The sequence below is a fragment of the Mycetocola sp. Y444 genome (genome assembly GCF_059445295.1).
The window spans coordinates 640,881-698,551 of record NZ_JCAIUB010000001.1; the positions used below are offsets into that span (position 1 = coordinate 640,881).

The 57,671-nt window shown below is 65.9% G+C and carries 51 protein-coding genes, 2 tRNA genes and 1 riboswitch (1 of these 54 only partly in view); of the genes, 35 read left to right on the plus strand and 18 right to left on the minus strand.

Translation table 11 applies throughout. From position 1 onward, the window contains the following. From rpsB to AC1C2M_RS03135, 9 genes are all read left to right on the plus strand, one after another. Positions 1-625: the 3' portion of a 30S ribosomal protein S2 gene (gene rpsB, locus AC1C2M_RS03095; RefSeq protein WP_483404419.1), read on the plus strand. 353 nt of this gene lie to the left of the window's left edge; the window shows 625 of its 978 coding nt (coding positions 354-978); the start codon falls outside the window, past its left edge; its stop codon occupies positions 623-625. A gap of 24 nt (positions 626-649) precedes the next feature. Beyond that, positions 650-1,477, plus strand: coding sequence for a translation elongation factor Ts (gene tsf, locus AC1C2M_RS03100; protein ID WP_483404418.1), 828 nt, complete (start codon positions 650-652; stop codon positions 1,475-1,477). Positions 1,478-1,589: 112 nt separating this feature from the next. Continuing rightward, positions 1,590-2,306, plus strand: a complete 717-nt coding sequence (gene pyrH, locus AC1C2M_RS03105; protein WP_483404417.1) for a UMP kinase — start codon at positions 1,590-1,592, stop codon at positions 2,304-2,306. Positions 2,307-2,382: 76 nt separating this feature from the next. Then, a complete protein-coding gene (frr, locus tag AC1C2M_RS03110; RefSeq protein ID WP_483404416.1) occupies positions 2,383-2,937 on the plus strand; it encodes a ribosome recycling factor in 555 nt (184 codons plus the stop codon). A gap of 83 nt (positions 2,938-3,020) precedes the next feature. After that, complete coding sequence (locus tag AC1C2M_RS03115; protein ID WP_495435210.1) at positions 3,021-3,971, plus strand: phosphatidate cytidylyltransferase; 951 nt, start codon at positions 3,021-3,023, stop codon at positions 3,969-3,971. Between the two features lie 47 nt (positions 3,972-4,018). Further along, on the plus strand, positions 4,019-4,570 hold the full coding sequence (locus AC1C2M_RS03120; protein WP_495435211.1) for a DivIVA domain-containing protein: 552 nt from the start codon (positions 4,019-4,021) through the stop codon (positions 4,568-4,570). A 52-nt stretch (positions 4,571-4,622) separates the two neighbouring features. Further along, on the plus strand, positions 4,623-5,318 hold the full coding sequence (locus AC1C2M_RS03125) for an aggregation-promoting factor C-terminal-like domain-containing protein (RefSeq protein WP_495435212.1): 696 nt from the start codon (positions 4,623-4,625) through the stop codon (positions 5,316-5,318). A gap of 45 nt (positions 5,319-5,363) precedes the next feature. Then, entirely contained in the window at positions 5,364-5,663 is a 300-nt protein-coding gene (locus AC1C2M_RS03130) for an Rv1322 family protein (protein ID WP_495435213.1), read from the plus strand. A gap of 18 nt (positions 5,664-5,681) precedes the next feature. After that, entirely contained in the window at positions 5,682-6,401 is a 720-nt protein-coding gene (locus tag AC1C2M_RS03135) for an alpha/beta hydrolase (RefSeq protein ID WP_495435686.1), read from the plus strand. Between the two features lie 395 nt (positions 6,402-6,796). On the opposite strand, the gene AC1C2M_RS03140 is transcribed toward AC1C2M_RS03135, so the two are convergent. Next, positions 6,797-7,843 (minus strand): AI-2E family transporter, encoded by a 1,047-nt coding sequence (locus AC1C2M_RS03140; RefSeq protein ID WP_483404410.1) that lies wholly within the window; start codon positions 7,841-7,843, stop codon positions 6,797-6,799. A gap of 192 nt (positions 7,844-8,035) precedes the next feature. Here AC1C2M_RS03140 and AC1C2M_RS03145 point away from each other — a divergent pair, with 192 nt between their 5' ends. Next, on the plus strand, positions 8,036-9,868 hold the full coding sequence (locus tag AC1C2M_RS03145; RefSeq protein WP_495435214.1) for a DUF8094 domain-containing protein: 1,833 nt from the start codon (positions 8,036-8,038) through the stop codon (positions 9,866-9,868). Further along, on the plus strand, positions 9,865-10,848 hold the full coding sequence (locus AC1C2M_RS03150; RefSeq protein ID WP_495434149.1) for a tetratricopeptide repeat protein: 984 nt from the start codon (positions 9,865-9,867) through the stop codon (positions 10,846-10,848). Before AC1C2M_RS03145 ends, AC1C2M_RS03150 begins: the two co-directional genes overlap by 4 nt. Before the next feature lie 348 nt (positions 10,849-11,196). On the opposite strand, the gene glgB is transcribed toward AC1C2M_RS03150, so the two are convergent. Together glgB and AC1C2M_RS03160 are read right to left on the minus strand one after the other, a co-directional pair. Continuing rightward, a complete protein-coding gene (gene glgB, locus AC1C2M_RS03155; protein WP_495435687.1) occupies positions 11,197-13,383 on the minus strand; it encodes a 1,4-alpha-glucan branching protein GlgB in 2,187 nt (728 codons plus the stop codon). A gap of 362 nt (positions 13,384-13,745) precedes the next feature. Then, positions 13,746-15,740, minus strand: a complete 1,995-nt coding sequence (locus AC1C2M_RS03160; protein WP_495435215.1) for an alpha-1,4-glucan--maltose-1-phosphate maltosyltransferase — start codon at positions 15,738-15,740, stop codon at positions 13,746-13,748. 184 nt (positions 15,741-15,924) lie between these two features. Between AC1C2M_RS03160 and glgP the strand changes: the two genes are divergently transcribed. Then, positions 15,925-18,495: an alpha-glucan family phosphorylase gene (gene glgP / locus AC1C2M_RS03165; protein WP_495435216.1), complete on the plus strand. Its 2,571-nt coding sequence runs from the start codon at positions 15,925-15,927 to the stop codon at positions 18,493-18,495. Here glgP and ybaK read toward each other — a convergent pair. Beyond that, positions 18,492-18,983 carry a Cys-tRNA(Pro) deacylase gene (gene ybaK, locus AC1C2M_RS03170; RefSeq protein WP_495435217.1) on the minus strand — a complete coding sequence of 164 codons (492 nt, stop codon included), beginning with the start codon at positions 18,981-18,983 and terminating at the stop codon, positions 18,492-18,494. The two genes, glgP and ybaK, sit on opposite strands and share 4 nt — an antisense overlap. A 71-nt stretch (positions 18,984-19,054) precedes the next feature. Continuing rightward, positions 19,055-21,139 (minus strand): glycogen debranching protein GlgX, encoded by a 2,085-nt coding sequence (glgX, locus tag AC1C2M_RS03175; RefSeq protein WP_495435218.1) that lies wholly within the window; start codon positions 21,137-21,139, stop codon positions 19,055-19,057. 60 nt (positions 21,140-21,199) lie between these two features. Here glgX and AC1C2M_RS03180 point away from each other — a divergent pair, with 60 nt between their 5' ends. The 3 genes from AC1C2M_RS03180 (at position 21,200) to ligA (ending at position 25,998) form a co-directional block, all read left to right on the plus strand. Continuing rightward, positions 21,200-22,420 (plus strand): cysteine desulfurase family protein, encoded by a 1,221-nt coding sequence (locus tag AC1C2M_RS03180; RefSeq protein WP_495435219.1) that lies wholly within the window; start codon positions 21,200-21,202, stop codon positions 22,418-22,420. Positions 22,421-22,501: 81 nt separating this feature from the next. Continuing rightward, entirely contained in the window at positions 22,502-23,626 is a 1,125-nt protein-coding gene (mnmA, locus tag AC1C2M_RS03185; protein WP_495435220.1) for a tRNA 2-thiouridine(34) synthase MnmA, read from the plus strand. An 86-nt stretch (positions 23,627-23,712) separates the two neighbouring features. Then, positions 23,713-25,998 (plus strand): NAD-dependent DNA ligase LigA, encoded by a 2,286-nt coding sequence (gene ligA, locus AC1C2M_RS03190; protein ID WP_495435222.1) that lies wholly within the window; start codon positions 23,713-23,715, stop codon positions 25,996-25,998. A gap of 24 nt (positions 25,999-26,022) precedes the next feature. On the opposite strand, the gene AC1C2M_RS03195 is transcribed toward ligA, so the two are convergent. Then, entirely contained in the window at positions 26,023-27,738 is a 1,716-nt protein-coding gene (locus AC1C2M_RS03195; RefSeq protein ID WP_495435223.1) for a long-chain-fatty-acid--CoA ligase, read from the minus strand. A 98-nt stretch (positions 27,739-27,836) separates the two neighbouring features. On the opposite strand from AC1C2M_RS03195, the gene gatC reads away from it, so the two are divergent. From gatC to AC1C2M_RS03245, 10 genes are all read left to right on the plus strand, one after another. Further along, a complete protein-coding gene (gene gatC / locus AC1C2M_RS03200; RefSeq protein ID WP_108391294.1) occupies positions 27,837-28,136 on the plus strand; it encodes an Asp-tRNA(Asn)/Glu-tRNA(Gln) amidotransferase subunit GatC in 300 nt (99 codons plus the stop codon). Then, complete coding sequence (gatA, locus tag AC1C2M_RS03205; protein WP_495435224.1) at positions 28,136-29,647, plus strand: Asp-tRNA(Asn)/Glu-tRNA(Gln) amidotransferase subunit GatA; 1,512 nt, start codon at positions 28,136-28,138, stop codon at positions 29,645-29,647. Before gatC ends, gatA begins: the two co-directional genes overlap by 1 nt. Further along, positions 29,647-31,161, plus strand: a complete 1,515-nt coding sequence (gene gatB, locus AC1C2M_RS03210) for an Asp-tRNA(Asn)/Glu-tRNA(Gln) amidotransferase subunit GatB (protein WP_483404398.1) — start codon at positions 29,647-29,649, stop codon at positions 31,159-31,161. Before gatA ends, gatB begins: the two co-directional genes overlap by 1 nt. A gap of 49 nt (positions 31,162-31,210) precedes the next feature. After that, complete coding sequence (locus tag AC1C2M_RS03215) at positions 31,211-31,804, plus strand: hypothetical protein (RefSeq protein ID WP_483404397.1); 594 nt, start codon at positions 31,211-31,213, stop codon at positions 31,802-31,804. Positions 31,805-31,843: 39 nt separating this feature from the next. After that, on the plus strand, positions 31,844-33,097 hold the full coding sequence (locus tag AC1C2M_RS03220) for a DNA polymerase IV (RefSeq protein ID WP_495435225.1): 1,254 nt from the start codon (positions 31,844-31,846) through the stop codon (positions 33,095-33,097). Positions 33,098-33,171: 74 nt separating this feature from the next. Beyond that, entirely contained in the window at positions 33,172-33,531 is a 360-nt protein-coding gene (locus tag AC1C2M_RS03225) for a hypothetical protein (protein ID WP_108391289.1), read from the plus strand. Between the two features lie 17 nt (positions 33,532-33,548). Further along, a riboswitch (TPP riboswitch) is annotated at positions 33,549-33,659 on the plus strand. Positions 33,660-33,692: 33 nt separating this feature from the next. Continuing rightward, complete coding sequence (locus AC1C2M_RS03230) at positions 33,693-34,370, plus strand: ECF transporter S component (protein ID WP_495435226.1); 678 nt, start codon at positions 33,693-33,695, stop codon at positions 34,368-34,370. After that, a complete protein-coding gene (locus tag AC1C2M_RS03235; RefSeq protein ID WP_495435228.1) occupies positions 34,371-35,873 on the plus strand; it encodes an ABC transporter ATP-binding protein in 1,503 nt (500 codons plus the stop codon). Continuing rightward, on the plus strand, positions 35,870-36,652 hold the full coding sequence (locus AC1C2M_RS03240; protein ID WP_495435229.1) for an energy-coupling factor transporter transmembrane component T family protein: 783 nt from the start codon (positions 35,870-35,872) through the stop codon (positions 36,650-36,652). Before AC1C2M_RS03235 ends, AC1C2M_RS03240 begins: the two co-directional genes overlap by 4 nt. Continuing rightward, a complete protein-coding gene (locus tag AC1C2M_RS03245; protein WP_495435231.1) occupies positions 36,645-37,199 on the plus strand; it encodes a nucleoside/nucleotide kinase family protein in 555 nt (184 codons plus the stop codon). The genes AC1C2M_RS03240 and AC1C2M_RS03245 overlap by 8 nt, the downstream gene beginning before the upstream one ends. On the opposite strand, the gene AC1C2M_RS03250 is transcribed toward AC1C2M_RS03245, so the two are convergent. The 4 genes from AC1C2M_RS03250 to orn all read right to left on the minus strand — a co-directional run bounded on the left by AC1C2M_RS03250 (position 37,196) and on the right by orn (position 39,638). After that, positions 37,196-38,428 carry a D-alanyl-D-alanine carboxypeptidase family protein gene (locus AC1C2M_RS03250; protein ID WP_495435232.1) on the minus strand — a complete coding sequence of 411 codons (1,233 nt, stop codon included), beginning with the start codon at positions 38,426-38,428 and terminating at the stop codon, positions 37,196-37,198. The two genes, AC1C2M_RS03245 and AC1C2M_RS03250, sit on opposite strands and share 4 nt — an antisense overlap. 58 nt (positions 38,429-38,486) lie before the next feature. Continuing rightward, positions 38,487-38,837 (minus strand): metallopeptidase family protein, encoded by a 351-nt coding sequence (locus tag AC1C2M_RS03255; protein ID WP_495435233.1) that lies wholly within the window; start codon positions 38,835-38,837, stop codon positions 38,487-38,489. Between the two features lie 54 nt (positions 38,838-38,891). Continuing rightward, positions 38,892-38,967: transfer RNA gene (locus AC1C2M_RS03260), tRNA-His, on the minus strand. Positions 38,968-39,017: 50 nt separating this feature from the next. After that, positions 39,018-39,638, minus strand: coding sequence for an oligoribonuclease (gene orn / locus AC1C2M_RS03265; RefSeq protein WP_495435235.1), 621 nt, complete (start codon positions 39,636-39,638; stop codon positions 39,018-39,020). 89 nt (positions 39,639-39,727) lie between these two features. On the opposite strand from orn, the gene AC1C2M_RS03270 reads away from it, so the two are divergent. Together AC1C2M_RS03270 and nadE are read left to right on the plus strand one after the other, a co-directional pair. After that, a tRNA-Arg gene (locus tag AC1C2M_RS03270) sits at positions 39,728-39,800 on the plus strand. Between the two features lie 54 nt (positions 39,801-39,854). Continuing rightward, positions 39,855-40,676 carry an NAD(+) synthase gene (gene nadE, locus AC1C2M_RS03275; RefSeq protein ID WP_483404388.1) on the plus strand — a complete coding sequence of 274 codons (822 nt, stop codon included), beginning with the start codon at positions 39,855-39,857 and terminating at the stop codon, positions 40,674-40,676. A gap of 132 nt (positions 40,677-40,808) precedes the next feature. Here nadE and AC1C2M_RS03280 read toward each other — a convergent pair whose 3' ends face one another. The 3 genes from AC1C2M_RS03280 to AC1C2M_RS03290 all read right to left on the minus strand — a co-directional run bounded on the left by AC1C2M_RS03280 (position 40,809) and on the right by AC1C2M_RS03290 (position 43,017). Further along, positions 40,809-41,543: a hypothetical protein gene (locus AC1C2M_RS03280; protein ID WP_495435236.1), complete on the minus strand. Its 735-nt coding sequence runs from the start codon at positions 41,541-41,543 to the stop codon at positions 40,809-40,811. Positions 41,544-41,671: 128 nt separating this feature from the next. Beyond that, positions 41,672-41,917, minus strand: a complete 246-nt coding sequence (locus AC1C2M_RS03285; protein ID WP_495435237.1) for a hypothetical protein — start codon at positions 41,915-41,917, stop codon at positions 41,672-41,674. Between the two features lie 92 nt (positions 41,918-42,009). Continuing rightward, a complete protein-coding gene (locus AC1C2M_RS03290; protein ID WP_483404385.1) occupies positions 42,010-43,017 on the minus strand; it encodes an aldo/keto reductase in 1,008 nt (335 codons plus the stop codon). Positions 43,018-43,241: 224 nt separating this feature from the next. Here AC1C2M_RS03290 and AC1C2M_RS03295 point away from each other — a divergent pair, with 224 nt between their 5' ends. The 3 genes from AC1C2M_RS03295 (at position 43,242) to ettA (ending at position 46,170) form a co-directional block, all read left to right on the plus strand. Further along, positions 43,242-43,865 carry a single-stranded DNA-binding protein gene (locus tag AC1C2M_RS03295; RefSeq protein WP_495434144.1) on the plus strand — a complete coding sequence of 208 codons (624 nt, stop codon included), beginning with the start codon at positions 43,242-43,244 and terminating at the stop codon, positions 43,863-43,865. A 165-nt stretch (positions 43,866-44,030) separates the two neighbouring features. Beyond that, entirely contained in the window at positions 44,031-44,483 is a 453-nt protein-coding gene (locus AC1C2M_RS03300) for a DUF6993 domain-containing protein (RefSeq protein ID WP_495435239.1), read from the plus strand. A gap of 4 nt (positions 44,484-44,487) precedes the next feature. Continuing rightward, entirely contained in the window at positions 44,488-46,170 is a 1,683-nt protein-coding gene (ettA, locus tag AC1C2M_RS03305) for an energy-dependent translational throttle protein EttA (RefSeq protein WP_108391278.1), read from the plus strand. Between the two features lie 86 nt (positions 46,171-46,256). Here ettA and AC1C2M_RS03310 read toward each other — a convergent pair whose 3' ends face one another. Then, complete coding sequence (locus tag AC1C2M_RS03310) at positions 46,257-47,141, minus strand: acyl-CoA thioesterase (RefSeq protein ID WP_483404382.1); 885 nt, start codon at positions 47,139-47,141, stop codon at positions 46,257-46,259. Between the two features lie 70 nt (positions 47,142-47,211). Here AC1C2M_RS03310 and AC1C2M_RS03315 point away from each other — a divergent pair, with 70 nt between their 5' ends. Continuing rightward, the gene (locus AC1C2M_RS03315; RefSeq protein WP_495434141.1) at positions 47,212-47,868 is read left to right on the plus strand and encodes a DUF8185 domain-containing protein; all 657 of its coding nucleotides are present in this window, start codon (positions 47,212-47,214) and stop codon (positions 47,866-47,868) included. A gap of 59 nt (positions 47,869-47,927) precedes the next feature. Here the strand turns inward: AC1C2M_RS03315 and AC1C2M_RS03320 are convergent, their stop codons facing one another. From AC1C2M_RS03320 to pepN, 4 genes are all read right to left on the minus strand, one after another. Then, the gene (locus AC1C2M_RS03320; RefSeq protein WP_495434140.1) at positions 47,928-49,592 is read right to left on the minus strand and encodes an FAD-binding dehydrogenase; all 1,665 of its coding nucleotides are present in this window, start codon (positions 49,590-49,592) and stop codon (positions 47,928-47,930) included. Between the two features lie 106 nt (positions 49,593-49,698). Beyond that, positions 49,699-50,091, minus strand: a complete 393-nt coding sequence (locus AC1C2M_RS03325) for a globin (RefSeq protein WP_108391274.1) — start codon at positions 50,089-50,091, stop codon at positions 49,699-49,701. Further along, positions 50,088-51,098, minus strand: coding sequence for a mechanosensitive ion channel family protein (locus tag AC1C2M_RS03330; protein WP_495435241.1), 1,011 nt, complete (start codon positions 51,096-51,098; stop codon positions 50,088-50,090). The genes AC1C2M_RS03325 and AC1C2M_RS03330 overlap by 4 nt, the downstream gene beginning before the upstream one ends. 138 nt (positions 51,099-51,236) lie before the next feature. Then, the gene (gene pepN, locus AC1C2M_RS03335) at positions 51,237-53,783 is read right to left on the minus strand and encodes an aminopeptidase N (RefSeq protein ID WP_495434139.1); all 2,547 of its coding nucleotides are present in this window, start codon (positions 53,781-53,783) and stop codon (positions 51,237-51,239) included. 130 nt (positions 53,784-53,913) lie between these two features. Between pepN and AC1C2M_RS03340 the strand changes: the two genes are divergently transcribed. Genes AC1C2M_RS03340 through AC1C2M_RS03355 form a run of 4 tightly spaced genes read left to right on the plus strand, consistent with a single transcriptional unit; the run spans position 53,914 to position 57,641 of the window. Further along, entirely contained in the window at positions 53,914-54,528 is a 615-nt protein-coding gene (locus AC1C2M_RS03340) for a mycothiol-dependent nitroreductase Rv2466c family protein (protein ID WP_495435242.1), read from the plus strand. Between the two features lie 51 nt (positions 54,529-54,579). After that, positions 54,580-55,086: a ribose-5-phosphate isomerase gene (locus tag AC1C2M_RS03345; protein WP_495434137.1), complete on the plus strand. Its 507-nt coding sequence runs from the start codon at positions 54,580-54,582 to the stop codon at positions 55,084-55,086. A 1-nt stretch (position 55,087) separates the two neighbouring features. Continuing rightward, a complete protein-coding gene (locus AC1C2M_RS03350; RefSeq protein WP_495435243.1) occupies positions 55,088-56,083 on the plus strand; it encodes an Fpg/Nei family DNA glycosylase in 996 nt (331 codons plus the stop codon). Positions 56,084-56,117: 34 nt separating this feature from the next. After that, a complete protein-coding gene (locus AC1C2M_RS03355) occupies positions 56,118-57,641 on the plus strand; it encodes an amidohydrolase (RefSeq protein WP_495435244.1) in 1,524 nt (507 codons plus the stop codon). The last annotated feature ends 30 nt before the right edge of the window (positions 57,642-57,671 follow it).

The window sequence follows — 57,671 nt, forward strand, 5'->3', positions numbered from 1 at the left end:
AGAGCTTGACTTCGAAGACACCGCAAAGTCGGGCTTCACCAAGAAGGAAATGCTCATCAAGAAGCGCGAGCTCGACAAGCTTCACAAGTCGCTCGGTGGAATCCGCAACCTCACCAAGACGCCGTCGGCTCTGTGGGTTGTCGACACCAAGAAAGAGCACCTCGCCATTGACGAGGCCAAGAAGCTCGGTATCCCCGTGATCGGTATCCTCGACACGAACTGCGACCCCGACGAAGTCACCTACCCGATCCCGGGTAACGACGACGCGATCCGTTCGGTCGGCCTGCTCACCCGCATCATCGCTGACGCAGCCGCTGAAGGCCTCATCCAGCGTCACCAGAAGCCGGTCGAGGGCGACGCCCCCGTCGAGCCGCTGGCTGCATGGGAAGCAGAACTCCTCGGAGCTGACGCTGCTGCAGCTGACGCGCCCGCAGCAGACGACGCCGCAACCGAAGCGCCGGTCGAGCAGAACGACGCTGACGCTGAAGTAGCCGAGAAGAACGCGGCAATCCCGGAAGACGCTCCGGTCGAGGTCGTTGCCCCCGAAAGCGACGAGAAGACTGAAGAGCGCCTCGAGGCGGAAGCGACCGAGGCTGAAAAGCAGCCGGTCGCCGACAACAACTAACCCGTAAACGAGGAGTTCACGAATATGGCAAACATCGCTCTTGCTGACATCAAGGCTCTTCGCGAGCAGCTTGGGACCGGAATGGTCGACACCAAGAACGCGCTCGTCGAGGCCGACGGTGACATGGAGAAGGCCACCGAAATCCTGCGTCTCAAGGGAGCAAAGGGTAACGCCAAGCGCGCCGACCGCTCCACGAGCGAGGGTCTCGTTGCTGTCAAGGAAAACGGCACGACGGCAACGATGATCGAGCTCGCCTGCGAGACCGACTTCGTTGCGAAGAACGACAAGTTCGTCGCTCTCGCCGACAAGGTCCTGGAAGCTGTCGCGGCATCCGGTGCATCCTCGCTCGAGGAAGCACTCGCCGCACCGGCCGGTGACCAGACGGTCGCCGACCTGATCAACGACCAGGCCGCCATCCTCGGCGAAAAGGTCGAGCTGCGCCGTGTCGCGCTGGTAACGGGTGAGCAGTTCGCTGTTTACCTGCACAAGACCAGCAAGGACCTGCCGCCGCAGATCGGTGTTGTCGTCAGCTACACCGGTGATGACGCAGAAACCGCCCGCGCGGTCGCCCAGCACATCGCCATGTTCGACCCGCAGTACCTCACCCGCGAAGAAGTTCCGGCTGAGACTGTGGACAAGGAGCGCGAGATCGTCACCGAGATCTCGAAGAACGAAGGAAAGCCGGAAGCGGCACTTCCCAAGATCGTCGAGGGTCGCCTGACCGCCTTCTTCAAGCAGGTTGCCCTGCTCGAACAGGACTACGCACGCGACAGCAAGATTCAGGTCAAGAAGGTTCTTGCCGATGCGAACCTGACAGTGACGGGCTTCGCCCGCTTCAAGGTCGGCGCGTAAGCACATCATGAGGAGTCCGGATCACAGTCGTGATCCGGACTCCTTTTTTGTGTGCGGCCACTCGCTCACACCAACTCCCCATCTCTGAAGTTCAAGGAAAGGCGTACAACGGATGTCTGCAGCCACGAAGAAGCGCAGGGTACTGCTCAAACTCTCCGGAGAGTCGTTTGGGGCAGGCTCCCTCGGCGTCAACCCCGACGTCGTTTCGAACATCGCCCGCGAGATAGCGGAAGCGGCAAAGACCGTCGAGATCGCGATCGTCGTCGGTGGAGGGAACTTCTTCCGCGGGGCAGAGCTGTCCCAGCGCGGCATGGATCGCGGCCGAGCTGACTACATGGGGATGCTTGGCACCGTCATGAACGCCCTCGCCCTCCAGGATTTCCTCGAGCAGGCCGGTGCCGAAACCCGGGTTCAGTCCGCGATCTCCATGACGCAGGTGGCTGAACCGTACATTCCGCGCCGGGCGGAACGTCACCTCGAGAAGGGCCGGGTCGTGATCTTCGGCGCCGGCGCCGGCTTGCCGTATTTCTCGACCGACACCGTCGCCGCCCAGCGCGCGCTCGAGATCGGCGCAGACATCGTCCTTCTCGCGAAGAACGGCGTTGACGGCGTCTACACGGCGGACCCGAAGGTCGACCTCAGTGCGACCCGCATCGATCACATCACGTACCAGGAGGCCCTGCAGAAGGGGCTCAAGGTCGTTGACTCCACCGCGTTCAGTCTCTGCATGGACAACGCGATGCCCATGCAGGTGTTCGGCATGGCGCCAGAGGGCAATGTCACCAAGGCCATCCTCGGTGACGGCATCGGAACGCTCGTCTCCAACTGACCCGCCGGTCTCCGGCCGACCTCGAGTCCTCCGCCTAGAATGGAGGACGACTACACGCAACAAGAAGGAGTCGCACGTGATTGCCGAAGTTCTCTCTGACGTAACAACCCGAATGGGAAAAGCGGTCGAGGTCGCGAAGGAGGACTTCGCTACCGTACGAACGGGGCGCGCAAACCCCCAGATGTTCCAGAAGATCCTCGTGAACTACTACGGCACCCCGACTCCTCTCGACCAGCTTGCGTCGCTCAACAACGCCGAGGCGCGCACGATCATCGTCAGCCCGTACGACAAGACGGCGCTAAAGGACATCGAGCAGGCCATCCGCGACGTACCGAACCTCGGTGCCAACCCCACCAATGACGGCACCATCGTCCGGGTCACGCTCCCTGAACTCACTCAGGAGCGCCGCAAGGAGTACGTCAAGATCGTGCGTACCAAGGGCGAGGACGCGAAAATTGCTGTCCGCAACATCCGTCGTAAGGGCAAAGATGACCTCGACGCGCTGAAGAGCGAGGTCGGGGATGACGACGTAGCGAGGGCCGAAAAGGAACTCGAGCAGGTCACGAAGACCCACATCGACGCCATCGACGACGCTCTGAAGCGCAAAGAGACCGAACTGCTTGAGATTTAGGCGCCCGTGGCTTCTGGAACGACGGTGACGGCATGACCGAACCCGGTGACGGACCAAGGGGACGGGCCCCTCGGTCGAAGCGTATGTCGCGCGACGACCTTCAGGCACAGCTGAGGGCACGGCGGGCCGAGCTCGAGCGCCAGGTGCGGTCGACTCGTGCGCAAATTGACCAGGTCAACGAGCGGATAGAGGCTCGCGCCGGGCGCAACCTGTTCCTGGCGACGGTCTTCGGCCTCGCACTCGGCCTGGTCATGATCGCGAGCCTGATCTTCGTGAAGGCCATCTTCGTGGTGTTCTGCGGGATCGTCGTTGCGTTCACCACCTTCGAGCTCGTGCGGGCGCTCAGCGAGAGCGGCAGACGCATCGACATTATCCCTGCGGTGCTCTCCGGCCTCGGAGTCGTGGCAGTGAGCTTCCTCGCAGAGCCCGCGTGGCGCTGGATAAGCCTCGCGGCGGCAGTGCTCTTCATCGTCGTGTGGCGGTTGATCGCGCTTCTCTTCGAGAAGGATAAACGAGCGCCTGGCAGCGTTCTGCGCGACCTCGTCACCGGAATTCTCGTCCAGCTCTACGTTCCCTTCCTCGCGAGCTTCGCGGTCGTCCTCGTCGCCCAGCCCGAGGGGCAGTGGTGGACGCTCGCGTTCCTGATCCTCGTGATCTCGGTCGACATCGGTGCGTACGCAAGCGGGCTCTCGTTTGGTAAGCACCCGATGGCGCCGAAGATCAGCCCGAAGAAAACCTGGGAAGGATTTGCCGGTGCAGGCGTCGCCGCCGTGGTCGCCGGCACCCTGCTCGCTATCTTCATGCTGCACGTCCCCTGGTGGGTCGGTGTGATCTTCGGGCTTGCCCTTCTCGGCACAGCGACGCTCGGTGACCTGACAGAGTCGCTGATCAAGCGGGACATCGGCATCAAGGACATCAGTTCCTGGTTGCCAGGGCACGGAGGATTCCTCGACCGGATCGACTCCATGCTTCCGTCAGCACCGCTCGCGCTTCTGATGTACACGCTCTTCAGCGTGACCGGTATTACGGCATAGTGCTCACAGGTTATGCATGCGGGCACCGGTGCTGAGAGGATGAACGGGTGAGCACGACTTTTCCTCAGGCTGCCAAGCGCACAAAGGGCTATAAGCCTTCCCAGGTCGATGCATTTCTTGCGACGGCCAGAGAGGCTTATGACGCGGATGAGCAGGACGGCGGGGCGCTGACCGCCGCCGACATCAGACATACGTCTTTCTCCCTGGTGCGCGGCGGTTACTCCACGAGCCACGTCGACGCGGCGCTCGAGAGGCTCGAGGACGCTTTTGCGCTCCGCGAGAGGGAGCGCGCCCTGGCCACAGAGGGGAAGGGCGCGTGGCTCAGCGCAGCGCGAGAGACAGCGCAGGTGATCCTCAACCGCATCACGCGTGAGCCGGGACATCGGTTCCAGCGCACGAGCGCCCTCGCCCAGGGCTACAACGTCGACGATGTCGACGCTCTGTGTGACGCGTTGACCGAGTACTTCGAGCGCGGCGTGCCGTTCAACACCGACGCCGTGAGGACCGCCGTGTTCCGAGCGCAGCGGGGCGGATACCGCGAAGCACAGGTCGATCTGCTGCTCGACAGCGTGGTCGATGTGATGCTCGCTGTTCGGTGAATCGGGATTCAAACTCGCGGTGAGCGGTGTTCTGGGCTAAAATCGAAAAATCGTGGCTAAACATCCTGTGAAACTCGAGTCCTCTGTACCTGCTCCCCGAGTCGGGCGGGCGTTCGAGAGACCCCGGTCCCGCAGCCCGTTCACGCTGTTCTTCTTCTCCTTTGTCGCCGCGGTTTCGGTTGTGGCTGTGAACGTGGTTGACCCGTACTCAGGAGCAACGGCGTCGCCATACTTCCAGGTCGCTGACCGGTATGACGGTGAGAGCACCCAGACCCTCGCAGTCGCTGGCGCGTACGAGACCACCTTCACGCGCGACGGGTACCAGTTCGTCGCCGCGCCCATCCCTGAGCCGGTCGTCGTCGAAGAACCCGAGGCCAAGCCGGATGCGAAGGCGACAACGCCGGGCAAGACGCCGCCTGCAGCGCTTCCGAAGGTCAACGCTGACCCCGGATCGGCGCAGGCCATCGCCCACGACATGGTGCTTGCCCGCGGTTGGGGCGAAGATCAGTTCTCCTGCCTCGTTGCCCTGTGGAAGAAAGAGTCGGGCTGGCGTGTGAACGCAGAGAACAAGTCCAGCGGTGCGTATGGCATCCCCCAGGCCCTGCCGGGAAGCAAGATGGCCAGCGCTGGTAGCGACTGGAGGACGAACCCGGCGACCCAGATCACCTGGGGCCTCGGATACATCACTGGCCGCTATGGCACCCCGTGCGGTGCGTGGGGTCACTCGCAGGCCAAGGGCTGGTACTAGCCGCAACGCCCGCCGATCGGCGGGCGCAGTGTCTAGGCTGAACCCATGCCACGAAGCAACCGTCCGAAGCGACGGCCCGGCGGTGCGCCCTCGGGTGACGGCGGTTCCCTCGAACACCTGCTTTCCGGGTGGAAGCGAACGGAGTCCCGTCGGGGGCGCGAGTTCTTTGTCCAGCCCGTCAGCGCTGAACGCGCTGTCAAGGAGTACATCTGCCCGGGCTGCGGGCTTGGTATCGCGGCATCAGTGCCGCACCTCGTCATCTGGCGCGCCGACGGCGTCCTTGGGGACGAGGCTGACCTCGCAGCGCGGCGGCACTGGCACAATCACTGCTGGCGAATCGGCTGAACGGAACCCATGACCCGAATTGAGGTGCGCGGCGGCACGCTCCTGCCCGCTGTGCGTGAAGAGATCACACTCACGACCGATGATGGGCTCACGCTCGTCGGTGAGCTCGCTGTCCCCGCCGACCGGCCTCCGGTCGCGACGCTCGTCACGCTCCACCCGCTGCCGACCGCAGGCGGCTTCATGGACTCCCATATCCTGCGCAAGGCCGCGGCTCGACTTCCCGCCATGGCAGACCTCGCTGTGCTCCGATTCAACACGCGGGGCACCAGCTCTGACCGGGGGACGAGTGAGGGCGAATTCGGCGACGGCGTCGCCGAGGAGCTGGACCTCAAGGCGGCAATGGACTTCGTCGCCGCGCGGTCACTGCCGCGGCCGTGGCTCGTCGGCTGGTCATTCGGAACCGAGATCATCATCAAATACGGCAGGCAGCATCCGGTCGAAGGCGTCATTCTGTTGTCGCCGCCGCTCCACCGGGCCACGCAGGCGGAGCTTGACGCCTGGCGAGACGATCCCCGCACCCTGATCGCCGTCATCCCTGAATTCGACGACTATCTCCGCCCCGACGAGGCAAGAACGCGGTTTTCGGCCCTCCCTGACGCCAGGCTGATCGCCGTTGATGGCGGGAAGCACCTCTGGGTCGGCGAGACACAAACCCGCCGCGTGCTTACCGAGATCGTCGCCGCGGTGAACCCGGCAGCGCTCCCACTGCCGGACGACTGGGACGTCGACGACGCCTGACCGCGCACCGGAGCGTTTCGGGCGGAGAATCGTCGGGTCCGGCCGACTCTCGAGCGTCGACAGCCGCATTTGCCTCCCGAAACGACAGGGAGGCCCCACGGCATTGAGTGGTGCGACGGATGCCGGTGGTCGGCACAGTTCCTGGGCCACGGCTGCTGCGTCCCGGTTTCGGCAGCCGGGTCAGTGTCGCGCCGTGTGGTTTCGGGCGGAGAATCGTCGGGTCCGGCCATCTCTCGAGCGTCGACAGCCGCATTTGCCTCCCGAAACGACAGGGAGGACCCACGGGACCGAAACGACAGGGAAGGCCCACGGCGTTGAGCGGTGCGACGGATGCCGGTGGTCGGCGCCCTGCCGCACCGTGCCGCCGGGCCGGCGCCCGGACGCCGGGTGCTGGGTCACAGCTCGTTCTGCCTGGGGATGACCACCTGTTTGATGATGAGCAGTATCGATGCCGCCGTCGGGATGGCGATGAGGGCGCCGAGAAGTCCGAGCAGCGATCCGCCGGCGAGTGCGGCGATCACGACGACGGCGCCTGGAACGCTGACGGCACGCCTCATGATGTTCGGGCTGAGGATGTACGCCTCGACCTGCATATAGATGAGGTAGTAGATGGCGGCAACGAGCGCGGTGAGCGGTGAACCGAGACCCGGGATCAGGCAGACGAGCGTGATGATGATCGAGCCGGTCAGGGTACCAACGAGCGGGATCATCGAGAAGAAGAATGCGACGCACGCGAGCACCGGCGGGAATGGTCCCTTGATAATCGACAGGAAGATGAAGGTCAGGATGCCGCTGCACGCGGCGATTCCCACCTGCCCGATAACGTAGCGTCCCACCGAGTCGGTGATCTGCTCGGCGAGGTCGGCGAAACGCTCACGCTTGGTCGCCGGAACCAGCTGGTAGAGGCCCCGCTTGATTGCCGGGAGGGATGCCGTGAAGTAAATCGTCAGGATGAGGATGATGAGGGCCCCGAAGAGCCCGCTCCCGATGGCGACGGCGAACTTAATGGCGCCACTGCCGATGTTGGTGATGTTCTCGGTCAGGAAACCACCGGCGTCCGTGATGATCTTCTGGAAGTCAATGAACGGGAACTGCTCGGAGAGGTTGTCGACGAGCGGATACTCCTGGAACTGCGTCTGCAGGTCAGGAATGATTCTGATGAGCTCCGAGATCTGATCGACGATGATGGGGACGACCATCCACACCAGGCCGGCGAAGAGCGCGAGCAAACCGACGATGACGACGATCAGCGCACTCCAGCGAGGGACCCTCTTCTTCTCCAGCCAGGTGATGATCGGATCGAGTCCGAGTGCGATGAAAATCGCTGCACCGATGTACGTGAGAATCGTCTGCAGCGTGACGATCGAGAGGATGATGAGTACACCGAGACCGACGCCGAGGGTGCCGATAAGGCCGAACCGGAACGGGTTCTGAATCTTCACGTGGGTACCATCGCGGTGAACATTTCATCATCGTAGTGGTCGGGCACCGACGTGTGCGATGCCCACGGCGCTGCTAGGTCCCTCTCAGGGATCTCGGCTAGTCTGAAACGTCTGTGCCTGTTGCTTCCGGCCCGATGATGACCATAATTCGAGCGAAAATGCCCGTGCGGTAGCAGCAGAGAAGGAGATTTAGTGCGATTCGTACTCGCTATTCTGGCGTTCGTGGTTGCCGCGACAATGATTGTGCTCGGCATTGCCCAGCGCACCGTGTTCCTCGGCCCGTCAACCTACGGCATCGAGACCAGTGTCGACAGCGACCTTCCCTACACCGTGATTGACGGAGAAGTCCTCGTTTCCGAGGAAGGCCAGCAGTCGCTGACGGTCTCCGGCAGCGACACTGTTTTCGTGTCGTACGGCAGGACCGCCGACGTACTCGCCTGGCTCGGAGACGCCTCGTACAACGAACTCACCCTTGACGAAGAGAGCGGTGAGCTCGTCGACGCGGTTGTCGAGCCGGAGCCCGCTGACACGCCACAGGACGAAGCCGGTGAGCTCACCCCCGAGCAGGTCACCGCGCAGATGGCGCTCGACGACCCACGCGGTTCCGATCTCTGGCTGGCTGAGCACTCGGAAGAAGGTGCTGTCGTCACGACCATCAACGTTCCGGAAGACATCAGCGTGCTGATCGCCTCGAACGGAACAGACCCTGCCCCGTCGAATGTCGGTATTTCCTGGCCGCTGGATAACGCGACCCCGTGGGCCGGCCCCCTCATTGCCGGCGGCATCCTCCTCCTGATCGCCGGTCTCGTTCTGTACCTGCTCGGTATCCACCAGATGCGGAAGAGCCGTGGGCCTCGCCGAAAGGGCATCACGGCCGGACCCGGAATGGAGAAAATGCCCAAGGTGCCGAAGCCTTCGCGCTACAAGTCAGACAAGAGGCACGGAAGCGTCCCCCGCCGACAGCGCGCGCCGAAGAGGACAATGGTCGCGCTCATTCCTGTCGCGCTCGTCTCCTCCCTCGCGCTCAGCGGTTGCTCCGCCGGGTACTGGCCGGATTTCTCCAGCGACGAGACGCCGTCGGCCACACCGACGGAGGGCGAACTCGAGCTCGAGGCTGACGACCAGCCGGCCCCCGCCGTGACGACGCCCCAGCTTGAGCGCATCACAGCCCGTATCTCGACCGTCGCGTCCGAGGCAGATGAGGCGCTCAACGCGGACCTCGCCGCCACCCGATTCGTGGGGCCTGCGCTCGACGAACGTAAAGCGAACTACCTGATTCGTGCCAAGATCCCGGAGTACGCACCGGCACCGTCGATTCCCTCTTCGCCGGGCGGACTCACCCTGCCCCAGGCAACGGACACCTGGCCACGCACGGTCATGACCGTGGTTCAGGACGAAGCGAACCCGACGGCGGCTCCGACCGCGGTCGTTCTCGTGCAGGCGAGCCCGCGCGAGAACTACCACGTCGAATACGCCGTGCGCCTCGAGCCGCAGGCACAAATCCCAGAGGTTGCACCCGCGACGATCGGCGCTGCCCAGCTGCCGCCGGACTCCGCGTTCCTCCTCCTGCCGCCGAACGAGCTGGCCGCGGCATACGCCGACATCATCACCAATGGAGACAACAGCGAGTTTGCGCCCCTGTTCAGCGGTGACGCGGACACACTCAGGGGAGTGATTGCCGCTGACCGCGAGGCCAAGAAGTCCGCTCTCCCGACGACGGCATCCATCGAGTTTTCCGTCGCTGCGGGCAACGCCCCAGCCGTTGCGCTCGCGACCAACGACTCGGGAGCTCTCGTCTCCGTCGACATTGCCGAGAACGAGATTGTCAAACCGCTCGAGGTCGGTGCCAAGATAAAAACGACCGGCGCGGTATCTGCGCTGAGTGGAATCACAGAAACGGAGAAGGGCGTGCAATCGACCTACGGTGATCAGCTTTTGTTCTACGTGCCCCCGGCCGGGAGCACCGATCAGATCAGGTTGCTCGGCTTCAGCCAGAGCCTGACCGCCGCGGTGCAGCTGCCGTGAGCGGGGTCCAGCCAGGGCCGTCGCCCCTCAACAGTGCAGCACTCCGCGGCGCGGTCGACCTGTCGAGCCTCGTGAACCGTCCGGCACCAGGAGCCGCGGCGCCGGCAGCACCAGGTGCTCCCGGCGCGGCACAGGGTGACGGGGGCGGCGTGAACGTACCCGCTCTCGTTCTCGACGGTACCGACGAGAACTTCGCCCAGTTCCTCGAGATCTCGCAGCAGGTTCCCGTAATCGTCGACCTGTGGGCCGAATGGTGCGGGCCGTGCAAACAGCTGTCGCCGGTGCTGGAGAAGCTCACCGCCGAGTACGGAGGACGACTCCTTCTCGTCAAGGTTGACGTTGACGCGAACCCGCAGCTGGCGCAGGCGTTCCAGGCGCAGTCGATCCCGGCCGTTGTCGCCCTCATCGGTGGCCGCCCGTTGCAGCTCTTCACCGGGGCCATTCCCGAACAGCAGGTCCGCGCCATCTTCGAGCAGGTGCTCCAGGCGGCAGAACAGACGGGCGTCAACGCCGTCGCTGTTGCTGCCGGCGAACCGGTTGAAGAGGCCGAACCCGTTGAGCCGCCGCTTCCCCCTCTGCACGCCGAAGCGTACGACGCCATCGAGGCGGGGGACTACCCGCGCGCAATGGCCGCATACTCGAAGGCGATCGCCCAGAACCCCCTCGACAAGATGGCGGTGGCAGGACTGGCTCAGGTCAGCCTGCTCCACCGGCTCAACGGCAAGACCATCGAGTCGATCCGCTCCGCGGCCGCCGCGAAACCCAACGACCTCGACGCGCAGCTCGATGTGGCCGACCTTGACCTCTCCGGAGGCCACGTCGAGGATGCCTTCGACCGGCTCCTCACCCTCTTCGAGGCAGCGGGACCCGAGGATCGCACGGTCATTCGTACGCGGTTGCTCGACCTGTTCGAGGTCGTCGGCGTCACGGACCCCCGGGTCGGACGGGCGCGGGCGCGCCTGACAAACCTGCTCTACTGAGCCGGCTCCGAGCCAGCTTCACCGAGAACACCCGTTCCGGTCGAATACACCCGTTATAACGGGTGTTCTCGACCGGAACGGGTGTTTTCGCGAGGGGACGGCGGTTGTGGCGTGGGGCCGCACACCACGCGGGGCAGCGCACGGGCCGGCGGACGAGACGTGTGACCTCAGCGCGAGCGCATCAGTTCCGGTCGAGAACATCCCGCGGAAGTGGTGCTTTCGACCGGAAGTGATGCTCTCGCGGCACGGCGGGCCCGACGACCGCGTGGCACGCCGGGCCCAACGAGAACGCGCCCCGCGCCGGTCACGGGGACCAGCGCGAGGCGCGATGCAGGGGTGCTGAGCGGCCTAGCGGCGAAGACGCAGCCAGATGCTCCCCAGCGGGGGCAGAGTCACCTCGGCGGAGGCGGGACGCCCGGCCCACGGTGTGTCCGTGGCCGTGACGGAACCCATGTTGCCGACTCCAGAGCCACCGAAGACTGTGGCATCCGTGTTGAGCAGTTCTTCCCACTCGCCGGCTTCTGGCAGACCGACCCGGTACGGGCCGACAGGTGCGCCGGAGAAGTTCAGCAGCACGGCAATGGCGTTGCCATCGTGATCGCGGCGGAGGAACGACAGCACGCTGTGCTCGGCGTCGCCCCCGTCGATGAGCTCGAACCCTTCCGGGTCGCTGTCGCGCGCCCAGAGGGCCGGGTTCTCCTTGTAGACGGCGTTGAGCTGTCCGACGAGGTTGAACAGGCCCTGGTGGGCTGGCTGGTCCAGGATCCACCAGTCGAGACCGCGTGCCTCAGACCATTCGGACGGCTGACCGAACTCCTGGCCCATGAACAGCAGCTGCTTGCCGGGGTGCGCCCACATGAAGGCGAGGAACACGCGAACGTTGGCCAGTTTCTGCCAGTGGTCTCCCGGCATCCGTGTCAGGAGTGATCCCTTGCCGTGCACGACCTCGTCGTGGCTGATCGGCAGGAGGAAGTTCTCGCTGAACGCGTAGACGAAGGTGAAGGTCAGTTCGCCATGGTGGTACTGGCGATACATCGGGTCTTCCTTCATGTACTGGAGGGTGTCGTTCATCCAGCCCATGTTCCACTTGATGCCGAAGCCCAGTCCGCCAGACGACGTCGGCCTGGTAACTCCGGGCCAGCTCGTCGACTCCTCGGCGATCATCACGATGCCTGGGTTGCGCTTGTACGCTGTCGCGTTCGCCTCCTGGAGCAGGCTGATGGCGTGGAGGTTCTCCCGGCCGCCGTGCTCATTGGGCACCCACTGGCCCTCTTCCCTCGAGTAGTCGAGGTAGAGCATCGATGCAACCGCGTCGACGCGAAGACCGTCGACGTGGAACTCCTCCAGCCAGTACAGCGCGTTGGCAACAAGGAAGTTGCGCACCTGGCTGTCGCCGAAGTTGAAGATGTACGTGCCCCAGTCCTTGTGCTCGCCGAGGCGCGGGTCTGAGTGCTCGTAAAGGGCCTGGCCGTCGAAACGGCCGAGCGCCCACTCGTCGGTGGCGAAGTGCCCTGGAACCCAGTCCATGAGCACGCCGATGCCGGCCTGGTGCAGCTGGTCGATCAGGTACTTGAGGTCGTCGGGGTGGCCGAAGCGGCTCGTCGGCGCGTAGTACCCGCTGATCTGGTAGCCCCACGAGCCGCCGTACGGGTGCTCAGCGAGCGGCATGAACTCCACGTGCGTGTAGCCGAGCGCGCGGATGTACTCGATCAGCGGCTCGGCAACCTCGCGGTAGCCGAGGCCAGGGCGCCACGATCCGAGGTGCATCTCGTAGATGCTCATCGGCCCGTCCTGCGGGTTGGTGCCCGCGCGACGCTCGAGCCACGCTGAGTCGTTCCAGGTGTGCGTGGATTCACCGACGACGGATGCCGTGAGCGGCGGGATCTCCGTGAACCTGGCCATCGGGTCGGCGCGCTGCACCCACTCGCCATTCGCGGTCAGGATCTCGAACTTGTACTTCGCGCCGGCGGCCACATCTGGAACGAAAAGCTCCCAGACGCCGGTCGGCCCCATGGTCCGCATGGCATGGGACAGGCCGTGCCAGCCGTTGAACTCGCCGATCACACGGACCGCACGAGCGTGCGGTGCCCACACGGTGAACGCTGTTCCCTCGACGGGGTCGCCGTAGGCGGAATGGGTCGTGAGGCGGGCGCCGAGCGCGTGCCACAGCTCCTCGTGCCTGCCCTCACCGATGAGGTGAAGGTCGAGTTCACCGATCGTCGGCGGGAAACGATACGGGTCGTCTGACGTCCAGGGTTCGCCGTCCTCGTACGTTGCGCGCACGCGGTAGTCGACGAAACCGTGAGCGTGAGTACCTGACCAGATGCCGCCGTAGAGGTGCTCGAGCTGCACCTCTTCTCCGGCGGAGAGGATGGCGGTGACCGACGAAGCGAACGGTCGGAGCACGCGGATGACCGACTCGGCTCCGAACGTGTGCTGTCCGAGGACCGCGTGCGGGTCGGGGTAAGCACCGGCGGCGACAGCCTCGAGGACAGCGGTCTCGGGGACCGGAACCGGCGTGGCAGCCGGTGTCACGGCATCCGCCCTGGGCGGCACGACATCAGCGGCCGGGGGAGTGACAGTGCCGGAAACGGCATCCGTCTTCGGGGCGGCATCCGTCGGGGTGTCCGCGTCCGCGGGCTCCTGGGTCAGCGGCTTCTGGATCGCCGGCTCCTGGGTCGCGGGCTTCTGGGTCGCGGGCTCGCGGGGAGCAGCCTCCAGGGGCGCGGGCTCCGGGGTGGCGGGGGTCGCCGTCGCCGGACGCGCGGGGGTGACGGGCGTGACCGGCGACGCCGAACGCTCGGGCGTTACCGGTGCTGCGGGCGTGACCGGCGCTGCCGGCGTCCTGGGTGTTACCGGGGGTACCGGCGTCTTCGGTGTCGGCGTATTTGGGTCTGTCACTTGTTGAGCTCCTCAACGTGGAAGATGTGTACCGGTTCGACAAAGGCATCGAGCCGGACGAAGTTGTCGGTTCCCCACTCCCAGGCGTTGCCCGTGATGAGGTCCGTGACACGGTACGGCGTTCCCGGCGCGATGCCGAATGCCGTCGTGTCGAGGTGAACCATGGTCTCCCGCACCGAGTGCGGATCGACGTTGGCAACGACGAGGATCGTGTCAGGGGCACCGGTCGGTGTGAATGCACCGTCGAGGTGCTTGCTGTACACGAGGATGGAGTCGTCGTTGCTCGCGTGCAGGGTGAGGTTCCGCAGCTGCTGCAGCGCAGGGTGCGCCCGGCGGATCTTGTTCAGCATCCCGATGTAGACCGAGAGCGACTTTCCGGCCGCGTCGGCAGCGGCGAAGTCACGAGGCTTGTACTCGTACTTCTCGTTGTCGATGTTCTCCTCTGAGCCGGGACGGGCGACGTTCTCGAACAGCTCGAATCCGGAGTAGACGCCCCAGGTCGGAGCGGCGGTCGCCGCGAGGGCGGCACGGATGGTGAACGCGGCCGGTCCGCCGAACTGGAGGTACTCGGTGAGGATGTCGGGCGTGTTCACGAAGAGGTTGGGGCGGAGGAAGTCGGCGGTCTCGCTGGAGATGCTCGTGAAGAATTCCTCGAGCTCTTCCTTCGTGTTGCGCCAGGTGAAGTAGGTGTAGCTCTGCTGGAACCCGACGCGGGCAAGAGCCTGCATCATCGCCGGGCGGGTGAAGGCCTCCGCGAGGAAGACGACATCCGGGCTTTCTGCGTTCACGGTCCCGATCAGCCACTCCCAGAACTCGACGGGCTTGGTGTGGGGGTTGTCGACGCGGAAGATTTTCACGCCGAGCGAAATCCAGTAACGGACGATGCGGAGGACTTCGGCGCGGATGCCCTCGGGGTCGTTGTCGAAGTTGACCGGGTAGATGTCCTGGTACTTCTTCGGCGGGTTCTCCGCGTACGCGATGGAGCCGTCCGGCAGGGTCGTGAACCACTCGGGGTGAGTGGTCACCCAGGGGTGGTCGGGCGAGGCCTGGAGGGCGAGGTCAATAGCGATCTCGAGCTTGTGCCGCGCTGCCTGCTTGATGAACCAGGTGAAGTCGTCGACGGTGCCGAGGTCGGGGTGGATGGCGTCGTGTCCGCCCGCGGGCGATCCGATGGCCCATGGCGAACCCGGGTCGTGCTCACCGGGGGTGAGGGAGTTGTTGGGGCCCTTGCGGAATGACGTGCCGATGGGGTGGATCGGGGGCAGGTATACGACGTCGAAGCCCATGTCTGCGACGGGTCCGAGGCGTTTCGCGGCGGTCCGGAACGTGCCCGACTGCCACGAGCCGTCCGCGCGCTGCTTCGCGCCTTCCGAACGGGGGAAGAACTCGTACCAGGCGCCGAGTCCGGCCCTGGCGCGTTCCACCCGGATCTCGGCGGTCTCTGATTCGCTCGCGATGCCGCTGATCGGGCGAACGCTGACGATGCGCTCGATCTCGGGGTCGGAGAGCACGGCGAACCGCGCGGCGTCATCGATCGAGGTGTCGAGCAGGAGCTCAGCCGCCGTGGCGAGTGCATCGCGCTCACGTACCGGGCGGTTTTTGTCCTTTGCGGCGCCGACGAGGAGCTCGGCACCCATGGTGTACATGAGCTCGACGTCGATGCCTGCGGGAATCTTGATCTCAGCGTTGTGCTGCCATGTTGCCCACTCATCGGCGTATGCACGCACGCGGAACGTCCACGTTCCCTGCGAGGTGACCTGCGCGAGTGCGGAGTAGTCGTCGAGTCCGACGGTTATGAGCTGCATCGGATGCCGTGTCGTGCGCCCGGAAGGATCGGTGAGCAACAGCTCCACCCCGATGCTGTCGTGACCCTCGCGGAATGCCGTTGCCTGGAACGGAATGACCTCACCGACGAAGCCTCGTGCGGGCCACCGGCCACAGGAGACGACGGGTGAGATGCCGAGAACGGGGATGCGACCGATTCGGGACACGGGAGCTATGGATTTAATGTCTGCTGCAGTCGGGGCTGTCGCCGCCGCCGCGCTGGATGCTTTCTTCGCCACCCACCGACCGTACCGCGAATACACGATCGACGAGGAGCCTTGACCAAACCGTCACAAGCTAATACGGCCTACTGCTAACGCCCGAAGTGCTCGCTCACCTAGGCTGAAACGCGTGAAGGCCATTCGACGATTTACTGTACGCCCCGCACTCCCTGAGCGGCTCGCCGCACTCGAGGCGCTCGTAGGGAATCTACGCTGGGCGTGGCATCTGCCGACGCAACAGCTGTTCTCTGAAATTTCACCCGGCGCGTGGCGGGACTACCAGCACGATCCGATGAGCCTGTTCGGCGAGATCGGGCAGGAGCGAATCGACGCACTCGCTGCCGACGACGCGTTCGTGCACCGGGCAAACACGCTCAGGGATGACCTCGATCGGTACCTGCACGAGCCGCGCTGGTACCAGGGCATCGAGGGAGAGAAGCCCGGGCTGATCGCATACTTCTCACCGGAGTACGGCATCGCCGCCGCGCTGCCGCAGTACTCGGGCGGACTCGGCATCCTCGCGGGTGACCACCTCAAGAGCGCCTCCGACCTCGGCGTCCCGCTCGTTGCCGTCGGACTCTTTTACCGCGCCGGTTACTTCAGCCAGTCGCTGTCGCCCGACGGCTGGCAGCAGGAGACGTATCCGGTTCTCGATCCGGACGGACTCCCGCTCCGGGTGCTGCGCCAGCCAGACTCGAGCCCCGTCGTGATCACCCTGAGCCTCCCCGACGATCGCGTCCTGAGCGCTCGGGTCTGGGTCGCTGCGGTCGGACGGGTGACACTGCTGCTGCTCGACACCGACATTCCCGAGAACACCGACGACCTCAGCCGGGTGACCGACCGCCTGTACGGCGGTTCAGAAGAGCACAGGCTGCAGCAGGAGCTCCTCCTGGGTATCGGCGGGGTGCGCGCTATTCGAGCCTGGACGGAGCAGACCGGAGTCGGTCAGCCCGATGTCTTCCACAGCAACGAGGGGCACGCCGGTTTCCTCGGGCTCGAGCGCATCGGCGACCTGATCCGTGGCGGGCTCAGCTTCGACGAAGCCCTCCAGAGCGTTCGGGCCGGAACCATCTTCACCACTCATACCCCTGTCCCTGCCGGCATCGACAGGTTCTCGGCCGACCTGGTGAGGCGCTACTTCGACGCCGATCTTCTCCCCGGCGTATCGGTCGACGACATCCTCGCGCTCGGAAGCGAAACCGGTGCTCCCGGCGGCGCGTTCAACATGGCCGTCATGGGTCTTCGCCTCGGGCAGCGCGCCAACGGGGTGTCGAAGCTGCACGGCAAGGTGAGCCGCGGCATGTTCTCGTCGCTCTGGCCCGGATTCGACCCGGAGGATGTCCCGATCACATCGATCACCAACGGTGTCCACGCCCCCAGCTGGACGTCACCCGAGCTCACGGCGCTCGCCGAGGCCACCTGGGGTAACCCGGAAACCGCGCACGCCGACTGGACCAGTCCCCAGCTGTCGACCGCGGCCCTGTGGGAAACCCGCAACGTCATGAGAGCGGAACTCGTCGCCGACGCCCGACGCCGGGTGATCAGGGCGTGGAACGAGCAGAACCCGGGAGGGCTCGCACCGAACTGGCTCTCAACGATCCTCAACCCCGATGTCCTCACTATCGGTTTTGCGCGGCGCGTTCCGACCTATAAGCGGCTCACCCTCATGCTCCACGACACCGACAGGCTGAAGCGGCTCCTCACCGACCCCGACCGCCCGGTTCAGATCGTCATCGCCGGCAAGTCTCACCCGGCAGACGAAGAGGGAAAACGGCTGATCCAGAAGGTGGTCGAATTTGCGAGCGACCCCGAGGTCCGCCAGCGCATAGTATTCCTGCCCGACTACGACATCTCGATGGCGCAAAAGCTCTATCCAGGCACGGACATCTGGCTCAACAATCCGCTTCGGCCCTTCGAAGCATGCGGGACGAGCGGGATGAAGGCGGCGCTCAACGGAACGCTCAACCTGTCGATCCTCGACGGCTGGTGGGATGAGTTCTTCGACGGGGAGAACGGCTGGGCGATTCCTTCCGCCGCCACAACGGATCCGGTCGAGCGGGACCGGCTCGAGGCAAACGCCATGTACGAATTGATCGAGCACCAGATCGCCCCGCTGTTCTACGAGAGGAACGAGTCGGGAGACCCCGAGCGCTGGCTCGGGCATGTCAGGCACACCCTCGCCACCCTGTCTCCGCAACTCACCGCGGACCGGATGGTGCGACAGTACGTGACCGAGCTCTACGTTCCCGCGTATTCAAGCCAGGCCGTTCTTCGCCACGACGGCTATCGTGCCGCTCGTGCGCTGGCCGAGTGGAAACGACGCGTTCGAGCGGCGTGGCCCGACGTCGCCATCGTTCACGTGGAATCCGGTGGGCTCGACGCGACACCCCAGGTGGGCGATGAGCTGCGGCTTCGTGCGACGGTTCGCCTCGGCACGCTCTCACCGGATGACGTCGCCGTACAGGTCGTCTACGGGCAGAGCAAAACGGGGGACGACGAGCTCCACGACACCCGCACGCGAGACCTGGAGATCGAGATCGACCCGGACAGGCCCGCTGACCAGTCGGACGGCACCAGCCTCTTCACGGGCTCGGTGCAGCTCAGGCGGCCAGGCGGGTTTGGGTACAGTGTCCGGATCGTGCCGAAGAACGAGCTGCTCGCCAGCCCCGCAGAACTCGGCTTGATCAGTACCGCCAGCTAGCTCCTGGCGATCGCCCGGAGCTCACCGTCGGTGACCGCGACGAGGTCGCCCGGGGTGAGCTCGATGTCGAAGCCTCGCCTGCCACCCGAGACGAAAACCGTCTCGTGGGTGGCGGCCGCGGTGTCGATCACCGTGACGAGTCGCGACTTCTGGCCGATCGGACTGATTCCGCCGACGACGTAACCGGTCTTGCGTTCGGCGAGGCGGGGATCCGCCATCACGGCTTTCTTGCCCCCGACCGCCGCGGCGAGTGCTTTGAGGTCGAGCTGGGCAGCGACGGGAACGACGGCGACGACGAGAGAACCGTCGACCTCGGCGAGGAGCGTCTTGAAAACCCGCGTCGGCGGAACCCCGAGCGCGGTGGCCGCTTCGAGGCCGTACCCGGTGGCTGCGGGGTCATGAGCGTACGGATGAGGCGTGAAAGGGATGCCTCTGGCCAGGAGCGTCGCGGTCGCGGGCGTCTGTGCCGATTTCTCCTTGCGGGCCACGGTGTCTCCTTGCGTCAGCATCTCCGGGTGTCAGTGTCTCCCGGCCATTGTCTCCGGCGCCAGTGTCTGCGTCAGTCGCGTCTTTCGTCGCTCACTTCGCCGCCGTCATCGGAGACCGCCAGGAACAGTTGCATCGATGTTGGGGCTATCTCGATTCTGTCCCCTGGCGCCGAGCTGACGGCATCCGTCACCGGTGTTTCATCGTTGCTTCGCCAGAGAAGTTCATACCGTGCGACCTCCGGATGCCGGGGGAGTGTCACCGTCGTGCCGTCCTCGACCCCGTGGATGATCAGGAGAATCCGGTTGAAGTCTTCGAACTCCGGCGTGGAGGACGCCACGTACTGCAGGGTGCGGTTGCGTGCGCTCTCCCAGTCGTCGGCGCTCATGGTGTTGCCGGACGCGTCGTACCAGTCCATCTGGTTCGCACTCGGAATCACCTCTCCTGAGCGTCCGAATCGGGTCGGCCGCAGGGCCGGATTCTGCCGCCTGAGTTCGATGAGTCTCTTCGAGTGAGCGAACAGGTTGCGCTGCCAGCCGTCGACGGGAGAGCCGAGCCAGGTCAGCTCGGAGTCGTGGCAGTACGCGTTGTTGTTTCCCCGCTGGGTACGCCCGAATTCGTCACCGGCCGTGATCATGGGGATGCCGGCCGAGAGCAGCAGGGTGCCGAGCAGGTTGCGCATGGCCTTCCTGCGGGTGGAGAGAATCGTCACGTCGGCCGTCGGGCCCTCGGCGCCGTGGTTGAACGACCGGTTGTTGTCCGTCCCGTCGCGGTTCGATTCGCCGTTGCCGATGTTGTGCTTGATGTCGTACGACACGAGGTCGGCGAGGGTGAACCCGTCGTGGGCGGTGATGAAGTTGACGGACGCGAGCGGTCCGCGGTCGGGTGAGAAGGTGTTGCTTGACCCCGCGAGTCGCGTCGCGAAGCCGCCGATGCCGACCGGCGCCTGGCTCGCCCTCCGTGCGTAATCGATGTCGGAGAGCCAGAAGTTCCGGGCGCGGTCACGGTACCTGTCGTTCCACTCGCTCCAGCCGCGGGGAAAGTGCCCCGTCTGCCAGCCGCCGGCGCCGACATCCCACGGCTCGGCGATCATCTTCACCCCGGCGAGGGCCGGGTCGGTGATGATGTCGTTGAGCAGTTCGGAGTGAGCGGAGAACTCGTGGTTCGCCTCCCGCCCGAGTGTCACGGCGAGGTCGAACCGGAAGCCGTCGATCTGGAGGTCGTTCGCCCAGTACTTGAGCGAGTCGAGCACCAGCTGGCGCGCGGCGGGATGTGCGGTGTTCACGCTGTTGCCGCAGCCCGTCACATCGATATAGGTGCCGTCGGCGGTCTGCCGGTAGTACGCGTCGTTGTCGATTCCGCGAAGGCTCGTTGTCGGACCCTTCCTGCCCTCCTCAGCCGTGTGGTTGTACACAACGTCGAGGATGACCTCGATACCGGCCTCGTGCAGAAGCCTGACCATGCCCTTGAACTCACGGAGAATGGCATCCGGACCTTCAGCCTGTGCCGCCTTGGACGCGTATGGCGGATGCGGGGTGAAGAAGTTGAGGGTGTTGTAGCCCCAGTAGTTGACGAGGCCCTGCCTGACGAGCCGTTGCTCCGAGGTGAACGCGTGGACGGGGAGGAGCTCGACACTCGTGACGCCGAGGTCCTTCAGGTACCCGATCGTCGCCGGGTGGGCGATGCCGGCATAGCTTCCGCGAAGGTGCTCGGGTATCGAGGTGTTGAGCTTGGAGATGCCCCGGGCGTGCGCTTCGTAGATCACCGTGGCGTCGAGGGGGACCTTCGGTTTTTCGACTCCGCCCCAGTCGAAGGTGCCGTCAACCACGACGGACTGGTATTGACCGGGAGCGATCCGGACGAGGCCCTTCGAGTATGGCTCGATGAGAAGCGTTGAGGGGTCGAAGGCGTGAGTCGGACCCTCTGGGCCTGCGGCGCGAACCGCGTATCGCGTGCCGACTTTCAGCGATCGCGTCCGAACCGACCACACATCGGAGTCTCCGCGTTCGAGGGGCAGAGTCTTCGTGACCCAGGTGGGATCCTTGGGATCGAACAGCACGAGCTCGAGCTGCTGGGCGGAGGCGGACCACACCCTGAGCTCTCCACCGTGCGAGGTCAGGTGCACTCCGAGGGAGCGCGGTGCGCCGGCAGAAGTCATGCGATCTAGAGTAGTTGGGTACGGGTTTCGTACGTGAATCGTCACCGGGAGGGAGAACCCATGGTTGTCTACCTCGACCACGCGGCGACGACGCCGATGCTCCCCGAGGCCATCGACGCATACACGGATGCCATGCGCCAGGTCGGTAATCCTGCCTCCATTCACTCGCAGGGACAGTCCGCGAAACAGATGCTCGAGGAAGCCAGGGAAGTCATCGCGCGATCGCTGGGCTGCGACCCGATCGAGGTCGTGCTGACCTCGGGCGGCACTGAGTCCATCAACCTCGCGCTCAAGGGCATTTACTGGAAGCGCAACGCCGACGCGCAACGCCCGGTCATTCTCGCCCCCGGCGGCGAGCACCACGCCACCATCGACACGCTGGAGTGGCTCCAGGCGCACGAGGGTGCGTCGATCGAGTGGCTTCCGCTCGACGAAAACGGCTGGCTCTCACCCGACGTCGTCGAGCGTGCGCTCGCCGAACACGGTGACCGGGTCGCCCTCCTCACCCTGCTCTGGGCGAACAACGAGGTGGGGACCATTCAGCCCGTCACCGAGATCGCGACGCTCGCTGCGGCATCCGGAGTGCCGATGCACGTCGACGCCGTCGCGGCATACGGATACCTGCCCGTGGACTTCGGAGCGGTTCGGCGCGCGTCAGGCAGCACCGGCGACACCGGACTCGTGGCGCTGAGTGTCTCAGCGCACAAGATCGGCGGCCCTGTCGGCATTGGCGCCCTCGTCGTTTCGCGCTCGGCGCACGTTGAACCGCTGCTGCACGGCGGGGGTCAGCAGCGCCAGGTCCGTTCCGGGACCCAGGATGTCGCGGGCGCTGTGTCGTTTGCCGTTGCGGCCCGCGCGGCCGGCGAGCGTCTCGCCAGCGAAGCTGATCGTCTTACGGCGCTGCGCGACCGGCTCATCGCCGGCATCCTCGACGCTGTCCCGTCGGCGAAGCTCAACGGGCCGACCGGGCAAGGACGGCTGCCGGGCAACGCGCACTTCGCCTTCCCGGGATGCGAGGGCGACTCGCTGCTCTTCCTTCTCGACATGGCCGGGGTCTCGGTCTCGACCGGATCAGCGTGCCAGGCGGGAATCCCCGAACCGTCACACGTCCTGAGGGCCATGGGGCGCGACGAACTCGAGGCTCGGGGCGCAATCCGGGTTACGCTCGGGCACTCGACGACCGAAGCGGACGTCGATGCCCTCCTCGCCGCCATCCCCGCGGCGTACGCCCAGGCCGCGCGCGCCGGACTGGCCGACCGGAAGACCGTGCTCGGCGCATAGGCCCGACCCGCTGCCTTGCAGGGAACCGCGTCTGGGCAGCCCGACAGGCCCTATCCAGTCGAGGGCGCGTAGACTGTTCCGGTGAAGGTTTTAGCAGCTATGTCAGGCGGGGTGGACTCCGCGGTCGCCGCAGCGCGTGCGGTCGAAGCGGGTCACGAGGTCGTCGGCGTGCACCTGGCACTGAGCCGGATGCCCGGTACGCTGCGCACCGGGAGCCGCGGGTGCTGCACCATCGAAGACTCGATGGACGCACAGAGGGCCGCGAACATCATTGGCATCCCGTACTACGTGTGGGACTTTTCCGAGCGGTTCAAGCTCGATGTCGTCGACGATTTCATCGCCGAGTACACGGCAGGCCGGACCCCGAACCCCTGCATGCGGTGCAACGAGAAGATCAAGTTCGCCGCCCTGCTGGAGAAGGCTCTCGACCTGGGCTTCGACGCGGTCTGCACCGGCCACTACGCCACGATCGTGATGGATGCCGACGGCAACCCTGAACTTCACCGCGCGAGCGCGTGGGCGAAGGACCAGAGCTACGTGCTCGGCGTGCTTACCGCCGAGCAGATCGCACACTCGATGTTCCCCCTCGGCGCTACGCCGTCCAAGGCGGAGGTTCGAGCCGAGGCTGCCGCGCGGGGATTCAGCGTGGCGAACAAGCCGGACAGCCACGACATCTGCTTCATCCCCGACGGCGACACCCGTGGCTGGCTCGCCGATCGCGTCGGTGCCGAGAAGGGCGCGATCCTGGACCGGAACGGATCAGTCGTCGGCTCGCACGAGGGCGCACAGGCGTTCACCGTCGGCCAGCGTCGCGGACTCAACCTCGGCGTACCAGACCCGGGCGGTCGACCGCGCTTCGTGCTCGAGGTTCGGCCGAAGACCAACGAGGTTGTCGTCGGGCCGAAGGAGGCTCTGGCCATCGGTGAGATCGCCGGGTCGCGGTTCACCTGGGCAGGACGCGCTCCCGAGCACCCCGACCTGGCATTCGAGTGCGACGTGCAGATCCGCGCGCACGCAGACCCGGTGCCAGCCGTCGCCGTCGTGCAGCCGAACGCCGAGACCGGCGAGCCCGAGCTGATGATCCGCCCGCACACCCCGCTCGACGGTGTCGCGCCAGGACAGACCGCTGTCGTCTATGTGGGTACCCGCGTGCTCGGGCAGTGCACCATCGACCGCACGGTGAGCGCGGTTCCGGCCGACGCCTGAACCGTCGCGCAGCGAGGTGCGGGCTGCGCCTCGCTGTAGCGCGCAACCCCTCCGCCGGTGTCTGTGCCTGTCCCTAGACTGGTTGGGTGACAGAAAGCATCGAGACGCAGGGCACACGCGACGACCTTGAGACGGCAGCGGCTGAAGCCGCCGACCTGACCACACGCATCCTCGAACTCCGCGACGCCTACTATGAGCGAGACACCTCGCTCGTGTCCGACGCCGAGTACGACGCCATGATGCACAGGCTCGAGCAGCTCGAGCATCTCTTCCCCGAGCTGCAAACGCAGGACAGCCCGACCCAGACCGTCGGCGGTCGCGCGCAGGCGTCGCTCTTCGATCCGGTCACCCACGTGGAACGGATGCTGAGCCTTGACAACGTCTTCTCGGCCGATGAACTCCGCGCGTGGAGCGAGCGGGTTGAGCGCGCGTCAGGCCGGAAGGTCCACTACCTCACCGAGCTCAAGATCGACGGCCTCGCCGTCAACCTGCGCTACGAGCGCGGTCGGCTCGTGAGCGCCGCGACCCGCGGTGACGGCGTCGTCGGCGAAGACGTCACCGAGAACGTCGCCGCAATCTCCTCCATCCCCGAGCGCCTCAGCGGAACCGGGCATCCAGACCTGGTCGAGATCCGCGGCGAGATCTTCTTTCCCGTCGAATCGTTCCGTGAACTCAATGAACTGCAGCTCGCCGCTGGCGAGAAGGTCTTCGCCAATCCCCGCAATGCAGCGAGCGGCAGCCTCCGGCAGAAGGCAGAGGGCAAGAACGCCGCCCAGCTCACGCTGATGAAGAACCGGCTGGGCCGGCTGCGGATGCTCGTTCACGGTGTCGGGGCGTGGCCGAACCCGCCCGTTGCCGCGCAGAGCGAGGTCTACGACCTCCTCGCGGGCTGGGGACTGCCGACCTCGACCCATTACCGGGTCTTCGACGACATCGACGGGGCCGTCGGCTTCATCGACTATTTCGGTGAGCACCGGTCGAGCGTCGAGCACGAGATCGACGGCATCGTCGTCAAGGTCGACGAGCTCGCGCTGCACGACGAACTCGGTGCGACGAGCAGGGCCCCGAGGTGGGCGACGGCGTACAAGTACCCGCCGGAGCAGGTCAACACGAAGCTACTCAACATCGTCGTCAGCGTCGGCAGAACAGGGCGGGCCACCCCGTTTGCACAGGTCGAGCCCGTGCGCGTTGCCGGCTCGACGGTGAGCCAGGCGACGCTGCACAACCAGGACGTGGTCAAGGCGAAGGGTGTGCTCATCGGCGACACCGTCGTGCTGCGCAAGGCGGGTGACGTGATCCCGGAGATCCTCGGCCCCGTCGTCGAACTGCGCGACGGCTCCGAGCGCGAGTTCGTGATGCCCGAGCGCTGTCCATCGTGCGACACCCCCCTCCGTCCGGCGAAGGAGGGCGATAAAGACCTCCGCTGCCCCAACTCCAGGTCGTGCCCGGCGCAGGTCAGGGGTCGGGTCGAACACGTCGGTTCCCGAGGTGCCCTCGACGTCGAGGGACTCGGAGAGGTTGCGGCTGCCGCGCTGACCCAGCCGCTCGAACCGACACGACCACCGCTCGCCGATGAAAACGGCGACGTCTCCGAAGCGCGATTGTTCGCGATGACCATCGCCGACCTGTTCCCAGTCGAGGTGACCGTGATCGACATCGAGACGGGACTGCCGAAGCTGACCGACGACGGTGCTGTGAAGCGGGTTACTCCGTTCCGCCGCCGCAGGGCGAAGAAAGACGGCCCGTTCGACCCCGACTCCGAGGTGTTCAACGGCGATGAGTTCTCCGTGCCGTCCAAGGGTGCACTCGAGTTGCTCGAGAACCTTGCAGCGTCCAGGACCAAACCGCTGTGGCGGATCCTCGTCGCCCTGAACATCCGGCACGTCGGCCCTGTCGCTGCCCGGGCTCTCGCGAACTACTTCGGGTCGCTCGACGCGATCCGCGCGGCGACCCGCGATGAACTGGCCGAGACTGAGGGTGTTGGCGGCATCATCGCCGACGCGGTCATCGACTGGTTCGAGGTCGACTGGCACAAGCAAATCGTCGAGGAGTGGCGAAGGGCAGGCGTCCAGTTCGCGACACCGGGGCACCCCGGCCCCGGCGCCGCTGGCAACGAAGACGGCGTCCTCGCCGGGCTCACAGTCGTGGCGACCGGGTCGCTCGAGGGCTTCACCCGAGAGGGCGCCCAGGAGGCGATCATCGCCGCCGGTGGCAAAGCGGCATCGAGTGTGTCGAAGAAGACGGACTTCGTCGCTGCAGGACCGGGCGCAGGGTCGAAGCTCGGCAGGGCCGAGGAACTAGGCCTCCGGATCATCGACGCTGAGCAGTTCGCCCTGCTGGTGTCGAAGGGACCCGCCGCACTCGACGAGTAACCGGGGTCGTCGCCTGGGCGCTTCCTAAACGGTCGGGAAGGACCCTGTCTTGCCCGATTCCTTCTCGAGCAGGCGCTCCCTGACCTGTTTGCGCAGCACCTTGCCGATGAGCGAGGTGGGCAGTTCGTCGATGAACATGATGCGCCGCGGCACCTTGTACGGCGTGAGGTTGTCCCTCGCGAACTGGCGGATCGACTCGCGGTCGGGCTTTTCGCCAGCCTTGAGCACGATCGCAGCGACGACGTCCTCGCCCGAGTGCGCGCTCGGCATACCGACGACAGCAACATCGGCAATGGAGGGGTGCAGGCGCAACGTGTTCTCCACCTCGGTCGGCGCGACGTTGAACCCGCCGGTGATGATGAGTTCCTTGATCCTGTCGACGACGGTGACGAAGCCGTCGCTGTCCATCGAGACGATGTCTCCCGTGCGGAACCAGTTGCCCACGAAGACGGCACTCGTCTCCTCCGGCTTGCGGTAGTAACCGGAGAACACCTGTGGTCCGCGAACGATGAGCTCGCCGGGCATGCCCGGTTCAACGTCGACTGTCGGGTTCTCGGGGTCGACGATCCTGATCTCGGTGCTCGGCAGGGGGAGACCGACGGTCCCGGCCTTCCGGCCGTCGGAGACCGGGTTCGCCATGAGCACCGGCGAGCACTCGCTCAGGCCATAGCCCTCGATGAGGTATCCGCCGGTTGCAGCTTCAAACGGCACGACGAGGTCGTGGGGGAGGGCCATGGCGCCGGTGATGCCGATCTCGAGTCCCTCAAGCGACACATTGGTCTCGATCGCTCGCTTGAGGAGGCGGTCAGCGATCGGCGGGACGGCGGGCAGGAAGGTCGGCGGATGCTTCTTCGCGGCTTTCAGCACAAGGTCAGGGTCGAACTTGGGGAACAGGACCAGCCGTGCGCCGAGGCTCATCGCGAAGGTGAGGCACAGCGTCAGGCCGTAAGCGTGGAACATCGGCAGGACCGCGTAGATCGTGCAGCCGACGTGGGTGATCGTCGGGGTCCACGCCCTGGCCTGGACGGCGTTCGCGAGAAGGTTCGCGTGGCTGAGCACGGCGCCCTTGGGGAGACCCGTCGTTCCCGAGGTGTACTGGATGATCGCGACGTCGCCGGACTCCGGGCGCGGGTGCTCCGGATCGATCGGACGGGAGGACAGCAGGCTCGACCAGCTGATCGTGCCGCTCGTCTTCGCGGTGAGGGCGTCTCGTGACGCACGGGCCTTCGCGATCGGCAGGGTCAGCGCCAGGCGCATTCCGAATGGCATGCTCCGGGTGATGTCGACGTCGATGAGCGAGTCGACGGCGATGTCGCCGGGGAAGTCCTGAACCGTTGCGACCACTTTGTTCCACACGATGGCGACCTTCGCACCGTGATCCTCGAACTGGTGCCTCAGCTCGCGTGGAGTGTAGAGCGGATTGTGCTCGACCACTATCGCGCCGAGGCGCAGGATCGCGTAGAACGCCACGATGTGTTCCGGGCAGTTCGGCAGCACGATGGCCACAGGGTCGCCCTTCTTCACGCCGAGGCCACGGAGCGCTTCTGCGACACGCTCGATGGACTGCAGGAGTTCGCGGTAGGTCGTCGTCGCGCCGAAGAACTCAAGGGCGACGAGGGACGGGTGCTTTTCGGCGGAGAGGCGGACCAGGTCGCCGAGGCTTCCGTCCTGAACCGGGATGTCGAATGGGACGTCCGGTGCGTAGTTGGCAAGCCAGGGACGTTCGGTGGTATCGGTCACTCGGCATATTCTAATCCCGCGGGCTCACGGGCGACGAGCCGCAGCGCACGCTCCCAATACAATGGAGGGACACCCCAGTACTTATATGACGGAGACCCATGTCTGAAATTTCTGAGGAGCAGGTGGCGCATCTGGCGAACCTCGCCCGAATTGCCCTCACTCCCGAAGAGATCTCGAGTCTCACGACCGAGCTCGACCAGATCGTCGACAGCATCGCAAAGGTGCAGAAAGTCGCCACAGACGACGTTCCGGCGACGAGCCACCCTGTCCCGCTCTCCAACGTCTTCCGCGATGACGTCGTCGGTGACACGCTCACCATCGAACAGGCCCTGCAGAACGCGCCGGAGCAGGCAGACAACCGGTTCAAGGTCTCAGCGATCCTCGGGGAGGAGCAGTAATGAACGACATCATCAGAATGACAGCTGCCAACCTCGCCGAGAACCTGCAGAGCGGCGCAATCAGCGCTGTTGACGCGACCCAGGCGCACCTCGATCGCATCGAGGCCGTCGACACCGACGTGCACGCCTTCCTCGCCGTGAGCGACACCGCACTGGCGACTGCCCGTCGCATCGACGAACGCCGCGCGGCCGGCGAAGTACTCGGCCCTCTTGCCGGGGTTCCGCTCGCCGTCAAGGACGTGCTCGTCACCACCGACATGCCGTCGACCTCCGGCAGCAAGATCCTCGAGGGGTACATGTCGCCGTTCGACGCGACAGTCGTCCGCCTCTCGCGCGAGGCCGGCCTGATCCCCATCGGCAAGACCAACATGGACGAGTTCGCCATGGGCTCGTCGACCGAGCACTCCGCATACGGGCCCACCCGCAACCCCTGGGACCTCGACCGCATTCCCGGTGGGTCTGGCGGTGGCTCGGCTGCCGCCGTCGCCGCTTTCGAGGCTCCGCTCGCGCTCGGCAGCGACACCGGTGGTTCCATCCGTCAGCCCGCGCACGTCACGGGCACCGTCGGCGTCAAGCCGACCTACGGAGCCGTCAGCCGGTACGGCGCCATCGCCCTCGCATCATCGCTCGACCAGGTCGGACCCGTCACCCGCACCGTGCTCGACGCCGGGCTCCTGCACGACGTCATCGCCAAGCACGACCCCAAGGACTCGACGTCCCTCACCGACGCCTGGCCGTCGATGGCGGATGCCGCGCGGTCGGGCGCACGCGGGGAGGGCCTCGCCGGTCTCAAGGTCGGTGTCGTCAAAGAGCTCTCCGGCGACGGCTTCCAGGCCGGAGTGCAGAGCCGGTTCGAGGAAACCGTCGCCATGCTCACGAAGCAGGGCGCCGAGGTCGTTGAGGTGAGTGCGCCACACTTCGAGTACGCCGTTGCGGCGTACTACCTCATCCTCCCCGCTGAGGCGTCGAGCAACCTCGCCAAGTTCGACTCCGTCCGGTTCGGCATGCGCGTGCAGCCTGAGGGCGGCGGAACCGTCGAGCAGGTCATGGCGGCCACCCGCGAGGCCGGATTCGGTCCAGAGGTCAAGCGCCGCATCATCCTGGGTACCTACGCCCTGAGCGCCGGTTACTACGACGCCTACTACGGCAGCGCCCAGAAGGTCCGAACGCTCATCCAGCGCGACTTCAACGCCGCGTTCGAGCAGGTCGACGTCCTCGTCACCCCGAGTGCGCCGACGACTGCCTTCAAATTCGGCGAAAAGCTCGCGGACCCGATGGCGATGTACCTCAACGACATCACCACCATCCCGGCAAACCTGGCCGGAATCCCCGGCATCAGCGTTCCGATCGGACTCGCGCCGGAAGATGGACTGCCGGTTGGCATCCAGGTCATGGCCCCGCAGCGTGAAGACGCCCGTCTCTACCGCGTTGGTGCGGCAATCGAAGCTTTGCTCGAGCAGCAGTGGGGTCACACGTTGATCTCGCAGGCTCCGGCACTGGGAGGAAAATAATGGCGAAAGACGCCCTGATGGACTACGAGAAGGCGCTTGAGCTGTTCGAGCCGGTGCTCGGCTTCGAGGTCCACGTCGAACTGAACACCAAGACGAAGATGTTTTCGTCAGCGCCGAACGAGTTCGGCTCTCTGCCGAACACGAACGTCTCGCCGGTGTGTCTCGGGCTGCCCGGCTCGCTTCCCGTCGTCAACGGACAGGCCGTCCGCTACGCGATCAGCCTCGGTCTCGCCCTGGGCTGCTCGATCGCGCCGTCGTCGCGGTTCGCCCGGAAGAACTACTTCTACCCCGACCTGGCCAAGAACTACCAGATCTCGCAGTACGACGAGCCCATCGCGTTCGACGGGTCCGTCGATGTCGAGTTGCCGAACGGCCGCCTCGTCACCGTGTCGATCGAACGTGCGCACATGGAAGAGGACGCGGGCAAGCTGACCCACGTCGGCGGGTCGACCGGCCGGATCCAGGGTGCCGAGTACTCGCTCGTCGACTACAACCGTGCCGGCGTTCCGCTCGTCGAGATCGTCACAGACATCATTTACGGCGCCGAAGCGGATGCCCCCGAGCTGGCCAAGGCGTACGTTGCGACAATCCGTGACATCGTCACGAGCCTCGGAATCTCCGACGCGAAGATGGAGCGGGGCAACCTGCGCTGTGACGCCAACATCTCGCTGCGCCCCCGCACGCCGGAGGGCCAGCCGCCCGCTCCGCTCGGAACGCGCACTGAGACAAAGAACGTCAACTCGCTTCGGTCGGTCGAACGGGCGATCCGCTACGAGATCCAGCGCCAGGCGCAGGTGCTCGCCGACGGCGGGACCATCATCCAGGAGACCCGTCACTGGCACGAGGACACCGGCCGCACGAGCGCCGGCCGTCCCAAGAGCGACGCCGACGACTACAGGTACTTCCCCGAGCCCGACCTTCTCCCGGTCGAGCCGAGCCTCGAGCTCATCGAGGAACTGCGTGCAGCGCTCCCCGAGCCTCCTGCCGCGCGCCGCCGTCGGCTCAAGGCCGAGTGGGGTTTCACCGACCTCGAGTTCCAGGACGTCGTGAACGGCGGGCTCCTCGTCGAGATCACCGCGACTGTTGCCGCCGGTGCGAAGCCAGCAGCGGCACGCAAGTGGTGGACAGGGGAGATCAGCCGGATCGCCAACGTACAGGGCACCGAGGCATCCGCCCTCGTCTCACCGGAGAACGTTGCCGCACTCGCCGCGCTCGTCGAGGACGGCACCCTCACTGACAAGCTTGCGCGCCAGGTCCTCGAGGGTGTCATCGCGGGGGAGGGATCGCCCCAGGAGGTCGTCGACGCCCGCGGGCTCGCTGTCGTCTCCGACGACGGTGCCCTGATCGCGGCCATCGACGACGCGCTCGCGTCGCAGCCCGACGTGCTCGCGAAGATCCGCGACGGCAAGGTCCAGGCGGCAGGCGCCGTCATCGGTGCTGTGATGAAGGCCATGAAGGGCCAGGCGGACGCGGCGAGGGTGCGGGAACTCGTTCTCGAACGCGCACAGGGCTAAGGGCGTTCGTCACCTGTCAACCTGAAAACTCTTCAGGTACGATCAGCCCATGCTGGTCGAGGGTTCGATTCGCTGGCAGATTACAGAGGATTGCCCGAGGGATCTGCTCCTCGCGCTTGCCCTGAGAGACCTCGCGGGTCTCTCGCGTGAGTGCGAGGCGCAGGTGCCTCGAGTCATCCCTCCGCCAGCCGGGGTTGCCCTGCCCGATATCGACAGGGTCGCACTTGCCGCGCAGTGGCGCGGGTGGTGGGCCGGCATCGTGCGCAGGGAGACCCGGCCGTTCATCAGCCAGGTTCGCCCGCCGCATTTCGAGGTGTTCGATCGCGCTCTCGAACTGCAGGACCTCGTGTATGCCTGTTACGACACCGTCACGGCCTGGGTCGAGTCCCGCCACGCCGAATACCTGATGGCGGTGAAGGCGCGGGAGCATCCGCTGGGGGACGCGTACCAGCTCGTGCAGAGGCGGCAATTCGAGCTCCGCAGGCAGACCACGTCCTTCAGGCTCGACCTCGAGGTGATTCCCGTCGCTGAGCCGGGGGCCTGGGTGGTTGCTCCGGACACCGTGATCATTTCCGAGTCGCTCCGTGACGATCCTGAGGCATTCCGGGAGTGGCTCAAGCCTGTCGTGATCGCCCTGGTCTGACCCGCCTTGCGTGGCCGCAAAGCTGGGAGAATAGAACCCATGAGCAGGCAGGACGGCAGCGCACGACAGGTCACGCGAGGTGACGTCGACGACACCGGCGCAAGCATCCTGCACATTGACATGGACGCATTCTTCGCGTCGGTGGAGCTGCTGGACCACCCCGAACTCCGCGGCAAGCCGGTGATCATCGGGCATCCGGAGGGCCGGAGCGTTGTCACAAGCGCCACCTACGAAGCCCGGCGATTCGGCGTGACCGCTGCGATGCCGGTCTCGAAGGCGATCAGGTTGTGCCCGCAGGCAACGATCCTTCCTCCGCACCACGAGCGGTACACCGAATACTCTCGCCAGGTCATGGCGATATTCCGGGATGCGACCCCGCTCGTCGAGCCGCTGAGTATCGACGAGGCGTTCCTCGACGTGTCGGGGGCGAGACGGTTGATCGGGTCGCCCGCCGTCGTCGGTCAGCACATTCGTGAGCGGGTGCACCGCGAGACCGGTCTGACCTGCTCGGTCGGAGCCGCTGCGACCAAGTTCGTGGCGAAGGTCGCGTCAGGGCGCGCCAAGCCGGACGGACTCCTCGTGATTCCGCCGGCCGAGACGCTTGCGTTTCTGCATCCGCTCCCGATCCGGGCGCTGTGGGGAGTCGGAGCAAAAACGGAGGAGTCCCTGCAGCGGCTCGGCCTCTCGACCGTCGGCGACGTCGCCGATACACCTCTCGCAACCCTGACCAGGGCCATCGGGGAGGCCACCGGCGTCAAGTTGCACGAGCTCTCTCACGGACGTGACGCCCGCCGCATCGTGACAGCGACGTCGGAGAAGAGCATCGGGCACGAGGTCACGTTTGACGTCGATGTCACTGACCCGGCACGCGTAAGGCTCGAGTTGCTCCGGCTGGCCGACCAGGTGGCCGTGCGGCTCAGGAAAAGCGGCGCTTCCGCCAGAACCGTCGCGATCAAGGTGCGGTTCGAGGATTTCACGACGGTGACCAGGTCGCGCACGTTCGCCGAGCCCACGAACGTCGGCCGGCGTCTCTTCGAGGGCGCGAATGAGCTGCTCACCGTCCTCGGCATCGACGGCAGGGCGATCCGCCTGATCGGGGTTCGCGCGGAACAGCTCACCGACGAACAGGATGCCGTCGCCGCGCTGTGGGACCCGGACGAGGAGTGGCGAGAGGCCGAGACAACCATCGACTCGCTTCGCGCGAGGTTTGGCGGACAGGCCGTTCGGCGCGCGTCACTCCTGGGCAGGAAGGGAAATGACACAGCGGGCGGTACCCGGGCGCCCGCGCCCTGACGCCGGCACCTGACCCCCGCGCACACAGAAAGCAACCCTTGGCGCGTCTCTCCTGCGGCCGGTAGCGTGTTGGCATGACAAATCTCGCGTTGGAAATGGCAGACAGGTTCAAGTCAATCGGAGTGACCTCCGTCTACGGCGACCCGGTTGAGGTCGACGGAGCGAAGCTCGTTCCCGTCGCACTCGCCTGGTACGGCTTCGGAGTCGGTGAGGGCGAGGGTGAGGGCGACACAGCGTCGTCGACCGTGTCGGGCAAGGGAACAGGCTCCGGTGGCGGAGGCGGCGGATTCGCGCTTCCGATCGGCGCCTACCTCAAGACGAGCACCGGCCTGCGCTTCGAGCCGAACGTCGTCTCGCTCATGGCCGTCGGCATCCCCTTCGTGTGGGCCGTCGGCAAAGCGCTTGCGTTTGTCATCAAAGCACTGAAGAAGTAGCGTTCGGGCTATACTCGCCTGAGTAACACGGGAGTCCGGTGAACCGGGCTGAGAGGAAGATTCCATAATCTTCGACCGTCGAACCTGATCTGGGTCATGCCAGCGCAGGGAGGCATTCATCTCGCTACCCGTGCCCTGTTTCCTACACGGAGGGCGCGAAAGTGCAATTTTCAGAATCACCATCACAGGTACAACACTCGACGGATGCCGCCGGCACGCCAGCGCGAGGACGACGTCCGTCCCGCTGGCGGGTCGTCGACATCGTCACCGCCAGCGTCATCGGCGTTGCCGCCGGCGTCATCTTCTGGGCGTGGGGACTCGCCTGGGGCCCGATCAGCACGGCGCTTGCGCTCACGCCGGGACTCGGCGGACTTCTCGCCGGAGGCTGGCTGTTCGCCGGGGTGCTCGGCGGGCTCATCATCCGTAAACCCGGTGCAGCGATCTACACGGAACTCGTTGCCGCCGCGGTCTCCGCACTCATCGGTACCGTCTGGGGTTTCGACACCCTCATCTGGGGCCTGATCCAGGGCGCTGGCGCCGAACTCATCTTCGCCCTGTTCTTCTACCGCCGGTTCGGCATCGGGGTGGCATTGCTCGCCGGTGCGGGAGCCGGCGTCGCCGTCGGGCTCCTCGACACGACCTTCACGAGCTATGCGGCGCTCGATGCAGGGGCGAAGCTGACCTACTTCGTGAGCGCCGTGGCATCCGGGGTCGTCCTCGCCGGCCTGCTGTCCTGGTTTGCTGTGCGTGGCCTCGCCGCGACGGGTGCGCTGTCACGGTTCGCCTCGGGCAACTCGGCTCGTGCGATTCCCGCTCGAGCGACCGACCGGGGCAACTGAGTGTCGGGAACGACCCGTGACGGTACCGTTCGCGGGGCGGCTATCCGTGCAACCGGGTGGGGCTGGCGGCACTCCGGTCGGGGCACTCCGGCGGTCTCCGAGCTGACGCTCGACATCGCTCCGGGTGAGCGCGTCCTGCTCCTCGGTGCGTCGGGCGCGGGCAAATCCACGTTGCTCGCCGCCCTCGCTGGCGTGCTCGGGGGCGATGAGGAGGGCGACGAGACGGGCCAGCTGCTCATCGACGGCGCGAGGCCCGCTGAGGTCCGCGGCAGGGCGGGACTGGTTCTTCAGGACCCCGACTCGCAGGTCGTCCTGGCGCGCGTCGGTGACGATGTTGCGTTCGCGTGCGAGAACCTCGGGGTTCCACGGGACGAGATCTGGCGGCGGGTGCGGTGGGCGCTCGATGCCGTCGGGCTCCGCCTTCCCCTCGACCACCCGTCGTCACGGTTGTCCGGCGGCCAAAAGCAGCGGCTGGCCCTCGCCGGTGTCCTCGCCATGCGTCCTGGCCTCGTGTTGCTCGACGAGCCGACCGCCAACCTCGATCCCGAGGGAGTGACCGAGGTGAGGGATGTTGTCGCGCGCGTGATCGCTGACACGGGCGCGACCCTGATCGTGGTCGAGCACCGGGTCGCTGTCTGGCAGGATCTCGTCGACCGGGTCATCGTCCTCGACCCGGAGGGCGGAGTACTCGCGGACGGGACACCGGCCGATGTACTCGACACCCACGGTCAGCGCCTCGCCCGGGCCGGGGTGTGGGTGCCGTCTCATCCACCTGTCCTGCCCACGCGACCGGCGCGTTCAGGCAGGGGCGCTGAACTCCTCGTCGCGGGGGACCTCTCGGTCGGTCGAACGCCGTTCGCCTCGCGGACGCGACTGACGGCGGCATCCGCCCTCGACCTGTCGCTGTTCGAAGCAGAGAGTATCGCCATCACCGGACCCAACGGCGCGGGGAAGTCGACGCTGGCCCTCACGCTCGCGGGACTGCTCGCTCGCCTCGGCGGCGCGCTCGACGCGAGGTCTCCACTGGCCAGGGGACTCGGGCCGGACCCAGCGCGGTGGAAGTCGAAGGAGCTGCTGACGCGAATGGGCACCGTCTTCCAGGACCCTGAGCACCAGTTCCTCGCCACGACGGTGAGGCGCGAGCTTGCCGTCGGGCCGACGGCACTCCGACTCGGGGATCGGGAGGTCGGCGAGCGGGTCGATGAACTGCTCTCGAGGCTGCGGCTCGACGCCCTGGCCGATGCCAATCCGTTCACGCTGTCCGGCGGAGAGAAACGACGCCTGAGCGTCGCGACGATTCTCGCGACAAAACCGCAGATCCTGTTCCTCGACGAACCCACCTTCGGTCAGGATGCTGTCACCTGGCGTGAGCTCGTGGTGCTGCTCGGCGAACTCGTCGACTCGGGAAGCTCCGTCGTGACGGTCACGCACGACGACGATCTCGTGCGTGCACTGTCCGACCGGGAGTTCGTCATCGATTCCAGCCACGCGGTGCTGTCGTGACCGGGCTGGTTTCCGCAGCGGGAGACTCCGCGCTCGGGCGAGTGAACCCGATCGCCAAGCTCGCCGTTGCGGTACTGATCAGTGTGACCCTCCTGCTGTCGATCGACGTGGTCTCGGCATCCGTTGCCCTCATCCTCGTCTGCGTGCTGCTGTTCTGGTCGGGGCTCGACGCCCGCGGCTTCTGGCTCAGGACAGCACCGCTGTGGCTCGGCGCGCCCTTTGCCGGGCTGACCACTGTGCTCTACGGCGAGGACTCCGGAGCGCTTCTGGCCTCGTGGGGATTCGTCTCCATCACCGAGGGGTCGCTCGCCCTGGGTATCGCCATCATGCTTCGTGTCCTGGCGATCGGTTTGCCGAGCATCGTGCTGTTCGCAACGACCGACCCGACAGACCTCGCCGACGGGCTCGGCCAGGTGCTTCACCTGCCCGCCCGCTTCGTGCTCGGCGGGCTGGCTGGACTGCGGATGGTGGGATTGTTCGTCGACGACTGGCGTGCGCTTGGTCAGGCACGTCGCGCCAGGGGTGTTGGCGACGCCAGGATGCTCGTCCGGTTCGCCAGCCAGGCCTTCGCACTCCTGGTCCTCGCGATCCGGCGGGGCAGCAAGCTCGCGACAGCCATGGAGGCCAAAGGATTCGGCTCGTCCATTGAGCGCACGTGGGCCCGGCCGTCGACGGTCGGCAGGCCCGAACTTGTGCTGCTGCTCATCGGGGCGTCCATCGCGGGGGCGGCGATCACCGCGGCAGTGCTGGCGGGGACCTGGGAGTTCATCCTTGCCTGAGTTCGGACTGTCCCTGGCGGTCAGCACAATCGTGGGGCGGTTGGGGGACCCAGCAACCGAGGTGGTCATCCTCGACGGTCCGAGTGGCGCTGGCAAATCCACCCTCGCCGATGCCCTCGTGGCATCCTGGCCGGGTTCGGCGTACCCGACGCTCGTTCGGATGGACGACATCTACCCGGGCTGGGACGGGCTCAGCGCTGCGGGGGAGCACGTGGCAGTGAACCTGCTCGAGCCGCGAGCCCGGGGTGACCTGGCCCGTTGGCGGAGGCATGACTGGGCACGGGACGCGCACGCGGAATGGAACGTGGTGCCCGGTTCCGGCCCTCTGGTCATCGAGGGGTGCGGCGCGCTCACGGCGGCGAACCGGCGATTCGCGACGCTCGCCGTCTGGCTGGATGCGGACGACACCGTGCGGAAGGTGAGGGCGCTGGCGAGGGATGAGGGTGCTTTCGACGCGCACTGGGACTCATGGCAGGCACAGTTTGAGCGGTTCGTCGCCCGCGAGGACCCCGAGAGCCTCGCGGACCTGATGCTCAGGCTGGACTAGTCGTTCAGCGAATCGATGAGCGCGCCGATAACCGGGATCGGGTGGGAGAGCCGCCAGAACACACCGGGATCGGTCAGGGCTCCGTCGAGCGTCAGCGACGTCCTGGCCGACGTCGATCCGTCGACGACACTGATGCTGCCGACCTTTGCCCCGGTCCCGGCCGACGTGACCTGATCCGTCACCACGTCGATCTCGGGCGCAGCCGCGCTCCAGCGGAGTCGTGCGGGTGACGCTCCCGAAACACCGTTCGCCGAATCGCCCCACGCGGTGGTGAACGAGACGACCGGCGTGGCCTCGGCAAGGACAGGCGTCGGCGTGACGCCGCCCCTGGCGCTCTCCATCACGGCGGTGACAGCCGTCTCGAGGGTGTCCCAATCCGGTTGCCTGAGGAATGCGCCGTAGAACCTGTACGACTCGCCATCGACGGAAACGTCGCCGGCGAAGAGGAGGCAGATGCCGGCGGCATCCGTGTAGCTCCGTGAAATCCCGACCACCTGTTGTTCGGGCAGGTAGGTCGTGGTGTTGGTGACGCCGCGTCGGCTCGGAAGACCGGTGACCGGTTCGGCGAGCACCGAGGATATTGCCGGGTTGGTGAGCGCGAGGGCGGCCAGGCGGGAGAGATCTTTCGCCGTGCCGACGCTTGCTTCGTCAAGCCCTGTGGCGTCGACCACCGTGGTCTCGGTCATGCCATTCTCGACCAGCCAGGCGTTCGCGGCCTCGACGTACGCCTCGGTCGATCCGAATGCCCAGCCTGCGAGCGTGTCGGCATGGTTGTTGCTCGAGCCGAGGAGCACCGCCTGGAGCATTTCGCGCTGGGTCCACTGGTCCTCGGTGTACACGCTGACGGTGCGGGTGCCCGCGTCGCGGTAACCGACGTACTTCAGGTAGTCATCGCTCGTGATGGGAACGGTCCCGCCGGGCGCGCCGTCAGCGAGGGGTTTGGCGTCGAGGACGACCAGGGCCGTGATCGTCTTGGTGATACCGGCCATCGGGACAGCGTCCGGAATGCCAGCGACCGCGAGGGGGGCGGCGTCCGCAGCTTCAGTGACAGCGCTGGCGCCGGTGCTCGGCAGTACGGGAGGCGCACTCGCCGCAGCGGGCGCCGATGCCGGGAGGGCGGTCACGGATGCCGCTGGCAGCGGACCGATGAGGGTGGCGGGCCCATAGATGCCCGCTCCGAGAATGACCAGAGTTCCGGCGAAGATCCCGAGACCTCGTGCTACGCCCATGGTGTACCGCCTGTTCCTGACACGGGATCAGGCTATCTGGCCGAGCGTCCTTTGACCGTCAGCCCCAGCCGAGCGAGTGCAATTCGTCGTCGTCGATTCCGTAGAAGTGGGCGATTTCGTGCACCAGTGTGATGCGCACCTGTTCCCTGAGCTGCTCTTCGTTGTCGACGATGGCGAGAAGAGGCTCGCGATAGATGCTGATCATGTCGGGCAGCTCGCCGAAACCGTACTGCCCGCGATCGGTCAACGCCACGCCCGAGTACAGGCCGAGGAGGTCGAGCGAGCCGTCTTCGGGAAGATCCTCGATCACGATGACGACATTATCCAGCCCGTCGACCATGTCGTCCGGCAGCGCGTCGAATACGTCACCGACGAGGGCTTCGAATGCATCGGCGTCGAGGGTGAACATTGACGACTGCCGATCCGACCCGGTTCGCGACCCGCGCGAGAGGATCTGTCTACTTGGGGTGAGTAACGGGGCTTGAACCCGCGACCTCCTGGACCACAACCAGGCGCTCTACCAACTGAGCTATACCCACCATGCGCATCCCCCGATCTCTCAACCGGACGAGGCAACCCTAAAAGTGTATTACATGATTGGAGCGTAATTGTTCACTACGGCCTGTGCAGCCGATTTTGCCTGGTCGGATGTCGGCCCGGGCTGCGGAACGAACACGGCCTCCCTGTAGTAGGCCAGTTCACGGATCGACTCGAGGATGTCGGCGAGCGCGCGGTGGCCGCCGTCCTTGGCCGGGGCATTGAAGTACGCTCTGGGGTACCAGCGCCTGGCGAGTTCCTTGATCGACGACACATCGACGTTGCGGTAGTGCAACTGTGCATCGAGCCGTGGCATGAACTTGGTGAGGAAGGCGCGGTCTGTGCCGATCGAGTTTCCGGCGAGGGGAGCACGCTGCTCTGCGGGAATGTGCTTGAGCACGTACTCGAGGACCTGGTACTCCGCTTCGGCGACACTGACTCCGAGGGGGATCTCCTCGAGGAGGCCGGAGGAGGTGTGCATGTTGGTGACGAACTCACCCATGTTCGCCAGCGCCGAGTCATCGGGTTTGATCACGATGTCGAGGCCGTCGTCGACGGGCTTCAGGTCATAGTCGGTGATCACGACGGCGATTTCGACGAGTTCGTCGGCATCGATGTCGAGTCCCGTCATTTCGCAGTCGATCCAGACAAGTCGGTCGCTCACAGTGCTCATGGTGTCCATGCTATCCGTGACCTGTGACGCCGGCTGCCGCGCTGCGGGTGACAGGGGTCCAGCGTGCTGCGGTATTCTGAAAGACGCCAGCCTCCGTAGCTCAGGGGATAGAGCAGGAGCCTTCTAATCTCTTGGTCGCAGGTTCGAATCCTGCCGGGGGCACATTTCTGTCGGCGCGACATCCGTTCGTAACGGCGGGTGGGTAAATTACTACCCATGCGAGAACTCCAAAAACAGATCATTGCCGAACTGCACGTTCTTCCTGAGATCGACCCGGAAACCGAGGCGCGTCGGCGCGTCGATTTCCTCGCCGATTACCTCACGGCGACCGGTGCGAAAGGCCTCGTGCTCGGTATCAGTGGCGGCCAGGACTCGTCCCTCGCCGGGAGGCTGTGCCAGCTTGCCGTTGAGCAACTCGCCGAGGACGATGTCAAGGTGTCGTTTATCGCTGTGCGGCTGCCGTACGGGGTGCAGCGTGACGAGGAGGATGCGCAGCTGGCACTGGAGTTCATCCAGCCCCAGCGGGTCGTGACGTTCAACGTCAAGCCGGGCGTCGACGGCATTGAAACGGAGTTCGAGACAGCGACCGGTGAGCCGATCAGCGACTTCAACAAGGGCAATGTGAAGGCACGGGCGCGGATGATTGCGCAGTACGCGCTTGCCGGGCAGGAGGGGCTGCTCGTTGTCGGGACAGACCACGCCGCCGAGGCCGTCACCGGTTTCTTCACGAAGTTCGGTGACGGTGGCGCGGACATCGTCCCGCTCACCGGATTGACAAAGCGGCAGGGCCGGGCCCTGCTCACGTTCCTCGGGGCGCCCGCACGACTGTACGAAAAGCTCCCTACGGCTGACCTGCTCGACGACCAGCCCGGGCAGACCGACGAGGCGAACCTGGGGCTGACCTACGCGCACATCGACGACTACCTCGAAGGGAACGACGTTCCCGATGAGGTTGCGGATGCCATTGAGGCGCGGTTCCTCGCGACCAGGCACAAGCGCTCAACACCGGTGGAGCCCGCAGACAACTGGTGGCGCTGACCGGGCGCAGCGCCCCGCCGCGCTGAAGGCATAGGCGCTGAGCTGCGCGCGGGCCCACAGGCGCCGACCCCTTACACGACGAAGCCGGTACCGCGAGTTCGCGGTACCGGCTTCGTGGTGGAAGTGGGGGCTCTAGGCCAGCTTCTTCTCGTCAGACTCGCGAGCCGCTGTGGCGCGGGCGACATCCATCGCGGCGACATCGTCGATCAGCTTCTGCGTCGTGGTGTCGGGGATGTCCGACTCCTGACGGGCGAACGCAGCGGGGGCGACCGCGGCGGGCTGCTCCGCGGTCTCTGCTTCCGTGTACTTCTCGTGGTGCTGGCGTGTCGCCCAGGCGTCCTGCTCCGCGAGCAGGGTCTTCTCGTGAGTCGTGGTTTCGAACCGCCAGCGCTCCAGGTCGGTTTCGAAGACGCGCTTCGCGCGGTTCGGGCGGTTCTGCCATTCGACGAGACGGTCACGGAACTCGGCGACGACGGGCCCGAGTTCATAACCGAACGTGGCGGAGTTGCGCTTCATCTCGGCGAGCTGGTGCGCAGACCAGTTCGCCGCGGTCGACGCACCCTTGATGGGCAGGAGGCGCAGCTGGATATCCGCCTGGGCGACTGCCCGGTCGGCGAGTGTCTGCTCCTGGGGGGTCAGTGAGTTCCAGGCGGCGGCCTCGGTCGACGCGTCGACGAGTGCGGCGATCGCCGCTGTCTTGAGGTCGCGGTCGCGCTGGGCGATCAGCCGGCGTACCGCTGCCTTGGTGATCGACGCCGCGAGCAGCGCCGAAACGATAATCGCGATAAAGATCACGGCGGCGGTGAAGAGCACCGGTCGTGTGTCGGTTGCGGTGAGCCAGTCTACGAATTCATTCCACCATTCCATGTGCCGAAGGCTACCTTCGGGCCCGCCCGTAATCCCGCAACGCCGCCGCCGTGTCGCGCTTTCGGCCGAGCAGCGCCCGACCGGTCATGACCGGGAAACAGCGAAACCGCCCACGGGGCTACCACCGCTCAACGCAGCGAATCGACGGCATCCTGCATGTTCCAGAACTGCCCGAGGGACAGGAATGACGCCCGGACCGGCGAGAATCGCTTGGCGATGAAGACGTCTCCTGTGGCCGAGCTGAGGCGCTCGACGTGTCCGAGTATGCGTCCGTCGCTGAGGCGAACGCGCCACAACCCGTCGTGGACGCTGACGAGTTCGATGCCCGCCCTCGTGCTCGACGAGAGTGTCGCCTGGTGTGTTGCGATGTGCATGCTGCCTCTTGTCTCCGGCCGGTGGTGTCGGTGATCTCTTACCCACACGATAGGAGACACCACCGACACCGCCCGGTCGGCCGAGAGGAGCGCTAGCTCAGTCCGGTGCCGTCAACGGCGAACGGTTCGATCGCCGCGAGTTCGTCTGCCGTGAGCGGCGGAGCGCCAAGCGCGGCGACGTTCTGTTCCAGCTGCTTCACCGAGCTCGCACCGATGAGCGCCGAGGTGACCTGCGGATGCCTGAGAACCCACGTCAGGGCGAGTTGCGCGAGCGACTGCCCGCGGTCGGCGGCCAGCGTGTTGAGGGCTCGGGCTCGTTCGAGATAGGTGGGCGAGATCCGCTCAGCCGGCAGGAATTTGCTCGTCGCCGCACGGGATCCGTCGGGAACCGTTCCATCGAGGTAGCGGTCGGTCAGGAGTCCCTGGGCGAGGGGCGAGAACACGATGGAGCCCGCTCCGACCTCGTCGAGGACGTCGAGGAGCCCGTTTTCGACGTGCCGGTTGAACATGGAGTAGCTCGGCTGGTGGATCAGGAGGGGGACGCGGTGCTCGGCGAGCGCCGCGGCGGCCGCTCTGGTCTGCTCCGGCGAGTAGTTGGAGATTCCGGCATAGAGGGCTTTCCCTGAGTGCACAGCTGTCGCGAGTGCCCCCATCGTTTCTTCGATGGGGGTGTCGGGGTCCGGGCGGTGGGAGTAGAAGATGTCGACGTAGTTCACGCCGAGTCGCCCGAGGCTCTGGTCGAGAGAGGAGAGGAGCGACTTGCGTGAGCCCCACTGGCCGTACGGGCCAGCCCACATGTCGTAACCGGCCTTCGTCGAGATGACGATTTCATCGCGGTGAGCGGCGAGATCGTCGTGAAGGATGCGACCAAAGTTGCGTTCAGCAGATCCCGGAGGGGGACCGTAGTTGTTGGCCAGGTCGAAGTGGGTAATACCGAGGTCGAACGCTCGCCGCACGATGGCCTGCTGGGTCTCGAGGTCCCGTCCGTCACCGAAGTTGTGCCAGAAGCCCAGCGAAACGCGGGGGAGCATGAGGCCGCTCCTGCCCGTCCTGGCGTAGTGCATGTCGTCATATCGGTTTTCGGCAGCTGAGTACGTCATGAGGACAGGGTAGCGGTGTCGGGTGCAGGGCACGCCGCCGGGTATCCCTCCCCAGTTTCAGCGGCCGGATGCCCTGTCCACCGGGGAGGTACCGGAGGGACCCCGCCCGCTGGAGGGTCGCACACTCGAATCATGGTTCCGGAGGCGGCAGTCCGGCACGAGGTCGTCTCCGGAACCTCCACACCGGAGGTCCTGCGTGTGGAAATCCAGTTGGGAGAACCCTCATGACAGACAGCATCACCCTGACCGGCCTTGTTGCTACAGTTCCCGAGCACAAGACGATCCGCGACGGCGTGGAGCTCACGAGCTTCAGGCTCGCCTCGAACCAGCGCTACTTCGACAGGACGGCAGGAGCCTGGGTAGCTGGCGAGACGAACTGGTACACGGTCTCCTCGTTCCGGCAACTCGCCGGCAATGTCCACGAGTCGGTGCACAAGGGTGACCGCGTGCTGGTGATGGGGCGGCTGCGCATTCGGCGCTGGGAGAGCGGAGACAAGAACGGCACGACTGTTGAGGTCGACGCTGACAGTGTTGGTCACGATTTGGCCTGGGGGACCGCCAGGTACGCGAGGAACCCAGCACGCGACTCAGGCACACCCGCGGCTGACGCCGTCGACGCCGCGAACCCGGGCTACGCTCCCGCGAGGCCAGCGGGTGATGACGGCACCGGTTACCCCGGGCTGGCGGCACGGGAGCCCGACCCCGCCAGCGCCCGACCGGACTCGTCGCGCGAGCAGGCGGATTGGGTAGCGCCGGTACTCGGCAGGACGGCCGTATCGGTCGGCGACCCCGGCACCCGGGGAACCAGCGAGGGTCGACCGGAGTTCGAACCGGACACTCCGTTCTGACGGTTCGGGCGCTCCCGTCCTAGACTCGACTGATAGCCGATCGTTCCGACACGGCGCGATCACAACGGGCCAGATCACAACCGGCCCGGATCACAACAGGCACAGGCACAGGGAGATGGCGTGGCGAAACCCGATACACGGTGGCGAGGTCGGGTTGGAACTGGTGTGTTCGCTGTTCTTCTCGCTGGGGGATTGCTCGCCGGATGCTCGATGCCGGGAAGCCCTCCGACTCCGACACCGGCGCCGCCCGTTGCAGTCGAATCGCCGGCGCCAGAGCCGCAGGCACCGCAACTGGTGCCTGGCGGGACCGCGGAGGAAAACCTCCCATACTTTGATTCGGTCAACGCTTCTACCCTCGCCGCCAACCCGGCCGCAGACGGTCGTGCGTTCATCGACGGGCTTGTTGCCGCCGGTTTCGACAAGGCGGCCATGGAAGTGACGAGCGATACGACGACGATCGGGAACGCGGCGGACTCCATCCAGTTCTCGGTGCGATGGGGCGAAGCGTGCCTCATCGGTCAGAATGGCACGGCCGTCGGCGGCTATCACTCGACGGTGGGTCGGGTGCTCGGCACCGGGACATGTCTCATTGGGAAGACAAGAACAATAGACTGGTAGCAATATGGCCGAATATATCTATTCCATGGTCCGCGCCCGCAAGGCTGTCGGAGACAAACTAATTCTTGACGACGTCACCATGTCGTTCTTCCCCGGCGCCAAAATCGGTGTCGTCGGTCCCAACGGGGCCGGAAAGTCCACGATCCTCAAGATCATGGCTGGCCTCGACACACCGAGCAACGGTGAAGCGAAGCTCACGCCCGGGTACACCGTCGGCATCCTCATGCAGGAACCGGAACTCGATGAGTCGAAGACCGTGCTCGAGAACGTCCAGGAGGGCGTCGGCGAGATCAAAGCCAAGGTCGACCGCTTCAACGAAATCTCGCTCGCCATGGGCGAACCGGATGCTGACTTCGACGCGCTGCTTGCCGAGATGGGCACGCTCCAGGAAGAAATCGACCACGCTGACGCGTGGGACCTCGATTCCCAGCTGGAACAGGCGATGGACGCGCTGCGGACCCCGCCCGGCGACCTGCCCGTTGCGAACCTCTCCGGTGGAGAGAAGCGTCGCGTCGCGCTCTGCAAGCTTCTTCTGCAGAAGCCGGACCTCCTGCTCCTCGATGAGCCCACTAACCACCTCGACGCCGAAAGCGTTCTCTGGCTCGAGCAGCACCTCGCCAAGTACGCGGGTGCTGTGCTCGCCGTCACTCACGACCGGTACTTCCTCGACCACGTCGCCGAATGGATCGCTGAGGTCGACCGCGGTCACCTCTACCCGTACGAGGGCAACTACTCGACCTACCTCGAGAAGAAGCAGGAACGACTGCAGGTCCAGGGCAAGAAGGACCAGAAGCTGTCGAAGCGCCTCGCTGAGGAACTCGAGTGGGTCCGGTCGAACGCCAAGGGACGACAGGCGAAGTCGAAGGCTCGACTCGCACGTTACGAAGAGATGGTGACCGAGGCCGAGCGCACGCGGAAGCTCGACTTCGAAGAGATCGTCATCCCCGTCGGACCGCGCCTCGGCGCGCAGGTCATCGACGCGAAGAACCTGAAGAAGGGCTTCGGGGAGCGCATCCTCATCAACGACCTCAGCTTCACATTGCCCCGTAACGGCATTGTCGGAGTCATCGGCCCCAACGGTGTCGGTAAGACCACGCTCTTCAAGACCATCGTCGGCCTCGAGCCGCTCGACGGCGGAGAGCTCAAGATCGGTGAGACGGTCGACATCTCCTACGTCGACCAGAGCCGCGGTGGCATCGACCCCAACAAGAACCTGTGGGAGGTCGTCTCAGACGGCCAGGATTACATCCAGGTCGGAAAGACCGAGATTCCGTCACGGGCGTACGTCTCCCAGTTCGGGTTCAAGGGACCTGACCAGCAGAAGAAGGCCGGTGTTCTCTCCGGTGGAGAGCGCAACCGCCTCAACCTGGCACTGACCCTCAAGCAGGGCGGAAACCTCCTGCTCCTCGACGAACCGACTAACGACCTCGACGTGGAAACCCTTGGAAGCCTCGAGAACGCGCTTCTCGAGTTCCCCGGTTGTGCCGTGGTCATCACTCACGACCGGTGGTTCCTCGACCGCATCGCAACGCACATCCTCTCCTACGAGGGGACAGAGGAAGACCCGGGCAACTGGTACTGGTTCGAGGGCAACTTCGAGTCGTACGAGGAGAACAAGATTGAGCGGCTCGGACCGGATGCAGCGAAGCCGCACCGTTCCGCATACCGCAAGCTCACTCGCGACTGACGCGGGCGCTCTGGCGAAACGATGAAGGCCATGCCGGTGACTCAGTCACCGGCATGGCCTTCATCGTTATCTTCTGCCAGGCGGGCTTAGGCGTCTGTTGCCAGTGCCGGTGGTACCCGCACCATGCCTTCCTGGGCGACGCTCGCAACCAGGACGCCGTCGCGGGAGTAGAACCGGCCGAGCGCGAGTCCGCGTCCGCCCGATGCGCTCGGGGACTCCTGGACGTAGAGCAGCCACTCGTCAGCCCGGGCCGGCCGGTGCCACCACATGGCGTGGTCGAGGCTCGCAACCTTGAGATTCGGGGTCACCCAGGCCAGGCCGTGCTTGCGCAGGATCGACTCGAGCAGCGGGTAGTCGCTCGCGTACGCGAGCGCAGCCCTGTGCAGGCTCGGGTCGTCGGGAAGGGTGCCGAACGCCTTGATCCAGACCGCGTTCGTCGCGGTGCGCTCGCCCTCGACCGAGAGGTAGATCGGCGACGGTACGTGGCGGATGTCGAATGGCCGGTCGTTGGCCCACGCCCTGGCAGCCGGATGATCAATGTGTCCGAGCAGCTCGGCTGCGGTCGGCAGGCTCTCCGGATCGGGGTAGCCCTCAGGCATTGGCGCCTGGTGGTCGAGGCCTTCGTCCTGGTCCTGGAACGAAGCGATCATCGAGAGGATCGGAACGCCGGACTGGTATGCCTGTGTGCGTCTCGTCGAGAACGAACGGCCGTCGTGGATCCGGTCGACGCTGAACGTGATTTCCTGGTTGACGTCACCGGGCCGCAGGAAATACCCGTGCATCGAGTGCACGATACGCTCCTCCGCTGTCGTCCGGCTTGCCGCCATCACGGCCTGCGCAAGAACCTGCCCCCCGTAAACCCGTCCACCCGGCATCCACAGTGATGGCCCCGTGAAGATGTCCTCGCTCGTTCGAGCTCCGGTATCAGTCAGGTTCAGGGCGTTCAAGAGGGATGCGACGGGGTCTGTCATTGCTCTCCGATTGGTGGTGCTGGCGGACTGGTGGGTTTCACCAATGCTTCTTAGGTAGTTTAGACAGCAGATGAATGACGCGATCACCCTCCAGGACGCCCACGCCGCCGCCGACCTTCGGGTGTACCTCGCCCGGGCGAGGCTCGTCGATGACACGGCGGTTCGCCTGATTGCCAGCGGGGGAGTGCTTGCCGTGTACTCGGCGGTGCTGCATCCGCGCGGCCTGCTCGACACGAGCCCGACGATCCTCGGCCTCCGGACCTTCGCCGAGGTTTCTGGCGCCGTCTTCGACCGCGTGGTCGCTCCGGCTGCGATCGCGGACCGGCTCGCTCACACCGACGGGGCGTCCGGCGAGATCGTGGTCCCGCTTCCGCCGGCCGACGTACGAACGAGCTGGTCAGGGATCGCGCCGCCACGTGGCGGGTGGGAGCGGATCGGCGGGATCAGCTCTCTGGCGCTCGAACTGGCAGCGAGGGACGGCGCGGGAGAAGTCGCTCGGACGGTGCCGGACAACGCGGGTGACGCCATCGTGCAGCGGGTCAGGGCCGAGGTCTGGTCGCGCCCGCTCGCCGGGCACCCGGACGTTCCGTCAGGAATCGCGTTCGCGGCGGGGAGCCTCGGGTTCCTCGTCGGCGAGGAAGAGGTCCCGCTCTACGCCTCCGGTGCCTGGGTCAGGGCGAGTCCTGTGCGGGGCCACGTCCTCGTTCGCTCGTCACGGGGTCTCTGACCTCTCCCGGAATTGCCTGACGTGCGACCGCGGAAACGGCTTGCACGCAGAACGATGGCTCAGGGCAGCTGAGCGTCGATCGCGCGCCCGGCGGTCCGACCGGTGAACAGGCATCCGCCCAGAAAAGTCCCCTCGAGCGCTCGGTATCCGTGCATGCCGCCACCGCCGAAGCCGCTGGCCTCTCCGGCCGCGTAAAGCCCGGGAACCGGTGTGCCGTCGTCGCCAATCGCGCGTGCGGACAGGTCGGTCTGGATGCCGCCGAGGCTTTTCCGCGTGAGGATGTGCAGTTTCACGGCGATGAGCGGACCAGCCTTCGGATCGAGCAGTTTGTGCGGGCGTGCGACACGGATGAGCTTGTCGCCCCGATAGGAGCGGGCACCCCTGATCGCTGTGATCTGTGCGTCCTTCGAGAACTCGTTGTCCAGCTGGGCATCGCGCCACCTGATCTCCCGTTCCACCCGCACCGTGTCGAGCGGGGCAGTGCCGGAGAGCCGCTGCATGCCCGCCAGCAGCTCCGGCAGGTTGTCCGCGACCACGAAGTCGTCGCCCTTCTCTTTGAACGCCTCAACCGGGCCTGGCGCGCCGGGAGCAACCCGCTTGAGCAGAAGCCTGAGGTCCCGGTCGGTGAGATCGGGGTTTTGCTCGCTGCCGGAGAGGGCGAACTCCTTCTCGATGATCTTCTGGGTGAGCACGAACCAGCTGTGACCGTGTCCTGTGCCGAGGATGTGCTGCAGGGTCCCCAGCGTGTCGAAGCCGGGGAACAGCGGCGCGGGAAGGCGTGCACCCGTGGCATCGAGCCAGAGCGATGACGGCCCGGGGAGGATACGGATGCCGTGGGCGGCCCAGACCGGATCCCAGTTGGCAATGCCCTCCGTGTAGTGCCACATCCGGTCACCGTTGACCAGTCGCGCGCCGGCGCGTTCGGCGATACCGAGGCCGCGGCCGTCGACGTGGGCCGGGACTCCGGAGAGCATCGACTCGGGTGGAGTACCGAGTCGTGCCGGCCAGTTCGCCCTGACCAGGTCGAGGTTGCCGCCGATCCCGCCCGTCGTCACGACAACGGCCTGCGCCGACAGCTCGAAATCGGCGACGACGTCGTGTGGGCTCGCTTCGCCACGTCCGGCGGTCGACGGCGAGAGAACGCTTCCGGTCACGCCGGTCACGGCACCGTCGTGAACCACGAGCTCATCGACGCGGTGGCGATGTCTGAACTGCACACGCCCTGCCTCGACCCCCGCCAGGACGCGCTCGAGGAAGGGTTCGACGATCGCGGGGCCCGTGCCCCAGACGATATGGAACCGCGGGACCGAGTTGCCGTGCCCGTTCGCTGTGAACCCGCCGCGCTCCGCCCAGCCGACGACGGGGAAGAAGCCGACACCACGTTCGCGCAGCCACGATCGCTTGTCGCCAGCGGCGAAGTCGACATACGCTTCTGCCCATCGCCTCGCCCAATTGTCGTCCTGTCGGTCGAAGGCGGCGGAGCCCTGCCAGTCCTGCCACGCGAGGGAGTGCGAGTCGCGGATGCCCATCCGGCGCTGCTCGGGCGTGTCGACGAGGAACAGCCCGCCGAACGACCAGTGTGCCTGCCCGCCGCGCGACGCCTCCGGCTCCTGCTCGACGATGATCACCCGCCTGCCGGCGTCCGACAGCTCAGCGGCAGCGACGAGCCCGGCGAGCCCAGAGCCCACAATGATCACGTCGGTCGAGGTCTGTGCTGCTGGCATCCGGGATCTCCTTCGATCCGCGGGCTCCGTCGCCCGCGATGCTCCCAGCGTAGGAGATGCGCGCCCCGTCGGACGAGAGGGGCGTTACGCGTCGAGTCGCAGGGCGTTACTCGTCGAAGGTATTGACCATCGCCTGCGCTGCGCGCTCGAGGTAGTCCCAGAGGGTCGCCTCGTGCAGCGGTGACAGGCCGAGGGTATCGACCGCGGCGCGCATGTGCAGCAGCCAGCGGTCTCGCGCATCCGGATTGACCTTGAACGGCATGTGTCGCATGCGGAGCCGCGGGTGCCCGCGCTGCTCACTGTACGTCGACGGACCGCCCCAGTACTGCTCGAAGAACATCGTCAGGCGTTCGGTCGCTGCCGCGAGGTCTTCCTCCGGGTACATCGGCTTGAGCACCGGGTCGGCGGCGACACCCTTGTAGAACTCGAGCGACAGCTTTTCGAAGGTAGCGCGGCCGCCGACCTCCTCGTAGAAGCTGGGGGAGTTGAGGTTGGTCATGGCTGCGCCGGCCCCTTGTTCGCTGCTTTCCTCACGGCGTGGGGAGCTTCGTTGATGGTCTTGAGCGGCTTGGTGCGCGGCGGGCGTGCACCCGTGACGGAAGCCGCACCGTCGAAGCCCTCGAGGACCACGCTCTTGAGCGATGGCAGCTGGACGCCCAGCTCGTCTGTGGCGTACTTCAGGCGCGCACGCAGCTCACGGGCAACGTCATCCTTGGCAGGGGGACGGGTCTTCACGACGAGGCGAATGATGAGCGCCTCCTCGGAGATCGACTCGATTCCCCACAGCTCGGGGCGCTCGAGGATCCGGCTGCGCCACTTCGGGTCCTGGGCAAGGGCTGTCGCCGTGGTGAGCATGGTGTCCTGGACAGTCTCGATGTCCGCGTCGTACGGCACGGCGAGGTCGATGATGACCCGCGCCCAGCCCTGGGACATGTTGCCGACGCGCAGGATCTCGCCGTTACGCACGAACCACAGGGTTCCGTTGACGTCTCGCACCTGGGTGATGCGGATGCCGACGCGCTCGACGACACCGGTGGCAGGGCCGAGGTCGACGACGTCGCCGACGCCGAGCTGGTCTTCCATCACCATGAACAGGCCGTTGAGCACATCCTTGACAATGTTTTGGGCGCCGAAACCGAGGCCGGCACCGAGCGCGGCGGTGAGCAGGGCGAGCGAGCCGATGATGTTGGGGTCGATCTGGTTGACCACAAGGATGATCGTGACCACAACGACCGTGACGTTGACGATGTTGCCGAGTACGGTGCCGAGCGTGCGTGTTCGCTGCACGAGCCTCACCGCGGCGAGCGGTGACACGTTGAGCGCCTGGGTGTCTTCGGCACCCTGGGTCTTCTTCACCCCGGACACGATCTGGTTCACGATCCGTCGGATCGCGAAGTGAAGGAGCCATGATGCGATAAACGCTCCGACGATGATGATCGCGATCATGACGAGCCGGCCGATTGGGGTAAGGAAGAAGGCGTCAACACCTTGCCAGAATTCAGTCATCGGGCCAAGTCTACCGTCGGGCCACTGGGCGGACGCTGGAGGTCCGGCGGGCAAATGCGCTGTGTCGTTAACGACAGGGGCGCCACGCGCACGGGCCGGGTGACGGCATCCGTGCGCATGGCGCCCCTGAACCTCGGGCTATGCCCGGGCGTCACGCTCCTGTGCCTTGAGCGCACGCTCGACGCCGGCGAGGTTCTCGACGACGATGCGCCGAAGGGCCGGCGGCTCGGCGTTCTGGTCGAGCCAGGCCACCGTTGCGTCGCGCAGTTCTGCGCTGGCGAGCGGAGCGGGGTAGAGCCCAACCGCGAGGTACTCGGCGATCTTGTAGCTGCGCGATGCCCAGATGCGCTGCAGCATCTCGAAGTAGTCGGGAACGAACGACGCGAGGACATCCCGGTCGCGAGCGCGCTGGAAGCCGATGCCCGTCCACTGCACGATGGCGTTCGGGGCGGTGTCGATGTCGACGACGGATGCCCACGCGGCACGCTTCGCTTCGAGCGTCGGGATCGCCGCGCGGGCGAGCGCGGCAGCCTTCGCGCCATTGGCCGTGTTGTCGGCGGCCAGGGCCGCGTCGACCTCGTCGTTTCCGGCGACTCCACCCGCCGTGAGCGCGGCGAGGAGTTCCCAGTCGAGGTCGGTGTCGATCTCGAGCCCGTCGAGCGCGGTCTCGCCCGAACGGAGGGCGCGAATGGCGTCGAAGTGCTCATCGGTGGACGCAACCGCCGCGAAGAACTTCACGAACTGGAACTGGGCGTCGCTCCCGGCCTCAGCACCCTGGGCGAGGGCCCACAGTGCGTCGCCGACGTCCCGAACCGTGCTCTCCCGGCGCTCGGGAGCGACGTACTGGGTCGCCGCGAGCACGAGCTGGTTGAGCGTCGTGCGGATCGTCGTCGACTCGGTCTCGGTCGCAATGTTTCCGAGCACGAGGCGGACGTAGTCGCGAGCCGGGGTTTCGGCGTCGCGGGTCGCGTCCCAGGCGGCAGCCCAGACGAGGGACCGTGCAAGCGGGTCCTCGATGGCGGACAGCGACTCGGTCGCGACGGCGAGAGACGCCTCGTCGAGGCGGATCTTCGCGTAGGCGAGGTCGTCGTCGTTGAGCAGCACGAGGTCTGGGCGCTTCAGGCCGACGAGTTCGGCGACCTCGGTGCGCTCACCATCGACGTCGAGTTCGATCCTGTGCTCACGGAGGAGCTTGCCGTCGACGAGGTTGTAGAAACCGATGGCGAGGCGGTGGGGGCGGATCGTAGGGTACTCAGGTACCGCCGACTGCAGCACGGCGAAGCCGGTGATAACTCCGGAGTCGTCGACCGTGATCTCCGGGCGGAGCGTGTTGACGCCGGCCGTCTCGAGCCAGAGCTTGCCCCAGTCGGTGAGGTCTCGGCCCGATGCGGTCTCGAGTTCGCTGAGCAGGTCGACGAGTTCGGTGTTGCCGTACTCGTGCTTCTTGAAGTAGGCGGCCACGCCGGCGTAGAACGCGTCGATGCCGACCCAGGCCACGAGTTGCTTGAGAACCGAGCCACCCTTGGCGTACGTGATGCCGTCGAAGTTGACCTGAACGTCCTCGAGGTCGTTGATCGTCGCGACGATGGGGTGGGTCGACGGCAGCTGGTCCTGCTTGTATGCCCAGCTCTTCTCCATGGCGTTGAACGTCGTCCAGGCACCGGTCCACTCGGTGGCCTCTGCAACGGCGATGGTCGACGCCCACTCGGCGAACGACTCGTTGAGCCACAGGTCGTTCCACCACTTCATCGTGACGAGGTCGCCGAACCACATGTGCGCGAGTTCGTGGAGGATCGTGACGACGCGGCGTTCCTTGATGGCATCCGTCACCTTAGAGCGGAAGACGTACGCCTCGGTGAACGTGACAGCCCCCGCGTGCTCCATCGCGCCAGCGTTGTACTCGGGGACGAACAGCTGGTCGTACTTGGGGAAGGGGTACGGGTAGTCGAAGTTCTTCTCGAAGTATTCGAAGCCCTGGCGGGTCTTCTCGAAGATGTAGTCAGCGTCAAGATACTCGGACAGGCTCTGACGGCAGAACACACCGAGCGGAATCGTGCGTCCGTCGCTCGACGTCAGCTCGCTGCGCACGGCGACGTACGGTCCCGCGATGATCGCGGTGATGTAGCTCGACATCCGCTGTGTCGGCTCGAACGCCCAGGTCTTGCTGTTCTCGCCTGCATCGACGGGCTCAGGGGTGGGGGAGTTGGAGATGACGTCCCAGTGGGCGGGCGCGGTCACGGTGAACCGGAACGTCGCCTTGAGGTCCGGCTGCTCGAAGACCGCATACATGCGGCGCGAGTCCGGGACCTCGAACTGGCTGTAGAGGTACACCTCGTCGTCGACGGGGTCGACAAAACGGTGCAGGCCCTCACCGGTGTTCATGTAGATCATGTCGGCGTCGACGATGAGCTCGTTGTCGGCCTGCAGGTTGTCCAGGGCGATACGGATGCCGTCGCTGATGGCCGCCGGGTCGAGGGCAACGCCGTTGAGGGTCACCGAGTGCACGGTACGGGTAATGGCGTCGATGAAGGTCGAAGCGCCCGGTGTCGCGCTGAACCGGACCGTCGTCGTCGACCGGAAGGTCTCAGGGCCGGTGGTGAGGTCGAGGGCGATCTGGTAGCTCGAGGGAGAGACGAGCGAGGCTCGTTCCTGTGCTTCGGCGCGGGTGAGGTTTTCTCCGGGCAACGGGGACTCCTTAGGGTGTGGCTGTCGATCGGTGCGGATCGTGTCCGAGATTCCAGCGTAGTGCTCCGCCTTCCGCTGCCAATGGGCTGAGGCGGCCTCTCGCGAGCGAAATCCGTGGTTGGCTGTGGGAATGAGCACCGATACCCCGACCGCTGTTGATTTCTGGTTCGACCCGTCCTGCCCGTGGGCGTGGATGACCTCGAGGTGGGTCGACGAGGTTGCGAGACACCGCAACCTCGAGGTGACGTGGCACGTGATGAGCCTCGCCGTGCTCAACGAGAATCAGGACGTGTCGGATGAGTACCGCGCTTTCTTCCCGCGCGCGCTTCGGTATACCCGCCTCGTCACCGCGGCGAAGGAAGAATTCGGTCAGGCCATCGTGAAGCCCCTCTACGACGCCCTCGGAACCCAGATTCACCCCGGCGGTTCCACCGACCCCGACACGGTGATCTCGCAGGCGCTCGCCGAGGTCGGCCTTCCGCCGGAATTCGCGGAGCACTCCGAGAGCGACAGCTACGACGCCCAGATGCGTGCCAGTCACTTCGACGGCATCGAACGGGTCGGCCAGGATGTCGGAACGCCGGTCATCGCTGTCAACGGCACTGCGTTCTTCGGACCGGTGATTTCGCCGGCGCCAGTGGGCGAGGAGGCGGTCCGGTTGTGGGACGGCGTCGTTGCTGTGGCGTCGTACCCCGGTTTCTTCGAACTCAAGCGCAGCCGGACCGTCGGACCGATCTTCACCTGATCGCGCCGCGTGAGTCGCGCGGACGCCGGTCGGGGACGGCAGAATGGAACCATGCGCATCCATATCGCCACCGATCATGCCGGCCTCGACTTCAGCACCGACCTGCAGGAATACCTCGCACGCAGCGGACACGAGGTCGTCGATCATGGGCCGACGGAGTACGACGCCCTCGACGACTACCCGGCGTTCTGCATCAACGCCGCGCTCGGAGTGCTGCGCGACCGTGAGGCGGGTGTCGAGGCACTCGGTGTGGTCTTCGGCGGTTCAGGCAACGGTGAGCAGATCGCGGCGAACAAGGTGCACGGCATCCGTGCTGCCCTCGTCTGGAACGAGAGCACAGCGAAGCTCGCACGCGAACACAATGACGCAAACGTGATCTCGATCGGTGCGCGTCAGCACTCGTTCGATGAGGTGAAGACGTTTATCGACGCATTTATCGCCGAACCGTTCTCGGGCGATGAGCGCCACGTCCGGCGCATCGCGCAGATCGCCGAGTACGAGACCACGGGGACGATCGCCGGCAAGGGCGTCGACGCCGGATCCTCCGAGCGGGGTTAGCGTGCCAGAGGGTCATTCCGTTCATCGCATCGCCAGGCAGTTCCGCTCCAACTTCCAGGGACATCAGGTCACGGCGTCGAGCCCGCAGGGCAGGTTCGCCGAGGGCGCCGCGATCCTGTCCGGCCGCACGCTCGTCGACGTGAAAGCCGTCGGCAAGCAGATGTTCCTCGACTTCGATGACGAGCTGTGGCTGCGCGTCCACCTCGGCATGTACGGCGCATGGGACTTCGCCGGAGAGATCACTTCCGACGCCACCATCGCGAGTGCCAACGGCAGGATGGGCCAGACCAACCAGCACGGAACCGACCTCGCCGCGGTGATCCTCGACGAGGCCGGAGAGAATTCGCTGCACTCGATCGGTGCGCCGAGAAAGACCCGCGTGCGCATGTCTGAGCAGACCAAAGGCCTGTCGGGCGAGGAATGGGACACGTTCCCGCCCCCGCCCGTCGGCGCGGTCCGGCTCCGACTGCTGACCGAGCACGCCGTCGCCGACCTGCGCGGTCCGACCGCCTGCGAGATCCTCGACAGCGAACGGGTGAACGCCGTGATCGCGAAGCTCGGCCCAGACCCGCTCCTCGACCCGAGCCAGGCCGCGGAGGACAGGTTCACCGCTGTTGTACGCAAGAAGCCCACACCGATCGGCCTGCTCCTGATGGACCAGTCCGTCGTCTCCGGGATCGGAAACGTTTACCGTGCTGAGCTGCTCTTCCGTTCGCGGATCAACCCGCACACGCCGGGCAAGCTGATTCCCGAGGAACTCGTGCGCGGGCTCTGGAAGGACTGGGCGAGGCTCCTCCCGATCGGGGTGGAGACCGGCCAGATGATGACGATGGACGACCTCCGGGGCGAGGACTATCGCAAGGCGATGGCGAGTCGCGACGATCGCCACTGGGTCTACAAGCGCGAGGGCCTGCCTTGCCGGGTCTGCGGGACGAATATCGTTCTCGAAGAGATGGGTGCCAGAAAGCTGTACTGGTGCCCCAACTGCCAGCGGTGACCGGCGGCGATATGGCCCACCCGGGGAGGGCGCGATGACAGAATTCCGGCTGAGCGCAACCAGTCCGGGCTCAGGCATCCGCTCGACCCTCAGAAACGCCCGTGTCGTCGGCTCCGACGGCGCTGGTGTCGACGTACTGCTCGAAGACGCCCGGATCGCCGACATCCGTCCTGCCGGTTCAATGGCCCCGGAGGGAGAAGCCACCGATCTCGATGGCCGATGGGTGCTGCCCGGCCTCTGGGATCACCACGTTCACTTCACGCAGGTGGCCCTCGCCTCCCGGCGGCTCGACCTGACGGCGAGCGTCTCGGCCGCATCGGTGCTCGACCTCGTTCACGACTACGTTGCCGCTGCCGTGCCGAGGGTGCACCCGGACGATATCCTCGTCGGCACCGGATTCCGTGACGCGATGTGGCCGGATGCCGCCGACCTCGATGCGTTCGACCGGATCTCCCGGGGGCGGCGGGTTGTACTGATCGGTGCAGACCTCCACGGTGTGTGGCTCAACAGCGCCGCCCTCGCGCAGTTCGGGCACGCGGGTCACCCGACAGGTCTGCTGCGCGAGGAGGACGCCTTCGCGGTGAGCCAGGGGCTCGGCGCAGACGACGGCGTCGTCGATGGGTGGGCACGCGATGCGGCCGCCGCGGCGGCTGCACGCGGAGTGGTCGGGGTGGTGGACTTCGAAATGGCGTGGAACCTCGAGGTGTGGAGACGTCGAGCCCAGGCCGGGGCAACCGCGCTCCGGGTGCGGTTCGGTATCTATCCCGGCGACCTCGACCGTGCGCTCGCGGAGCGGCTCGCGACCGGCCAGATCGTGCCGCACACCCACGGCCTCGTCGAGGTCGGCTCGCTCAAGGTCATCACCGACGGATCCCTGAACACGAGGACCGCGTACTGCGACGATCACTACGACGGACTCGCTGGTCTATCGGACGCACACGGTGTGCTCACGGTGCCCGAAGCCGAACTCACCGAGCTGATGCGTCGCGCAACGGCCGGCGGACTGCACAGCGCGATTCACGCGATCGGTGACCGCGCCAATTCGCTCGCGCTCGACGCCTTTGCCGCGACGGGGGCGACGGGGTCGATCGAACACGCTCAACTGCTTCGCGACACCGATGTTGCGAGGTTCGCCGAGCTCGACGTCACGGCGAGTGTTCAGCCCGAGCACGCCATGGACGACCGCGACGCTGCGGAGAAGCTGTGGCCTGGACGCACGCGCCGCGCGTTTGTCCTCCGTGCCCTGCTCGACCAGGGGGCGAGAATCGCCCTGGGTTCTGATGCGCCCGTCGCGCCACTCGATCCGTGGGTCGCCATTTCTGCCGCGGTGGGTCGATCGAGGGGCGACCGCGAGCCGTGGCATCCGGAACAGTCGATCGGTGTCGCCGAGGCGCTCGCGGCGACGACCCGCACGCCGAATGAGGCGGTAGCGGCCGGGCGGGTCGCTGACCTCGCGATCGTCGACAGGAACCCGCTCACGTCGACGCCGGAGGAATTGAGGCGGATGCCGGTCGCTGCGACGATCCTCAACGGCCGGTTCACGCACTCCGTGATCTAGAACCCATCCGGCTGTACCCGCCCGCGCATC

What these genes read in the sequence shown, in the direction of transcription:
- tsf (WP_483404418.1), top strand. Translation starts at nt 650, where the DNA reads ATGGCAAACATCGCTCTTGCTGACATCAAGGCTCTTCGCGAGCAGCTT.
- pyrH (WP_483404417.1), top strand. Translation starts at nt 1,590, where the DNA reads ATGTCTGCAGCCACGAAGAAGCGCAGGGTACTGCTCAAACTCTCCGGA.
- AC1C2M_RS03115 (WP_495435210.1), top strand. Translation starts at nt 3,021, where the DNA reads ATGTCGCGCGACGACCTTCAGGCACAGCTGAGGGCACGGCGGGCCGAG.
- AC1C2M_RS03130 (WP_495435213.1), top strand. Translation starts at nt 5,364, where the DNA reads ATGCCACGAAGCAACCGTCCGAAGCGACGGCCCGGCGGTGCGCCCTCG.
- glgX (WP_495435218.1), bottom strand. Translation starts at nt 21,139, where the DNA reads ATGACTTCTGCCGGCGCACCGCGCTCCCTCGGAGTGCACCTGACCTCG.
- AC1C2M_RS03180 (WP_495435219.1), top strand. Translation starts at nt 21,200, where the DNA reads ATGGTTGTCTACCTCGACCACGCGGCGACGACGCCGATGCTCCCCGAG.
- gatC (WP_108391294.1), top strand. Translation starts at nt 27,837, where the DNA reads ATGTCTGAAATTTCTGAGGAGCAGGTGGCGCATCTGGCGAACCTCGCC.
- gatA (WP_495435224.1), top strand. Translation starts at nt 28,136, where the DNA reads ATGAACGACATCATCAGAATGACAGCTGCCAACCTCGCCGAGAACCTG.
- gatB (WP_483404398.1), top strand. Translation starts at nt 29,647, where the DNA reads ATGGCGAAAGACGCCCTGATGGACTACGAGAAGGCGCTTGAGCTGTTC.
- AC1C2M_RS03215 (WP_483404397.1), top strand. Translation starts at nt 31,211, where the DNA reads ATGCTGGTCGAGGGTTCGATTCGCTGGCAGATTACAGAGGATTGCCCG.
- AC1C2M_RS03220 (WP_495435225.1), top strand. Translation starts at nt 31,844, where the DNA reads ATGAGCAGGCAGGACGGCAGCGCACGACAGGTCACGCGAGGTGACGTC.
- AC1C2M_RS03225 (WP_108391289.1), top strand. Translation starts at nt 33,172, where the DNA reads ATGACAAATCTCGCGTTGGAAATGGCAGACAGGTTCAAGTCAATCGGA.
- AC1C2M_RS03250 (WP_495435232.1), bottom strand. Translation starts at nt 38,428, where the DNA reads ATGGGCGTAGCACGAGGTCTCGGGATCTTCGCCGGAACTCTGGTCATT.
- AC1C2M_RS03255 (WP_495435233.1), bottom strand. Translation starts at nt 38,837, where the DNA reads ATGTTCACCCTCGACGCCGATGCATTCGAAGCCCTCGTCGGTGACGTA.
- orn (WP_495435235.1), bottom strand. Translation starts at nt 39,638, where the DNA reads ATGAGCACTGTGAGCGACCGACTTGTCTGGATCGACTGCGAAATGACG.
- nadE (WP_483404388.1), top strand. Translation starts at nt 39,855, where the DNA reads ATGCGAGAACTCCAAAAACAGATCATTGCCGAACTGCACGTTCTTCCT.
- AC1C2M_RS03280 (WP_495435236.1), bottom strand. Translation starts at nt 41,543, where the DNA reads ATGGAATGGTGGAATGAATTCGTAGACTGGCTCACCGCAACCGACACA.
- AC1C2M_RS03285 (WP_495435237.1), bottom strand. Translation starts at nt 41,917, where the DNA reads ATGCACATCGCAACACACCAGGCGACACTCTCGTCGAGCACGAGGGCG.
- AC1C2M_RS03290 (WP_483404385.1), bottom strand. Translation starts at nt 43,017, where the DNA reads ATGACGTACTCAGCTGCCGAAAACCGATATGACGACATGCACTACGCC.
- AC1C2M_RS03295 (WP_495434144.1), top strand. Translation starts at nt 43,242, where the DNA reads ATGACAGACAGCATCACCCTGACCGGCCTTGTTGCTACAGTTCCCGAG.
- ettA (WP_108391278.1), top strand. Translation starts at nt 44,488, where the DNA reads ATGGCCGAATATATCTATTCCATGGTCCGCGCCCGCAAGGCTGTCGGA.
- AC1C2M_RS03310 (WP_483404382.1), bottom strand. Translation starts at nt 47,141, where the DNA reads ATGACAGACCCCGTCGCATCCCTCTTGAACGCCCTGAACCTGACTGAT.
- AC1C2M_RS03315 (WP_495434141.1), top strand. Translation starts at nt 47,212, where the DNA reads ATGAATGACGCGATCACCCTCCAGGACGCCCACGCCGCCGCCGACCTT.
- AC1C2M_RS03320 (WP_495434140.1), bottom strand. Translation starts at nt 49,592, where the DNA reads ATGCCAGCAGCACAGACCTCGACCGACGTGATCATTGTGGGCTCTGGG.
- AC1C2M_RS03325 (WP_108391274.1), bottom strand. Translation starts at nt 50,091, where the DNA reads ATGACCAACCTCAACTCCCCCAGCTTCTACGAGGAGGTCGGCGGCCGC.
- AC1C2M_RS03330 (WP_495435241.1), bottom strand. Translation starts at nt 51,098, where the DNA reads ATGACTGAATTCTGGCAAGGTGTTGACGCCTTCTTCCTTACCCCAATC.
- AC1C2M_RS03340 (WP_495435242.1), top strand. Translation starts at nt 53,914, where the DNA reads ATGAGCACCGATACCCCGACCGCTGTTGATTTCTGGTTCGACCCGTCC.
- AC1C2M_RS03345 (WP_495434137.1), top strand. Translation starts at nt 54,580, where the DNA reads ATGCGCATCCATATCGCCACCGATCATGCCGGCCTCGACTTCAGCACC.
- AC1C2M_RS03355 (WP_495435244.1), top strand. Translation starts at nt 56,118, where the DNA reads ATGACAGAATTCCGGCTGAGCGCAACCAGTCCGGGCTCAGGCATCCGC.